Raw genomic sequence first — 57671 nt, forward strand, 5'->3', positions numbered from 1 at the left:
ACAGGATCTTGCGCGGATTTATGGTTAACAGAGGATTAACGTGGCCCCAATCGGCGAGCTTTAAATTTCCGTCACACATCAGCGGCTGAGATTTCGGAACCTATCACCGAGTTGGGTGTTGTCTTTCCCATTGAAGGAAGGAGACCAACATGGCTGCCAATACCGATGATATCAGAGCATCTGTCAGCAAGGACATTGCCGCACTCCAGCAGGAAGTCTCGCGCCTGCAGAAGATGATTTCCGCTCAAGGGGCCGAAGCCTATTACGAAGTGCGCGGCCGCGCCGGCAAGGCTTATGATGAAGCCCTGCCCCGGGCAAAGAATGCTGTCGCCCAGATCAGGGCCGAAGGCGTCGCTGCCGCAGACGCCGCCCGCGAGCATCCAGCCGCAACGACCACTGCGCTGGTGCTTGCAGGTGCCATCGGATTCCTCGCCGGGTACCTGCTTTCCGGCAGCCCACAGCCCCAGCCTCGCCAATGGTGGCGCTGAACACGCTTACCCACCCAAAAACTAGCTTTTACGCACCCGCCGATCCGTTTTTCGGCAGGGTGCGTAAATGCTTATGTCTTACAAAAACCAATTTTTAATGTGAGCTATGGGAACATAAAAAAATGAAGGGAGGACTACCATGGAAAACAAGCGGGCCAACTGCATTATCGAAGTCAGCGTCGACAGCGCCAATGGCCGCTATGCGGTCGGTATCATGAATATGCGCCAGGCACTCGATTTGCCGGAAATGCCTAGTCTGTCCTACACACATCCGGACCCGGTCAAGGCCGCCGCCGGTATCGTCGTCAGCCGTAAGGAACTGGCCGGCTTCATGGCCTGCCGCTGAGGCAGCGCCACCCTATCAAGCCGTGACGGCGCTTTATCCCAAAGCGCTGAGCCTCTTTTGCGGCGCCTGTTATTCCCCCTCGTTTTTCATTTGCCTTGCTGGCATCCTTGCGCCGTTCATGCCAAGAAAGCGGCACCAAAAGCAGGACAAGGATGGCAGATGAGGGAGCGGCGCCCACCGCACAAGACGCGTGAGCGGACAAAGCCCGCCGATAATGCTGCGGCTAAGCGGGTTACCCTTCCCCGCGCCCTTTCCAAGCTCGGTTATTGCTCCCGCACGCAGGCCGAACGTCTGATTGCCGAAAATCGCGTTGCGGTCGACGGCCGCACCGTCAGCGACACCTCCGCATGGGTCGATCTTGCCACGGCAAAGATCAGTATCGATGGCCTCGCAATCGCTGCCGAAGCGAAAATCTATCTGATGCTCAACAAGCCCCGCGGTCTCGTCACCACCCGCCACGATCCAGAAGGCAGGCCGACGGTCTATGATTGCCTCAGGGATTTCGACATCCCGCATCTCTCTCCCGTCGGCCGGCTCGACAAAGCGAGCGAGGGCCTGCTGCTTTTCACCAACGACACCGAATTCGCCCAGATCCTGCTCGATCCGGTCACGCATGTGACGAAGACCTATCATGTCCAGATCGACCGCCTCATGGACGACGAGGACATTGCCGCCATGACATCGGGCATCCGCCACGACGGCGAGTTGCTGACGGCGACCGCCGCGCGGCGCCTGCGCCAGGGCGACAGGAATTCATGGATCGAGGTCGAGCTCGACGAGGGCCGCAACCGCCAGATCCGCCGTATGCTGGAGGCGCTGGGAACCGAATGCCTGCGCCTCGTGCGCGTCGCAATCGGCGGGCTCGAACTCGGCGAACTGCCGAAAGGCGCCGTGCGTGCGCTGACCGAACCGGAATTGCAGGCGCTGCGCCGGAGAACCGGCATGGAAAGGACGAGACGCAATTGACTGGTGTGACGGAGATGGCACCGCACGATTTCTGGCAGGAGATCCACCCGCCCGGCACCTTTGCCGGCGATGGGGAATTCACCTCTTTCTATGTCGCCGTGCTCGAAGACGACCGTCAGCTTCGCCTGCCGATCCGTGAGCTGGCGGATGGCGATCACGCCCTCGCCTCGCTGATCGTCAACCAGGCGAGCTTCCCCGTCCTTGATGCGCTCGCCGAAAGCCTCGCCGAAAAGATCAGGCCCATGCGCATCGACGTCGTCGCCGGCCTGCCGACGCTTGGTCTGACGCTGGCCGCCGCCGTGGCGCAGAAGCTCGGCCATGATCGCTATGTTCCGCTCGGCACCTCGCGCAAATTCTGGTATCGCGACGAGCTCTCCGTTGCCCTGTCTTCGATCACCACGCCGACACAGCAGAAACGCCTCTATATCGATCCCCGCATGCTGCCGCTGCTTCAGGGACGGCGCGTCGCACTCATCGATGACGTCATTTCCAGCGGCGCCTCGATCGTTGCCGGTCTCCATCTGCTGATGGCCTGCGGTATCGAACCCATGGTCATCGGTGCGGCCATGCTGCAATCGGAGCGGTGGCGCGAAAGTCTCGCAGCCGCCGGGCCGCAATGGATCGCGCGCACCGTCAGCGTCTTCGCAACGCCCATTCTGGAGCGGAACGCCACGGGCCGGTGGCAGGCACCACCAGCCTGACGTGAGATGTGAGGATTATTCAATCCTGACCTGAAGGCGCTCTGTACAGCGCATGAGGAACGATTACAGTCCGCCTGATCGATGAAACAACGGACCCGCCTATGTTCGAGCAAGCATCCCTGCTGATCCTTCTGCTGGCGATGCTCACTCTCTTCTCGCTCGATCGCATCCGCATCGAGGTGGTCTCGATCGCCGGCCTGCTTGCCGGCTATGCGCTCGGCCTTTATCCCGCCGACCAGATCTTCACGGGCTTCGCCAGTCCCGTCGTCATCACCGTCGTCGAGATCCTGCTGGTCGTCCAGGTGCTGGCGCGCGCCAGGCTCTTCGACAGTCTCGCCGCCCGTTTCGCGGCCACAAGACCCTCCGACTTCACCGTCATCGCCGGCACTTCCGCGCTCGCCGGCTTCATGTCCATCTTCATGAACAATATCGGCGCCTTTGCTATCACCTTGCCGGTAGCGCTACGCCTCGGCGCGGCCCTGAAAATCCCCCGCCGCCAGCTCGTCATGCCGGTCTCGTTCGCGGCCCTGCTCGGCGGTCTCGTTTCGCTGATCGGCACCCCGGCCAACCTGCTCGTCAGTGATGCGCTCGCCAAGGCGACCGGAACCGGCTTTCGCTTCTTCGATTTCGCCTATGTCGGCCTGCCGGTCGCCATCGCCGGAATTCTGCTCATCGCCTTTCGCGCGCAGCGCATGTTTCCGGAACCCGACGAAACACCGGTGACGATCTCCCCGGCCGCGCGCCGCATCGTCGTCGAGCGTCACATCCCTGACATCTCGCCGCTGATCGGCGTGCGGCTTTCCGATTGCCCCGTGCGTTTCGGCATCAAGCCGCACGCGCTGATCCGCGGCGATAATTTCGTCTTCGGTCCGCTCGACCAGTCGGTGATCGAACCCGGCGACGTGCTGCTTGCCGAGGGCGCCGATGCGGTCTTTGCCGACCTTGCCGCCACGCAGGCGCTGATGGCCGATGCCCATCCGCATGGCCTGCAGCCGGATTTCACCCGTGTCGAAGCCGTCGTCATGCCGGAAAGCACATTGGTCGGTTCGCGCGTCCGCTCGCTCGAAATCTTCCACCGTCGTGGCATCGCGGTCACCGCCCTTTCCATGCGCGCGCCACGCATCGAAGGCCGCTTCCTCGACCTGCAATTGTCGATCGGCGATATATTGACACTGGAGGGGCCACGCACGGCGATCGGCGAAGCGTTGGAGGAAAGCGAGTGCTTGCCGCTCGCCCCGACAGCACCGGCCGAACCGGCTCTCCTCTCCTGGCGGCCCTTCACGCTCTTTGCCTGCGGCGTCGCCGCCTCCGCGGCCGGCCTGCGTCCCGACGTCGCTTTTGCCGGGGTCGTCCTCGTGCTCGCTCTGCTCAATCATCTGAACATCCGTCAGGCGATGGCCGATCTCAATTGGCCGATCATCATCATGCTGGCGGCGATGATCCCGATCGGCCAGGCAGTGGCGAGCACCGGAGCGGCCGAAACCATTGCCGGCTGGCTGAGCCTCGTCGTGCCGATCACCCATCCGCTCTTCGGCATCGCCCTCATCCTCTTCCTAGCAATGGCCTTGACGCCTTTCGTCAACAACGCGACGGTCGCAATCGTCCTGACCCCGATCGCACTGGAATTCGCAAGAGCCGGCCGGCATGCGCCGGACGCCTATCTGATCGCAGTCGCCGCCGGCGCCTCCCTGGATTTCCTGACGCCCTTCGGCCATCACAACAACACGCTGGCCATGGGGATCGGCGGCTACCGCTTCAGTGATTTCCTGCGCGCCGGCTGGCCGCTTGCCGTCACAAGTTACGGCCTCGCCCTGCTTCTGACCGCTCTGTTCTGGCTGTGATGCGATACCCGATCGGCTTGACTTCCCCAGCAATGAAACTAGAGCAAGAAGTCTTCACCCAATAATTAAGGACAGTCGAGCGCCGTGCGAATTCTTTCCGAAGCCCATTTCCCGGAATTGCCGAACTATTATCGCGGCAAGGTGCGCGAGAATTACGATCTTCCGGACGGACGCCGCATCATTATCAGCACCGACCGGCTGAGCGCTTTCGACCGCATTCTCACCTGCATCCCCTATAAGGGCGAGGTACTGACCCAGACGGCGCGCTACTGGTTCGAGGCGACGAAGGACATCTGCCCGAACCACGTTCTCGACTATCCCGATCCGAATGTCGTCATCGGCAAGCGGCTCGACATCCTGCCGGTCGAGATCGTCGTGCGTGGTTATCTCGCCGGCACCACCGGCACCTCGATCCTGACGCTTTATAAAAAGGGCGAGCGCGACATGTACGGCATGCGTCTGCCCGATGGCATGCGCGACAACCAGATCCTGCCCGAACCTGTCATCACGCCGACCAGCAAGGAATTCGACGGCGGCCACGATGAACCGCTGACGCCGGCCGAAATCGTCACGCGTGGCCTGCTGACAGAAGAGCAATGGCAGACGCTGTCGACATATGCGCTCGCCCTCTTTGCCCGCGGCCAGGAGATGGCGGCGAAAAACGGGCTGATCCTGGTCGATACCAAATACGAGTTCGGCACCGACGGTGACGGCAACATTATCCTCGCCGACGAGATCCATACGCCGGACAGCAGTCGCTACTGGCTTGCCGCAAGTTATCCGGCAAGCTTTGCCGACGGAAAACGCCCGGAAAGTTTCGACAAGGATTTCGTCCGCGCCTGGGTGGCGGAGCGTTGCGATCCCTATAAGGACGAGATCCCGGAAATCCCCACCGAACTGATCGAGCAGACCTCGGTCGTCTACATCAAAGCCTACGAGGCGATCACCGGCGAGCGCTTTGTCCCAGATGATAGCGGCGAGACGCCGCTTGCCCGTGTCCGAAACAACCTCGCTCCCTATTTTCCTTGAAAAGGCGACAGACGAAAGCCGCCGGCCCGATCATCAGCTTGCGGCATTCCTTCCAATCGCGCTAGCATCGAAAAAAAGGGGTATCGGGCTCAGCCCGGCGGGGAACAGATGGTAAGAAGGCCAAGACGCAAGGCCGAGGAAACGCGGGAAGACATTCTCTCCATGGCGGAGATGCTGTTTCGCGAGCGCGGCTTCGTTGCTGTGTCGATCGCCGATATCGCCGGCGCGCTCCACATGTCGCCCGCCAATGTCTTCAAGCATTTCCGTTCCAAGGTCGCGCTGGTCGATGCGATCGCCGGACGCCATCTCGACGATGCCGCCGAGCGCTTCGCCGCCTTCGATGAGAAGCTGCCACCAAAGGAACAACTGCTCCGGTTCATCCTGCGTCTGCTGGAAAGCCACCTGCAGGACATCCAGAAGAACCCTTATATCTTCGAAATGGTGCTTTCGACGATCGAAGCCAAACTCGAGGCCGGCAATCGCTATCGCGCCCGCATCGAAGCGAAGCTCGGCGAAATCATCCGCGAAGGCATGGCGGAGGGACGTTATCATTGCCGCGATCCAAAGAGCGCGGCACATACGGTCGCAGATGTCCTGGCCTGCGTGCTGCACCCTGTCATGATCGCCCGCGACGACAAGGAGACGCTCGTGCATCGCGCCGAAAAAATCGTGTGTTTCGTCGATGCCGCACTGCAAAATAGCGCTTGCTAAGTGATGATTGCTGAATTACGTCACTTCGTAAAGCTTTTCTTAAATTCGGATAACGGCATTTGAAGCCAAACCAATCCTGACGCTTATATGAGCCTGCGCTCGGCCCAGCCGAGCCCGTGGGCCGAGCGCGTGGATTGAACGGCGATTGCCACCGCACAGGAATTCAGCATGATACGGCGTGCCCTCCTCATTTCCTCGGCCCTGGCATTCGCAGCCCTTCTCGCCGCCTGCAGCGACAATGGCTCCAAGCCCGCCGGCAATGCGGGCGCAGGCGCGGCACAACAGGCGTCCCCCGTCGGCGTGATCACGCTGACGAAGGGCACGTTCCCGATCACCACGATCCTGCCCGGCCGTGCCGAGACATTTCAGACAGCCGATATCCGGCCGCAGGTGAGCGGCCTCATCCGTGAGATCGCCTTCAAGGAAGGCGGCGAAATCAAGAAGGGCGACCTTCTCTACCAGATCGAGGATGCACCCTATATCGCTGCCGTCGAGCAGGCCAAGGCGGCAATCTCCAAGGCGCAAGCCAGCGTGCCGAGCGCTGAAAGCAATCTCGACCGCTACCAGCGCCTCGTCGGCAGTGGCGCCACCCAGATCGAATTCGAAACTGCCAAAACGACGCTGCTCCAGGCCAAGGCGGAAGTCGAGTCGGCAAAGGCCTCGCTTTCCGCTGCACAGATCGACCTCGACCACACCAGGATCGTCGCCCCTTTCGATGGCATCATCGACCAGACGGCCGTTAATGTCGGCAACGTCGTCTCTGCCAACCAGACGACGGCGCTGACGACGATCCGCCAGCTCGATCCGATCTACATCTCGCTGACGGAATCGAGCACCAACCTCTTGAAGCTGCGTGATGCGATGGCCGCCGGGGACATTAAGGGCGAAGCCAATGTCGTCTTCCATCTGATCCTCGAAAACGGCAAGGAATACAACCAGCAGGGCAAGCTCGACATGTCGAAGCAGGTGGTCAGCGAGACCACCGGCACCTTCATCATCCGCGTGCTCTTTCCCAATCCCGACCGTATCGTGCTGCCGGGCATGTATGTCCGCGCAACCGTCGAGCTCGGCGCCGAGGCCGGTTATGCGCTCCCGCAGCTGGCGACGAGCCGTGACGCCAACGGCCGGCTGACGGCACAATTCGTTTCCGCCGACGGCAAGGTCGAAACCCGCGCCTTCGAGAACAGCTCGCCCTCCAACAATTCCTGGCTCGTGACCGACGGCATCAAGGACGGCGATCAGCTGATCGTCAGCGGCCTGCAGTCGATCACATCCGGCATGCCGGTGAAGTCGGTCCCGATGAAGATCAACGACAACGGCGTGGTCGTGCCTGCCGAGCAGCCCGCGGCCGGTGACGCGCAGAAGCCTGCAGCGAAGTAATCGCTGAGCCCCGCTCGTCACCGTCTCAGCCGCACAGGAACAACCGATGGCCAAGTTTTTCATCCGACGTCCGATTTTCGCCTGGGTCATTGCGATCACCATCATGCTCGCCGGCCTGCTGGCGATCTTCACGCTGTCGATCTCGCAATATCCCGACATCGCCCCGACGACGGTTCGCATCAACGCCACCTATCGCGGCGCCAGCGCCGAGACTGTCGAGAAATCGGTGACGACGATCATCGAGGATGGCATGACCGGCCTCGACGATCTCACCTACATGACCTCGACCTCATCGACGGGTTCGGCCAGCATCCAGCTCACCTTCGGGACGAGCGCCGACCCCGATATCGCCCAGGTGCAGGTGCAGAACAAGCTGCAGCTGGTTCAGTCGCAGCTTCCGAGCGACGTCATCGATGCCGGCATCAGCGTCACCCGCTCGACCTCGAGCATCCTTCTCGTTGGCTCGCTTGTTTCGACCGACGGCAAACGCAACTCGGTCGACCTCGGCAATATCATGTCGACCTCGATCGAGGATCAGATCCAGCGCCTGGAAGGCGTCGGCAGCATCAACGTCTTCGGTTCGGGATACGCCATGCGCGTCTGGCTCGATCCGTTCAAGCTGCTGAAATACCAGTTGACGCCGAGCGACGTGACGTCAGCCATCCAGGCCCAGAACACCCAGGTCTCCGTCGGCTCGCTCGGGGCCCAGCCGACGATCCTCGGCCAGCAGATCAACGTCACCATCACCGCGCAAAGCCAGCTGACCACCGTCGCCGATTTCGAGCACATCATCCTGAAGGTCGAAAAGGACGGCGCGACGGTGCGCCTGAGCGACGTCTCGCGCATCGAGATCGGCCAGGAAAGCTACGGCGGCAGTTCGCGGTACAACGGCCAGCCGTCGACCGGTTTTGCCGTCAACCTTGCGATCGGCGCCAACGCCATCGATACCGCCGCCCGCGTGCGCTCCGCCCTCGAGGTCATCGGCCGCGGTCTGCCGGCAGGCGTGGAGATCACCTATCCCTACGACACCACGCCCTTCGTAGAACTGTCGATCGAGAAGGTCGTGCACACGCTGATCGAGGCGATCGTACTCGTCTTCGTGGTGCTGCTCGTCTTCCTGCAGAATCTCCGTGCGACGCTGATCCCGACCATTGCCGTTCCCGTGGTGCTGCTCGGCACCTTCGGGGTGCTGGCGGTCACCGGCTACTCGATCAATACCTTGACGATGTTTGCCATGGTGCTGGCGATCGGTCTTCTCGTCGACGACGCCATCGTCGTCGTTGAAAACGTCGAACGCATCATGTCCGAAGAAAAGCTCTCGCCGCTCGAAGCGACGGAAAAATCGATGGGCGAGATCACCGGCGCCATTGTCGGCATCGCGCTCGTCCTCACGGCGGTCTTCATTCCGATGGCCTTCTTCGGTGGTTCGACCGGCATCATCTATCGGCAGTTCTCGATCACCATCGTCTCGGCCATGCTGCTGTCGGCGCTCGTCGCCCTCGTGCTGACGCCCGCACTTTGCGCCACGATGCTGAAGCCGGTCGGCGAACACAGGAAGCACCGTGTCGGCGATTGGTTCAACCGCAACTTCACGCGCTCGACCAACGGCTATATCAGCGCCATCGGCTATCTGCTGAAGCGGCCGATCCGTGTCATGCTGGTCTTCCTTCTGGTCGGCGCCGGCTGCGCTTATCTCTTCACCCGCCTGCCGAGCTCCTTCCTGCCGCAGGAAGACCAGGGCGTGCTGCTGACCATCGTCACCACGCCGCCGGGTTCGACCACGCAGCAGACCCAGGCGGTCGTCGAGAAGGTCGAGAAATATTATCGTGAAAACGAGAAGGACGCCGTCGATTCCGTCTTCGGCGCGCTCGGCTTCGGCTTCAGCGGTTCCGGCCAGAACAGCGCCATCGTCTTCACCAAACTGAAGGATTTCGCACAGCGCACCGATCCGACGCTGAGCGCCCAATCGGTCGTCAACCGTGCACTGCGCAGCTTCTTTGCGATCCGCGAGGCGCAGGTCTTCGCGCTGCTACCGCCGGCGATCCAGGGGCTTGGCGTGTCGAGCGGCTTCTCGATGTATCTCGTCGATACCGGCGGCCACGGCAACGACGCCCTGACGGCCGCATCCAAACGGCTGATCCAGATGGGCAACACGTCGGGCAAGATCGTGGCGCTGCGCAGCAGCAACAAGGAAGTCGAGCCGCAGATGCGCATCGTGCTCGATCAGGAGAAGATCGGCGCCATGGGCGTCGACATCGCCTCGGTCAATTCGATGCTGTCGATCATCTTCACCGGGCGCGACGTCAACGACTTTACGCTGAACGGCGAGATCAAGCCGGTCTACGTCGAGGGTGATGCGCCCTTCCGCATGCAGCCGAGCGATCTCAACCACTGGTACGCCCGCAACAATGACGGCGAAATGGTGCCCTTCTCCGCCTTTACCCGCACGGAGTGGGTGAAGGGCGCGCCCTCGCTTGCCCGCTTTAACGCCGTCAGCGCCATTCCGCTCGACGGCGCATCCGCTCCCGGAGTTTCCTCCGGCGATGCGATGAATGAAATGGAAGCACTAACCAATGAGCTCGGGGGCGGTTATACGGTCGCCTGGCAAGGCATATCCTATCAGGAGCGCCTTTCCGGTTCGCAGGCGCCGATGCTCTATGCGATCTCGGTTCTCGTCGTCTTCCTCTGCCTGGCTGCGCTTTACGAAAGCTGGTCGATCCCCTTCTCGGTGATCATGGCAGTGCCCGTCGGTATTCTCGGGGCGCTGACGGCGGCAACCCTCTTCGGCCAGGCGAACGACGTCTATTTCAAGGTCGGCCTGCTCACCACTATCGGGCTGGCGGCGAAAAACGCCATCCTGATTGTCGAATTCGCCAAGGATCGTATGGAAAGCGGCATGGGGCTCTACGAGGCGACATTGGAAGCAGCGAGATTGCGCCTGCGGCCGATCATCATGACTTCGCTTGCCTTTATTCTCGGCGTCGTGCCGCTGGCGATCGCGACAGGCGCGGGTTCGGCGGCACAGAATGCAATCGGCATCGGCGTTCTCGGCGGCATGCTGGCGGCGACGATGCTCGGAATTTTCTTCGTGCCGTCGTTTTTCGTCGTCATTCGACGCATCTTTGCCACACGGGGAAAAAATGCGGCAGGACTGTGATATAAATGCACTGTGATAATGCAGTTCCCGTTGCTACATTGCGCCCGACTGCTTCGGAATGGTGTTTTTGGTAGAACGAGGCGCGGCGGCCGTAGTTGAAGCATGAAGCTTCGGACAAGAATTGACTTGCTCGAGTACAGGATGAAATGAATGGTATCTCTTCGTTTTGCCACACCGGCATTATTGTTATTGTTGTCGGGCTGCGTTGTGGGCCCGGATCATGTTCCTCCTGAGATGCCGCTGCCCGCCAAATTCGGAGAGGGTGGAACCAAGAGTGATGGCGATGTTACTACCGTGGCCTGGTGGAGCGCCTTCAGGGACCGCAAGCTGGACGGTCTCGTCCAGTCCGGCCTCGACCAGAACCTGTCGATCCAGCAGGCGATCGAACGCATCAATGCGGCTTCCGCCAACGTCACCGTCGCAGGAGCCGGCGCCCTGCCGAACCTGTCGGTCGGCGCCTCGCACACCGTCAGCGGCCAGAAAGGCGAACTGCGCACGCAGTTCGACACGCGTAACACCAGCGGCGGCGAGGCACAGCTGAGCTGGCTGCTCGATATTTTCGGCCTCTACAAGCGCAACACGGAGAGCGCTCTCGCTTCGCTCGATTCTGCTTACGCATCCGCCGACGTTGCCAAGCTGACCCTCGTACAGGATCTCGTCTCGAGCTACATCGACGTTCGCTATTACCAGCAGCGCCTGGCGCTTTCGAAGGCCAACCTGAAGTCCCGTCAGGAAACCTACGAGCTGACCAAATTCCAGCTGGAAGCCGGCGCCGCTTCGCGTCTCGACGTCGTTCAGGCCGAAGGCCTGGTGCAGTCGACGCTCGCCGAAATTCCCGGCCTCGAAACCAACATCCGCATTTCGGCCCATCACATCGCCACGCTGCTCGGCCTGCCGGCATCAACCCTTGTCGATGATCTGCTGAAGGGCTATGGCCAGCCGGTATTCCGCGGCGGCATCACGTCCGGCATCCCGGCCGACCTGATCCGCAACCGTCCCGACATCCGTGTGGCGGAACGCGACCTCGCGGCCGCTACCGCACTGATCGGCGTCGCCCAGGCGCAGCTCTATCCGAGCATCTCGCTCAGCGGCTCGATCTCGCCGGCCTACATCAACCAGCGTGGCATCCATGGCGGCCTGACGCCCTGGTCCTTCGGCCCGACCCTCAACCTGCCGATCTTAGATGGCGGCCGCCTGCGCGCCGGCGTCAAGACGGCGCAGTCCGATGCCGCCACGGCCTATCTCAACTGGAAGTCGACGGTGCTGACCGCGATCGAACAGGTCGAGAATGCACTTTCGGCTGTCCGGCGTGACGCCCGCACGGTTTCGGCGCTTCAAGCTCAGGTGAAGACCACGCAGGAAACGCTCGAACTCTCCACTGCATCCTACAAGGACGGCGCCTCTTCGCTGCTCGACGTTCTCGACGCTCAGCGCCAGGTTTCGCTTGCCCAGGCAAGCCTTGCCGCAGCGGTCCAGCAGATGGCCAAGGACTATGTGTCGCTGAACATCGCAGTCGGCGGTGGCTTCGCCCCCGGCGGCAAGACGACCGCACCGGCGGCGAAGGTTGTGGCTGTCAAGAGCTGACAGCTGCTTCAATCGACCTCAAGGAATGCAAAGCCTCGCGATCGTCTCGCGGGGCTTTTTCTTGCCTGCAGCGTGCCGCAACCGAATAATTGCGCATAAGATGAATTCGGATTCGACATGCGGAAAAAGCCGAGCTATTAACCTGGTTAAACGATTAATCAGAATGATCGTCAGTCATGACAGCATCGCGCCCGGGACCGAACCTCAGCAGGATAGCGACGTCGCTCGGCGTCTCCGTCGCCACTGTCTCCAATGCGCTTTCCGGCAAAGGCCGGGTCTCCGGCCAATTGGTCGAACGAATTCGCGAGCATGCAGCCGAGCTCGGTTACGTCCCGAGCCAAGCCGGCCGGGCGCTGCGGACCGGCCGCAGCGGCGTTCTCGGCCTGGTGCTGCCCGATATCGCCAATCCGCTGTTCCCGAAGATCGCACAGGCGATCGAATTCGCCGCCTCCGCCGTCGGTTACGGCGTCCTGATCGCCGATTCTCGCGGCGATGTCGCCGCCCAGACCGAGGCAATCAACCGGCTGGTCGAGCGCGGCGTTGACGGCATGGTCATCATTCCCCGCCGCGCCACCCGCATTTCGTCCGCTGTCTGTCCCGTCGCCATCATCGACACTCCCTCGACGCCTGGAAACACCGTTGCCGCCGACCACTGGCAGGGCGGGCTCGAAATCGCCGGCCATCTCGCAGGCCTCGGCCATTGCCGAGTTCTCATCATCGGCAACAATCAGGAATCCAACGTCCAGAATGACCGCGCCGGCGGCATCCGCTCCGGCATGCGCCCGGGCATGCATTCGGAAGCCCTATGGATCGACCGGCTGGAGCAGGAGAATGGCATTGGCTGCCCGCTCGGCCTCGCCGAAAAAGTCAGGCAGGGTTTCACCGCCTTCGCCACCCTCTCCGACCTGCAGGCGTTGCGGGCACTGACGGAGTTGCAACAGGCTGGCATCAACATTCCCGCCGATGTCAGTGTCACCGGCTTCGACGACCTCATCTGGTCGCCTGTTGTTACGCCGTCGCTGACGACGGTCCGGATGGACATGGATAGGATTGCCGAAATTGCCGTGTCGGCGCTGGTGGATACCATAAAAACAAGCAGCGGCCGGGAGGGCGTGCTCGTTACCGCGGCGATCGAACGCGTCGCCATGCAGCTTATCGTCCGCCGATCATCCGGGCCTGCGAACCTGGCACAAAAGACCTCCGACATAGAGAACATGTAAGATGAAAAAGGCTTTCATTGCCTCGACAGCACTCCTCCTCGATACCGCGCTCGTCTTCGATCTGCCGGTTGCCGACGCGGCAACCCTCAAACGGTTCGGGTGAAATCATGGGCGTCTGGATCGACACAGACATGGGCTTCGACGACATCGCCGCCATTCTGGTGGTGGTGCAGTCTGAATTCGAGATCGACGGCGTATCACTGGTCTTCGGCAATACGCCGCTGCCGCAGGTGAGAATGAACGCCGCCGGTGCTGCCAGTGCCTTCGACTGGAAATTCCCCATCCACACCGGTCGCGCCATGCCTGTTCTCGGCAAGCTCGAAACCGCTCAAGCGATCCTTGGCGAAACCGGCATTCCGACATCAGGCAAGAGCCTGCCGAAGGCCGCAGCCCTTGCCGAAAGCGACGCCTTCGCAGCACTCTGCCGTTGGCTGGAACGCAAAGGCCAGCACCGCATCCTGGCACTTGGCCCGCTCACCAACATCGCCGCCGTGGCGCTCGCCCGGCCCGATCTTGCCGCCCGCATCACCGAACTCGTCTGGATGGGCGGCGGTGTCACATCAGGCAACCACACGGCCTCCGCCGAATTCAATGCGCTTGCTGATCCCGAGGCCCTGTCGATCGTCATCGCCCACGGCTTGCCGCTGCGCATGGTCGATCTCGACCTCTGCCGCAAGGTGCTGGCAAGACCCGAGGATGCCGAGCCGGTGCGCAATGCCGGCGGCGCCAATGCCGAACTCATCGCCGATATGCTCTCGGGTTATATCCGCATCGGCACCAGCCGCGGCCGCCCGGCCATGGCAATCTACGACCCTTCCGCCGCCGTCGCCTTCGTCGCCCCAGATATCGTCAGCTTCCGCCCCGCCCGTATCGACGTCGAGCTGCAGGGTGCCCTCACCCGTGGCCGCACCGTTGTCGAGACCCGCGCCACGCATGCGACCTTCAATGCCCAATTCGCCGCCGACATCGATGCCGACATGGCGCGCGTCATTATTCTCGCCGCTTTGGTCAACGAGGCCCGCAAATGACCGCCACCCTTCGTCAAGAACCCGCCGATCTCAATGATCCCGCCTTGCGCGCCCGCGCCGTCACTGCTGCGCGCGGCGACGCCCCTTTCGACATGCTGATCACCGGTGGCCGGTTGCTCGATGCGGTGACAGGCCTGATCCGGGAAGCCGATATCGGCCTCGTCGGCGCGCTGATATCAAGCGTCCATGCCCCCGCAAGCCGCACGGATGCCGTCGAGATCATCGATGCTTCGGGCAGCATCCTGACTCCCGGCCTGATCGACACGCACATGCATATCGAAAGTTCGATGGTGACACCCGCCGCATATGCGAGCGCCGTCTTGCCGCGCGGCGTCACCACGATCGTCTGGGATCCGCATGAATTCGGCAACGTCCATGGGCTCGACGGCGTGCGCTGGGCGATCGAGGCGGCGCGCTGCCTGCCGCTGCGCATGATCCTGCTCGCGCCCTCCTGCGTGCCGTCCGCACCGGGCTTGGAACTTGCCGGCGCCGATTTCGATGCCTCCGTCATCGCCGAGCTGCTGCGCTCCTCCGCCGTCGGCGGTGTTGCCGAAGTCATGAACATGCGCGGCGTCATCGATGGCGATCCGCGCATGACGGCCATCGTCAATGCCGGCCTTGCCGCCGGCAAGCTCGTCTGCGGCCACGCCCGTGGCCTCGAAGGCGCAGATCTCAACGCTTTCATGGCATCGGGTATCACCTCCGACCACGAACTTACCTCCGGTGCCGATCTCCTCGCCAAGCTTACCGCCGGCCTGACGATCGAGCTGCGCGGCTCGCACGACCACCTGCTGAAGGAGTTCGTCGAGGTGCTGAACGGTCTCGGCCATCTGCCTCCGACCGTCACGCTCTGCACCGACGACGTCTTTCCCGACGAACTCCAGGAAGATGGCGGCCTCGACGACGTCATCAGGCGCCTGGTGCGCTATGGCATGAAGCCGGAATGGGCCATCCGTGCCGCGACCTTCAACGCCGCACAACGTCTGCAGCGCTCCGATCTCGGTCTCGTCGCCGCCGGACGCCGCGCCGACATCGTGCTCTTCGACGACCTCACGGAGTTCCGGGCACGGCTGGTCATATCAGGCGGCCGCATCGTCGCCCGCAACGGCAGCATGGAGGCGGCCGTCCAGCAGATTGATACGGCGCCGCTTGTCAATTCGGTGAAGCTGCCGCCGCTGACCGAGAATGATTTCCGCATTCCGGCGAAGGGCGAGCGCGTCCGCGTCGCCACCATCGACCGCCCGCGCTTCACGCAATGGGGCGAGGCCGAAACCGAGGTCAGGGACGGCTTCGTCGTGCCGCCGGCCGGCAGCGCCATGATCGCCGTCGCCCATCGCCACGGCATAGCAGATGGTACCCCGCGTATCGGCTTCCTCACCGGCTGGGGTGAATGGCGCGGCGCCTTCTGTACCACCGTTTCGCACGACAGCCACAACCTCACCGTCTTCGGCGGCAATGCGCACGATATGGCGCTCGCCGCTAACGCCGTCATATCAGCCGGCGGCGGCATGGCGGTCGCCACCGACGGCCGGATCGAGGCGCTCCTGCCGCTACCGCTCTCCGGCCTGGTGACGGATGCATCGTTGAAGGACACCGCCTTGGCCTTCGTCAGCATCCGCAAGGCAATGGAAAAGGTCGTCGACTGGAAACCACCCTATCGGGTCTTCAAAGCCTGCTTCGGCGCCACGCTCGCCTGCAATGCCGGCCCGCACCAGACGGATCGGGGAATTGCCGATGTGGTGACGGGGAAAGTGCTTGAGAGTCCAGTGCTGGAGACTCTGTAAGCCGAGACGCACGGACTCTATAAAAAAGGGGCGTGCGTCCCGCCACCTCGAACTCCAGCTAGACCTTCAATTCCCGCTCGACCAACGCCACCCAGTATGCCGCCCCATATCCAAGCGCTTCATCGTTGAAATCATAGGCCGTGTTGTGATGCAGCGCCCCATCCACCGCCGGGCCGTTGCCGAGCCAGACGTAACAGCCCGGCGCATTCTGGGCGAAGAAGGCGAAATCGTCGCCCGCCGTCGACGGCGGAAAGCTTGTCTGCACCTTCCCGCCAAACACCGAGCCGGCCGCCACGAGCGCCCGCGCGGTTGCATCCGCGTCATTGATGACAGGCGGGATCCGCCGTTCGAATGCATAGTCCACCGCGATGCCGTACATAGCTGCGGTACCCTGCGCCAGTCGTCCGATCTCGGTCTCGAGCTGATGACGCACATCAGGCGAATAGGCCCGCGCCGTCCCGCCGATCTCGACGATATCAGGAATGACGTTTAGCGCCTTCGGGTCGCCCGCCTGCAGGAAACAGGCGCTGACGACGGCCGGTTGCAGCGGATCGACCACGCGTCCGACGATCGTCTGCAGCGATGACAGGAAGGTGCCGGCGGCCGTGATCGGATCGCGGCCGAGATGCGGCTTGGCGCCATGCGTGCCCGTCCCGCGGAAGGTTATGCGCCAGCTATCGGAGGAGGCAAGCTGCGGTCCCTCGACCACGGCGATCTCATCGACCGCAAGCCCAGGCATGTTATGCAGCCCATAGACGGCATCGCAGGGGAAAAGCGTGAACAGCCCCTCCTCGACCATGCGCCTGGCTCCGCCTCGCCCTTCTTCGGCCGGCTGGAAGATGAAATGCACCGTGCCGGAAAAATCCCGCGTTGCGGCAAGGTGGCGCGCAGCACCGAGGAGCATCGCCATATGGCCGTCATGGCCGCAGGCATGCATCTTGCCAGGCACTGTCGATTTATAAGGCCGCTCCGCCATTTCGGGCATGGCGAGCGCATCCATGTCGGCACGCAGCCCGATCCTGCGCGTGCCGTTGCCAAACTGCAGCGTGCCGACCACGCCGGTGCCGCCGAGGCCGCGATACACCGTGATGCCAGCTTCCTCGAGAAGCCTCGCGGCGATGCCGGCGGTACGCTCCTCCTCGAAACCGAGTTCGGGATGAGCGTGCAGGTCGCGGCGCAGGGAGGTCAGAAACGGCAGATCGTCCTTGATCCGGGCGGGAATGCTCATCGGGCAATGCTCCTGGGGCCTGGATATCCTGTCATGCGAAACGGGCGCCCAACCGGCGCCCGCATCAGATCATTCTTTGTTTATCAAACGGCCCACAAGTTCAACCCCAGAACAGGATGATTTTAGGCCGGGCCAAAAATCTGAATCCTGTTCTCAATTAAAGAGTTAGAGCATGATGTCGTCCGAAAACCGCGCACACTTTTCGGCATCATGCTCTACGCCTCCTCGACGAACACCTCCTCGCGCTTCTTCTTGACGCTCGGCAGGAAGACGACGATGAGGACGGCGACAGCAATGGCGAGAAGAGTGGCGCTGATCGGCCGCGTGACGAAGGTGGTCGGATCGCCGCGCGACAGAATCATGGCGCGCCGGAGGTTCTCTTCGAGCAGCGGCCCGAGCACGAAGCCGAGCAGGAGCGGCGCCGGTTCGCAACGAAGCTTTGCCAGCACATAGCCGATGAGCCCGAAGAAGGCGACGGCATAGAGATCGTAGACGTTGGCGTTGACGCTGTAGACCCCGATCGAGCAGAAAGCCATGATGATGGGGAAGAGCACGTAGTAAGGCACGGTCAAGAGCTTCACCCAGAGCCCGATCAGCGGCAGGTTGAGGATGACCAGCATCAGGTTGCCGATCCACATCGAGGCGATGATGCCCCAGAACAGCGCCGGTTGCTCGGTGGCGACATTCGGGCCTGGCACGATGCCCTGGATGATCATCGCGCCGATCATCAGCGCCATGACGGGATTGGCCGGAATGCCCAGCGTCAGGAGCGGAATGAACGAGGTCTGCGCACCGGCATTGTTTGCCGATTCCGGCCCTGCGACGCCGGCAACCGCACCCTTGCCGAATTCCTCCGGCGTCTTCGACATCCGCTTTTCCACCGTATAGGAGGCGAAGGAGGCAAGGATGGCGCCACCGCCCGGCAGGATGCCGAGCGCCGAACCGATCGCCGTGCCGCGAATGACAGGTGCGATCATCTCCTTGAACTCCTGGCGGGACGGCAAAAGGCCGGACACCTTGGCCATCAGCACCGTGCGTGTCGACTCGCCCTCGAGGTTGCGCAGGATTTCCGCCACCCCGAAGACGCCGACGGCGAGCGCCACGAAGTTCAGCCCGTCGGCATATTCGCGGATGCCGAGCGTGAAGCGCGGTGTGCCGGTATAGATGTCGGTGCCGACGAGGCCGAGTAGCAGCCCGAGCGCCACCATGGCCAGCGCCTTGACGACAGAACCATGCGCGAGAGCGATCGAGGAAACGAGGCCGACGATCATCAGCGAGAAATATTCCGCCGAGCCGAATTGCAGCGCGATTGCGGTGAGCGGCGGCGCGAAGATCGCGACGAGGAAGGTCGACACGGTGCCGGCGAAGAACGAGCCGAGCGCCGCGATTGCAAGCGCTGCCCCCGCCCTGCCCTTGCGGGCCATCTGGTAGCCGTCGATCGCGGTGACGGCCGAGGAAGATTCGCCGGGCATGTTGATGAGGATCGCCGTCGTCGAGCCGCCATACTGCGCGCCGTAATAGATGCCGGCGAGCATGATGAGCGAGGAAACCGGCTCGAGCTGGAAGGTGATCGGCAAGAGCATGGCGATCGTCGCCGTGGCGCCGATACCGGGCAGCACGCCGATCAGCGTGCCGAGCAACACGCCGATCAGGCAGAAGAACAGGTTTTCCGGAGTGCCGGCCGTTGCAAAGCCGAGCGCGAGATTGCTGAAAAGATCCATCATCGTCTCCTAGAACCGGACCCAGGGGCCGAAGCGCTCGAACGGCAGCCCGAGCCCGTAGCTGAAGACCGCCACCGAAAAGATCGTCAGCAGCAGCGAGAGGATGATCGCAAACACCACGTTCATCTTTTGCGATGCGAAGCAGGCGATGAATGCGGTGAAGAACAGCGCCGGCGCAAATCCAAGCCCCCGCACCGTCAGCCCGAAGAACACCGGCGCCGGCAGGATGAAGAGCATGCCGCGCCAGGCAAACGGGTCGATCGGCTCGCCCTCGACGCGGAGTGCCTGAATGAAGATGATCGCGCCGAGAAGCACGAGCACACAGGCAAGCACGAGCGGAAAGTAACCGGGGCCCATGCGCACTGCCGTGCCGAGGTCGAGCCCCAGCGACTGGATCGCGAAGAAAGCACCGGTCGCGACGAAAAGCGCGCCGCAGATCGCATTGGTGGTATCGAAACTGATGGATTTCATGGTGTCTCCTGGGGTTGGAGATGGTTCGTGACGCGCTGCTGCTGCGATTGCCCCTCATCCGCCTGCCGGCACTTTCTCCCCGCATGCGGGGAGAAAGTTAGGGTGAAGGGCTCATCCGGCATGTCCTGGACGAGGACAAGCCTCAGTCGGCATATTCACCGGCAGCCTCGATCACGGTTTTCCAGCGGACGATCTCGCTTTCGAGCTTGGCTTTCAGCGCAGCCGGCGTCGCATCGGCGTCGGAGGATGGCGTCGTGCCGAGCTCGGCGAAGCGGGCGCCGACATTCGGATCCTTCAGCGCGACCTGCAGCGATTTCGACAGACGCTCATTGATCTCAGCTGGCGTGCCCTTCGGCGTATAGATGCCGTGCCAGATACCGACTTCAAAACCCGGCAGCCCGGCTTCGACCGCCGTCGGAATATCCTTCATCACGTCGAGCCGCTTGGGCGAGGTAACGGCATAAGCCTTGATCGTGCCGCCCTGGATCTGCTTCGTCGTGTTGGTCGTCTGGTCGCACATGACGTCGACCTGGCCGCCGAGCAGGTCGGTCATAGCCGGGCCGGTGCCCTTGTAGGGAACGGTCGTCAGCGGCGTCTGGATGGCGCTCATGAACATCATGCCGCAGAGATGCGAGGCCGCACCGATGCCGGCATTGGCGACCGTTACCTTGTCCTTATTGGCCTTGATGTAGTCGATCAGGCCCTTGAGGTCGGCCGGTTCCATGTCCTTGCGGGCGACGATCGTCATCGGCACCTCGGTGACGAGGCCGACATAGTCGAAGGCGCCGAGCGTGTCATAGGCGAGCTTGCGGTAGAGCGTGGCGCTGGTCGCCATGCCGATATGGTGCAGCAGGATGGTGTAACCGTCGGGATCGGCATTCGCCACCCGGCCGGCGCCGAGGGTGCCGCCGGCACCGCCGACATTTTCGACGACGATCTGCTGGCCGAGATCCTTCGACATGGATTCGGCGACCAGGCGCGCGACAGTATCCGTCGGGCCGCCGGCCGCAAAAGGCACGACCATGGTGATGGTGCGCTCGGGATAGGTCTGCGCCGAAGCGACGCTGGCGAGAACAGAGACCGCGGCAGCCGCGGTCAGGCCGAGCATGGCCTTCAGAATTTTCATCGTTTCCTCCCTGATGAAATAAGCAAGCCCGCCGACACAACCTCCGCGCCGGGGATGACCTATTTGCCGCCGGGAAAAATCGACCCGCAATCGTTGCAGCCGCTTTCGAAAGACGATTTTGCGACAGTGCGATGCAGCATGGGTCGATTCGGAAACAAACGGCCGATGTGATGGGTGGAAATCCACCCATCACATCACAATCGCTCAAGCTTCGCGCTGTCCTTCTCCGGAGATCTCCGTCGCCAGCAGCTTCTTGTCGAGCCCATATTTCTGCATCTTCTCGTAGAGCGTCTTCCGGGAAATGCCGAGCGACTCATAGACCGGCTTGAGGCTGCCGCCGTGCGCCACCAGCGCGCTGGCAATGACCCCGCGTTCGAATTCGGCGACCCGCTCCGCAAGCCCGGTCGCCTCCTCGGCTTGGCGCCCGCCGTTGTCGAGACCGAGGACCAGACGGTCTGCGGCATTCCTCAATTCACGCACATTGCCGGGCCAGTCGCGCTGAGCGATGTCGGAAATCACGTCCGGCGGCACGGCCATCTCATCGCGGCCGTAGCGGGCGGCCGCCTCCCGCACCAGCTGCAGGAAAAGCAGCGGAACATCCGCCCGCCGCTGTGACAGCGACGGCACGTGCAGCGTCGCGACATTCAGCCGATAGAAGAGGTCAGCGCGGAAGCGACCCGCCGCCACCTCCGCCTCCAGATCGACCTTGCTCGTCGCGATGAAGCGCACGTCGAGCGCCACCACTTCGTTCGATCCGAGCCGTGAGATCACCCGCTCCTGCAGCACCCGCAGGAACTTTGCCTGCAGGTCGAAGGGCATGGAGCCGATCTCGTCGAGCAGGATCGTACCGCCGCGCCCATGTTCGAACTTTCCGTAACGCGGCCTCACCGCGCCCGGAAAGGCACCCACCTCATGGCCGAAAAGCTCGCTCTCGATCAGGTTTGCCGGCAGTGCGGCGCAATTGATCGCGATGAACGGCCGGCTCGCCCGGGCGCTGATGTCGTGGAGCGCCCGCGCCACAACCTCCTTGCCGGCCCCCGTTTCTCCGACGATAAGCGTATCGGCATCGCTCGCCCCGATCGCTCGGATGCGGTAGCGCAAATCCACCATCACCTGCGTGCGCCCCGGCAGCCGCGCCTCGATATCGTCGCGCTTGCCGGCGACCGCTTTCAACAGCCGGTTTTCGAGCACGAGGCCGCGCCGCTCCATCGCCCGGCGGATGACGCCGGCGAGCATTTCGGGCGTGAACGGCTTCTCGATGAAATCATAGGCGCCTTCGCGCATCGCCTTCACCGCAAGCTGAACGTCGCCGTGGCCGGTGACGAGAATGACGGGCACCTCCGGGTCGAGTTCGCGGATCTTCTGCATCAGCGTCATGCCGTCGATGCCGGGCATGCGGATGTCACTGACGACGACACCGGGAAAGCTGTAGCCGATCAGCTCCAGCACGTGGTCGCCGTTCGAATAGGTCTCGACGCTGAAGCCGGAGAGCTCCAGCGCCTGCGCCGTCGAGCGGCGCAGTTCCTCCTCGTCGTCAACCAGCAGGATCTTCGCATCGTTCATTCCGCCGCCTCCGGCATCAGCCCTGCCGCCGATTGCAGCTCGATACGGAACACCGCGCCCCCTTCGGGATGATTGGCAGCAGCAAGGCTGCCGCCGAAATCCTTGATGATGTTGTAAGAGATCGAAAGCCCGAGGCCGAGCCCCTTGCCGACACCCTTCGTCGTGAAGAAGGGATCGAAGATACGCTCGGCGATCGCCGCCGGCACGCCCGGCCCGTGGTCCCGCACAGTCAGCACCACCTTGCCGGCCTCCTCGAAAGCCGAAACCTCGATGCGCCGATCATCCAGCCCTTCCACCGCATCGGCCGCATTCGAGATCACGTTCACCAGCACCTGCTGCAGACGCACCGAACCGGCACGCACCACCGGCGGGCGCGGCCCGAGAGCGAGCAGCAATTCGGCATCCGCTGCCTTCAGCCGCCAGGCGACGATCTCGAGCGTGTCGCGCATCGCCTCGTCGAGGGAAACGGGACCGAGCTTTTCGTTCGGCTTGCGGGCGAAGTTGCGCAGGTGCCGGCTGATCGCAGCCATGCGGTCGATCAGCCCACCGATCCGCCGGATATTGTCTCGCGCCTCCTCCGTCCGCCCACGGTCGATGAGAACGGAGGCGCTGTCCGTATAGGTCTTGGCGGCGGCGAGCGGCTGATTGAACTCGTGCGAAAGGGCCGCCGACATCTGCCCCAGCCCGGCAAGTTTGCCCGCCTGAATCAGATCGGCCTGTGTCTGTCGAAGCTGCCGCTCAGTCAGCCGCCGTTCGGCGATCTCTTCTTCGATGCGGCTGTTGACGCGCGCAAGATCGGCCGTGCGCTCCTCGACGCGCCGCTCCAGCTCGTTGCGGGCGTCGGCCTGCAGCTGCATGCGCTCGGCAAGCCGCGCCCGCCTCTGGCGAAGGACGGCCACCGTAAGCCCGGCAATGCAGAGGATGAGAAATACGGCGGCAAGTGCCGTGCGCGCCTGGGCACGGATGGAATTCGTCTCCATCAGCACGTTCACCGTCCAGTCCTCGGCCGGCATGTAATGCGAGAGCACCAGATATTCGCTCGAGCCGCGCTCGCCGGCCAGCGTCATCAGCTCATGCTGCTCGAAGTGATGTCGTGTCACCGGCAGCGCCACCAGCCTGGCATTGGCATAGCGCCGCGAGGCCTCCGTGCGCGCGATGCGGTCGGCCGTCAGCGGCAGGATCGCGCCATAAAGCCATTCCGGGCTGCCGGACATGAAGATGATGCCCTCTGGATCGGAGACGAAGATCTTGTATTCGCCGCCGCCCCAGGAGGATTCGATCATATCGATATCCACCTTGAAGACGATGACGCCGCGAATATCCGCGCCGGTCCGGATCGGCGCGGCGAAATAATAGCCGCGCTTCAACGAGGTGGTGCCGAGCGCGTAGAACCGCGCCTGTCGGCCTTCAATCGCATCCTGGAAATAGGGCCTGTAGCTGAAATTCTGTCCGACGAAGCTTGCAGGCCCATCGTAATTGCTGGCCGCGATCGTCTCTCCATCCGGCTTGACCACATAGATGTCGGAGGATTTGAGCAGCCCGTTGATCTCCTTGAGATAGAGATTGGCCGCATCGCGTAGCGCCGCATCTCCAGGCGCGCTCACCAAGTCCTTGATATCGTCATGATCGGCGATCAGTGCCGGCAGCGCCTCGTAGCGGTTGAGATGGCCGCTGAGTGCCGAAACGGCAAGTCGCAACGCCGTTCCTGCCTGTGCCGAAGCCTCCTCCATATAGGCGCGCGTCGCAATCGCGCTCCCATAGGTGAAGAAGGCGAAAATGATGAGCGGTACGACGAGCAACGCCGCTATCGCACGATATCTCGAAGACAGATTCGGCTCCTCCCCTTTCTGCCTCCACTCCCCAGCGAGGCATGCCCGACGGCGCCAAGTCTAATGAGGCCGGCCGCGATTTCCAAGGGGCTGTCGAAACTTGACACCCGGCAGGGCCGGATGTCCTATTGCTGCATCGCAAGGAGACCCCACTCATGAGCGACGACCAGACGCCCGCCGATAGCAAGCTTACCACCTCCAAGCGCCGCTGGGCGGCGGAGGGCAAGTTCCTGACCGGCCGCATCAGCCGTCCCGAAGCCGAACGCCTGCCGCCGGGCCAGCACCTTGTCAAGAACTGGCCGGTGCTCGATCTCGGCCAGCAGCCTGTCATCTCCACAGATACGTGGCGGCTCGAGGTGCGCGGCCTCGTCGAAACGCCGCTCATCCTTACCTGGACTGCCTTCCAGGCGATCGAGCAGAGCAACAAGACCAGCGATATCCACTGCGTCACCACCTGGTCGCGCTACGACAACAAATGGAAGGGAGTTTCGACGCGCGATCTGCTCGACCTCGCCATGCCGAAGCCCGAAGCAGCTTACGTCATGCTGACGAGTTATGACGGCTATACCACCAACCTGCCGCTTTCCGATTTCGCCGCCGAAGACGCGATCCTTGCCACCGCCTGGGAAGGCCTGCCGCTGACGCCGGAGCACGGCGGCCCGATGCGCCTCGTCGTGCCGCATCTCTATTTCTGGAAAAGCGCCAAATGGCTGCGCCGTATCGAGCTGATGCCTGCCGACCAGGCCGGCTTCTGGGAAAAGAACGGCTACCACATCTATGGCGATCCGTGGCGCGAACAGCGCTATTCCGACGATTGAGCTTTCAGCCGCGAGAAATGGCGAAGCGCAAACACGCCAAAGCCGAACAAAGAGGCGAGCCCCGTCAGCGACGCCATGCTGGCGGCATGGAATGGTATCCCGCTCCAGCGCGGCTTGACGATATCAGCGGTGTTGAAGGCCTCGCCGCTGAACCGGCAGGTGATGAGCGCAAGACCGCGCTGCACCATATCGGCATCGATCGCGGAAATGATTTCATCCGCCGCAGCCCTCTCCCGCGGCATCTCGCGCATCGAAAGCAATACCGCCTTGGTCGCCGCGAGATAGGCATGGGCGCATTCGTTGAACGGGCTTTCCTCATCGGTCACGCTGCCCGGCATCCGGCCCCATAGACAATAGGAATACTGGATTTCGGCATAGTTCAGAACGCGCCGGAACGGCTCGTTCGTATCGACTGTGCGGGATGCAAGGTCGATAATCCCACTGCGATAGTCAGACATGACAGCCATTTCGCCATGGGAAATCTCCGGGATATCCAGGCCCGCATGGCTGCCGCCATCGCTGCGGTTATGAGCAAAAGCGCTTCCGGCAACCACACACAAAAAGGCGGCCGTGATAAACGCCGCCGACAGGAGTGGTGTGGTTTTGCTGCTTTTCATACTCGCTCGAAAAAGTCGGGCTTGCTCCAAAAGTTCAGGGCACCGGCAAAGCGGCGCCCTTCGATGCCTTAGTGGAATGCCGTTGCCGGCCGACCTCGTTGCCCGCCCTTAACCGCAAGCCGCTTTTCGGCAAGCGCTCCGAAGGCCAGGCCCAGGGCTGCCCAGAGGATCACATGCATGCCAAGCGAGGTCGTGCGGAACCGCCAGAGCACCATCGCCGAGAAGTTCTCCGGCACCTCGTTGATCGGCGGCAGCAGATAGAGCACGACGCCGATAAAGACGAGATAGACAATGCCGGCGATGATCGCGCTGTTCCAGAGACCGAAGCGCTCGGAAAGGCGGCGAGACAGCGCCACCGCGGCAATCAGGGCTGCGAGCGAGACGACGATCATCAGGAAGAACAGCTCGGTCCTGGCGCCGATCGTGTCGGGATTGCCGACCGCCGGCGGGTTGGCCGGATACTTGATACTGGGAACGACGACGATCGCCACGAAGGCGGCAATGGCGATGACGGCCGAGGTGCCACGCGCCGAAAGGCTGCTGAAACGGCCGTGTACGAAAGCGAAGGCAAGTGCGAAGAGCCCGCCGACAGCGACGCTGTAGGCCATGACGCCGGTGAAAAGGCCGAGACCGGCCTGCGTGGCGCGGCTGACGATTTCAGGTTCGGCAGCTTCGCCGGCCGCCTGGGCGCTTGCTTCCTCGAAGGCGATCGCCGCATCGACCAGCGGCTCACCGAAAGTATGGGCGAAAGCGAAAACGAGGATGCCAGCAATCAGGCCCGCGAGCATGCCGCGAAGCAGAAGGTTTCCAACCATGTCAGAACTCCCTTAAAGCATGTCGCGCAAAAGTGTGCAGCGGTTTTGCGATAACGACATGCGCAAAACAAAAACCTAAAGCGCGATGAGCGAATCTGAAAGATCGCGACGCGCTTTAGTGGCAGGGAAAGCCGAGGAGATGGCGGCCGTCATGCACAAATTCGTGCACATACATGCCATTGAACAGCGCCATCGCGCCTTCCTCGGTGCCGACGAAATAGAGGACGATGAGCATCAGCAGGCCGCCAAAAATCGCCCAGGGCAGGATCTCGCCTACAGGGATCGGCGCCGGTACCGCAACGGGCGCGAAAGTGGTGTCAGACATGTATTCCTCCGGGAATGACGCGTTCAGTCGAAAGAGTGCTTGTGCAGTAGGGTCTGACTTCCAGCGCGAAGAACTTTCGACACGCTGGTCACAGTGGCGCGACCGCGCCGGACTTACACCGGCTTCCAAACCCGCAACAGCACGGTTATATCTGCACGCCGAAGAGACTGTCAACGAAACTTCACGAGCCGGCGAAGGTCGCTTAGCCGCATTCCGGAGACGAGAACGACCGTGAATACGCGCCTCACCTGGATCTGCCACGGCGCGACGACGGCGAACCGCAAGGCGCTCTTCCCGCTCGACGAACCGCTGGAAGGCAAGGCGGCGGAAGAAGCCGGCAAAATGGCCGCCCCGCCGCGTGCCGACCGCATTGCCATGAGCCCCGCTTTGCGTGCCCGCCAGACCGCGGAGGCGCTCCACCTCGAAGCCCGGATAGACCTGGCACTTCGCGACTGCGACCATGGCCGCTGGGCCGGCAGGTCGCTCGCGGCGATAGAGGCCGAAGAGCCGGAGAACCTCATGGCCTGGATGAGCGATCCGGAAGCGGCCCCGCATGGCGGCGAGAGCCTTGTTGATCTGCGCACCCGCGTCGCCGGCTGGATGGACAGCGAATCCGCCCTCGGCGGCCATGTGATCGCCGTCAGCCACGCAGCCGTCATCCGGGCGGCGGTCGCTCATGTGCTTCAGGCGCCGCTCTCCTCCTTCTGGCTGAGCGACGTGGAGCCGCTCGCCATCGTCCGCATGACCAGCAACGGGCGGCGCTGGTCGCTGCGCTTCCAGCATTAGAAACTGCTGATTCTTATCCAGCCTTGCACAAGCAAATCGCGTCATCTCTGTTGAACCCGGTTTCGCGGGGACTACTTCCTTGTCTCAAGGAGATGGAAGAATGACATATGATTGGAGTGGTGAGCGCACGCGACGTCTGCGTTTCATGCGTGTCGCCACGGTCACGGTTCTGGTGGGTCTCATCGTCAGCGTTCCGCTGCTGATCGTCACCGCCTGAAGCACGAGAAAGGGCGAGCGATGCATTAGCACGCTCGCCTTCGTTCTTTCCCGCATCGGCCGGTCTCCCGAACCGGGATCGCGCTGACAACGGCACCCTGGTTCCCCACAAGCCCCGTCGGGTCTCTCAGCGGCACAGCAACAGGCTGCTGCCTCCGATAATTCGCCTTCTGGTTTCAACAAACATTTCAGACTTTTGTGATATCTCCGCGAAGGTGGTGACGGAGAAGGCATAATGCCGGTGTTTTTCCAAAGCAGGGCCGGAAGGCAATGCGTGTCGATCGTCGGATTTGGGGTAACCCTCTGGCTCCTCGGCACGCTGTTGCAGCTCGACGACAGCCTGGTCTCCTTCATGACCGGCTTCGGCGAATACGGCGCCGACAAGCTCGTTCTGGCGTTCGGCATCGCCGGCGCCATGAGCTTCATCTATTCGGTGCTGCGCATCGCCGACCTGCGCAAGGAGATGGAACTGCGTACCACCGCCCAGGCAAAGGCCGATTGGACCGCAACCCACGACCATCTGACCAAACTGCCGAACCGCTACGCCTTCGAGCGCAAGATCCTCTCACGGCCGATCAAGGACGACGAGGCCGAGATTGAGGAATGGGACCGCAACGTCACCATCTTCTCCGTCGACCTCGACGGCTTCAAGAAGGTCAATGACCTCGTCGGCCACAAGGGCGGCGACATCCTGTTGATCGAGGTTGCCAGACGCATCTGCGCGCTCGGCAATGCCGATTGCGTCTATCGCTTCGGCGGCGACGAATTCATCATCGTCGCCTTCGCCCTGACGGCGCAGCGCGAGGAGCGTTTTGCCAAGCTGCTGATCCAGGCTGTCACCCGGCCGATCCATATCGATGGCTTTGCCGTCGAAGTCGGCGCCAGCGTCGGCTATGACCGCTGGACCGAGGAAGCCGAACCGCTGGAGGATGCCGCCCACCGTGCCGACCTCGCCATGTACGAGGCGAAATCACGCGGCCCCAACCATTATTTCGTCTTCGAACTTTCGATGCAGGACAAGGTAACGGAACGCGCCGCGTTGGAAACCAGGCTGCGCGCCGCAATCTCCGACAAGGCGATCAAGCCCTTCTATCAGCCGCTGATCGACCTGAAGACCGGTCAGCTCTGCGGCTTCGAGGCGCTGGCGCGCTGGATCGGCGACGACGGCATCAACATCCCGCCGCCGGTCTTCATCGATATCGCCGAGGAAACCGGCATGATCACCGCATTGTTCGAAGATCTTCTCGCCCAGGCCTGCAACGACGCCCTCACCTGGCCGGAGCATGTAACTTTGTCCTTCAACGTCTCGCCGGTGCAGATGGAAGACAGATTGCTGACGTCGCGCATTCTCAAGGTGCTTTCGGCAAGCCGGCTGCCGCCGCAGCGCCTGGAAGTGGAGATCACCGAAAACGCGCTGATCCAGGATCCCGCCGTCGCCGCCCTCATTCTCGACGAACTGCACGCCGCCGGCATCCAGATCGCACTCGACGATTTCGGCACGGGCTATTCGAGCCTCGCCCAGCTGTCCCGCTATCGTTTCGACAAGATCAAGATCGACAAAAGCTTCATCGCCACCTATCGCGACGAGGAGCGCCAGGAAAAGATTGTCCGCGCCATGCTCGGCCTCGGCAGGAGCCTCAACATCAAGACGACTGCGGAAGGCATCGAGGAGCACGGCCAGCTCGCCTTCCTGCTGCAGCTCGGCTGCGACATCGGCCAGGGCTATCTCTTCGGCAAGGCGATGCCCGCCGCCGAGGCGAGCATCTTCATCAGCGATCGCAATGCCAGCCTGGCCTCCACGGCCTGACGGGCGCCTTAAAAAACCTGACGCATGATCACGAAGAGCACGAAGGCGATCGCGATCGAGGCCGGCAACGTCAGCACCCAGGCCATCAGCATGTTACGCACGGTCGACCATTGCAGGCCGGAACCGTTCGCCGCCATGGTGCCGGCAACGCCGGACGACAACACGTGGGTGGTCGAGACCGGCAGGCCGAGATGATCGGCGGAAGCGATGGTGACCATCGCCACGACTTCGGCTGCCGCACCCTGACCATAGGTCAGATGCGTCTTGCCGATCTTCTCGCCGACGGTGACGACGATGCGCTTCCAGCCCACCATCGTACCGAGGCCGAGCGCGATCGCGACCGCCACTTTCACCCAAAGCGGGATGAACTTCGTCGCGTTGTCGACCGCCTTGTGGTAGTTCGTCACTGCGCTGAGGTCGCCGGCATCCATCGGCAGCAGCTTCTGCTTGTCGATCAGCTTCAGCGCCTCGCCGATCAGATAGATGTCGTTGCGGACGTTGCCGACGAGATTGGTCGGCACCGCTTCGAGCGTCGGGAAGCCGGCGACTTCGGCACTTGTCTGGTGGATATATTGCTGCAAGGCCGGCGTCGTCGCATCCGTCCACGTCTTGTTCTTGACGGCGTTGCTGACCTCGGCCTTGTAGTCCGCGACCGTAACGCCCGGCTTCACATATTTGCCGAGTGCGGTTTCCACCTGGGCTGATGCCGACTTGTAGGCTTCGAGATAGTTGACATCCGGCGTGCGGTTCAGCGCGAAAGCCGTCGGCACCAGGCCGATCAGGATCAGCATGATGAGGCCCATGCCCTTCTGGCCGTCGTTGGAGCCGTGGGCGAAGCTGACGCCGGTGCAGGTGAAGATCAGGATCGCACGGATCCAGAGCGGCGGCGGCTGGTTGCCCTTCGGTTCGGCATAGAGCGCCTTGTTGCGCACCAGAAGCTTCATGACCAGCAGGAGGACAGCGGAAAGACCGAAGCCGATCAGCGGCGAGATCAAAAGCGACAGGCCGATATTCGTCGCCTGCGACCAGTCGACGCCGCTGGTCGCGGTGCCTGCCGGCGCCAGGAACTGGTTGGCAAGGCCGACGCCGATGATCGAGCCGACCAGCGTATGCGAACTCGACGACGGCAGACCGAGATACCAGGTTCCCAGATTCCAGACGATCGCGGCGATGAGGAGCGCGAAAACCATGGCAAGGCCGGAGCCGGAACCGACCTGCAGGATCAATTCCACCGGCAGCAGTGCCAGAATGCCGAAGGCGACGGCGCCGCTCGAGGTCAGCACGCCGAGGAAGTTGAAGAAGCCGGACCAGATGACAGCGAATTCCGCCGGCATGGAACGGGTGTAGATCACGGTGGCGACGGCATTGGCCGTATCATGGAAACCGTTGACGAACTCGAAGCCGAGCGCGATGAGCAGCGCAAGGCCTAAGAGAATCCAGGGAACGGCGACTGCAGTTGTCAGGTCGCGGCCGAGTGCATAGGCGACATATCCAAGGCCGCAGACCAGAACGAGTGCGAATACCGGCAAGAACCACTTGCCGGCCGAATTCGAACTGTGCAGCGGATGGGACGTGTCGCTATGAACCTGGCTGGGGGCAATATCGGCCATGGCATAATTCCTTATTCCGTTTGCAAATTTGCCTTTTGTTAATAATTCCGCCGCGTGAAGCTCTCATGACGCCCCGACTGAACCGCCCGTAAGCCACTGATGCCGGGCGATATTGACGGTGATGCGCCTGGTACCGTTGCCTCCAAAAAAGTTGCCGCGTTGCGATCCCAAGCGGCGGACGATGGTTGTCTGCGCAATGACAAAAGCGCGCCCCGAGCGAATAAATCCTTCCCGCCTGGAACTCCGACGCTAAGTTCGGTCATCTCACACCCGCGCGGAGTCTTAGAAGACATGTCATCGACCGACCTGCTGCTGACCTTCAACACCGGCTCCTCGACCGTTAAGATCGGCATCTTCGCGATAGACGGCGCCGAGGCACGGCGCATCGGCAAGGGCGTGATCGATTTTCGCGCCGAGCCGCTGTCACTCGGCCTGACGAAAGGGTCGCAGACCTTTGAGATGCCGCTGAAGGCCGAGGTGACGGAAGATCTGCACGGCGTCATCGATGAGACCTTCGCGCTTCTCGCCGATCATTTCGACATGACCGCCGCGCGCGCTGCCGGCCACCGCGTCGTCCATGGCGGCGACCGCTTCATCAGGGCGATCGGCCTCGACGCCGCCGCAATCGATGCCATCGACGCGCTTACCCCGCTGGCACCCCTGCACCAGCCGCAGGCGCTGCGTTTCATCCGCGCGCTCAAGCATCTGAAACCGCATCTTGCCCAGACCGGCTCCTTCGATACGGCCTTCCACGCCACGCAGGACGATCTCGTTCGCCGCTTCGCCATTCCTCGTACGCTGCATGACGAAGGCATCAAGCGTTACGGCTTCCACGGCCTGTCCTATAAATTCATCGCCGGAGAGCTTCGCCGCAAGGCGCCGCGCGCGGCAAAAGTGGTCGTCGCCCATCTCGGCAGCGGCGCCAGCCTCTGTGCGCTGGATGACGGCGTCAGCCGCGATTGCAGCATGGGCTTTTCGACGCTCGATGGCATCCCGATGGCGACGCGCCCGGGCTGGCTCGATCCCGGCGTCATCCTGCATCTGGCCGGTCAGAGGAAGCTGTCCTTCGAGGAGATCGAGGACCTGCTCTATCACCGCTGCGGCCTGCTTGGCGTCTCCGGCATCAGCGCCGATACGCGCGAGCTGTTGAAGGCCGGCCGGCCGGAGGCGCGCCAGGCGATCGACCTCTTCACGCTGCGCATTGCCGGCGAAATCGGCCGCATGGCGGCAACGCTTGGTGGCCTTGACGCCATCGTCTTCACCGCCGGCATCGGCGAGCATCAACCGGAAATCCGCGCCGGCGTGGCCAAGCGGCTGTCCTGGCTTGGCCTTGCGATCGACGAAAGGGCCAATGCCGCCAATGATTTTACGATCAGCACCAGGGAAAGCCGCATCGCCACCCATGTCATCGCCACCGATGAGGAACAGGTCATCGCCGAGGAGGCACTGTCCGTTCTTCGCAGTGACTGATCCAGATCAACAGCTTGCCGGCATCCGCCGGTAGAATTGACGTTGAAGACGTTTTCGAACGGGAGAAACCCATGGAAAAGCATGTCTCGACCGCCGCTCTGACCGATGCCGAACTCACCCTGACCGACCGCTATTGGCGCGCCGCCAATTATCTCTCCATCGGCCAGATCTATCTGCTGACCAATCCGCTGTTGCGCGAGCCGCTGAAACCAGAGCACATCAAGCCCCGCCTGCTCGGGCACTGGGGCACAACACCCGGCCTCAACTTCATCTATGCACATCTGAACCGTCTCATCCGCGCCCGCGACCTCGACATCATCTATATGTGCGGCCCCGGCCATGGCGGGCCGGGCATGGTCGCCAACACCTATCTCGAAGGCATCTACAGCGAGATCTATCCCGATATTTCCGAGGATGCGGAGGGCATGCGCAAGCTCTTCCGGCAATTCTCCTTCCCCGGCGGCATTCCGAGCCACGCGGCACCCGAGACACCGGGCTCGATCCACGAGGGCGGCGAACTCGGTTACGCCCTCGTCCATGCCTATGGCGCCGCCTTCGACAATCCCGATCTGATCGTTGCCTGCGTCATCGGCGACGGGGAAGCCGAAACCGGGCCACTGGCTGCGAGCTGGCATTCCAACAAGTTTCTGAACCCTGCCCGCGATGGCGCCGTGCTGCCGATCCTGCATCTGAACGGCTACAAGATCGCCAATCCCACCATTCTTGGCCGCGCCAATCACGAGGATTTGCAGAGCCTCTTTGAAGGCTATGGCTATGAGCCCTTCTTCGTCGAGGGTCACGAGCCGCGCGACATGCACCAGCAGATGGCCGCAACCTTCGACAGGGTTTTCGACCGCATTCGCGAAATCCAGGAGGAAGCCCGCAAGGGCAAGGCGCCCGATATCTGCCCGCGCTGGCCGATGATCGTGCTGCGCAGCCCGAAGGGCTGGACAGGACCGAAGGAAGTCGACGGCAAGAAGGTCGAAGGCTTCTGGCGCTCCCACCAGGTGCCGGTCTCCAACTGCCGCGAGAATGAAGGGCATCGCAAGATCCTCGAGGACTGGATGCGCAGCTATGATCCGGAAGACCTGTTCGGCAGCGACGGCCGGCTGAAACCCGAGCTGCGGGCGCTCGCCCCTGTCGGCGAGCGCCGCATGGGCGCCAATCCGCACGCCAATGGCGGTTTGCTGCGCAAGGAACTCGATGTTCCCGATATTCGCGACTATGCGGTCGATATCGGCAAGCGCGGCAGCGCCATGGTGCAATCGACGGAAATCCTCGGCCATTACCTGCGCGACACGATGAAGCGCAACGTGAAGGCTGCCAATTTCCGTATCTTCGGCCCTGACGAGACAGAATCGAACCGTCTGGGCAGCGTCTTCGAAGTCACCGACCGTGTCTGGATGGAGGGTATCGAACCCTATGACGTCCACTTGTCCCGGGATGGACGTGTGATGGAGGTGCTGAGCGAACATCTCTGCCAGGGCTGGCTGGAAGGCTACCTGCTGACTGGCCGGCACGGCCTGTTCTCCTGCTACGAGGCCTTCATCCACATCATCGATTCCATGTTCAACCAGCACGCCAAATGGCTGAAGGTGACACGGGAGCTCGAATGGAGAAAGCCGATCTCGTCGCTGAATTACCTGCTGACCTCGCATGTCTGGCGTCAGGACCACAACGGCTTCAGCCATCAGGACCCCGGTTTCGTCGACCTTGTCGCCAACAAGAAGGCTGATATCGTCCGCATCTACCTGCCGCCGGATGCCAACACCCTGCTTTGGGTCGGCGACCATTGCCTGCGCACCTATGACCGCATCAATGTCATCGTCGCCGGCAAGCAGCCGGAGCCGCAATGGCTATCGATGGACGAGGCGGTGAAACATTGCGAGGCCGGCATCGGCATCTGGCACTGGGCGAGCAATGAGGACGACACCATCCTGCCCGATCTCGTCATGGCCTGCGCCGGCGACGTGCCGACCATGGAGACGCTTGCAGCGGTCGATCTTCTGCGTAAGGCCATTCCCGAGCTGAGGATCCGCACCGTCAACGTCGTCGATCTCCTCGCGCTGCAATCCAGGGATCAGCATCCGCACGGCCTGACCGACGAGGCATTCGATGCGATCTTCACCGCCGACAAGCCTGTCATTTTCGCCTATCACGGCTATCCCTATCTCATCCACCGCCTGACTTATAAACGCACCAACCACCGCAACATCCACGTCCGCGGCTTCATCGAGGAAGGCACGACGACCACACCCTTCGACATGACCGTCCTCAACGAACTCGACCGCTTCCATCTCGCCATCGAAGCGATCGAGCGTGTGCCGGGCCTGAAGGAAAAGGCAGGAGATGCGCTCGCCGCCTTCCGCGGCAAGCTTGCGGAACATCACGACTATGTCCGCGAATATGGTGAGGACATGCCGGAGGTGCGGAACTGGACATGGCCGATAGCGTGAAGCGAAAACCAAACAGAATCGCGCGGACCGGGTCGGCAGAGATCATCCGGCGGGAGCAATCGTCAAGCAATGTCTAAAGTTGGTGAAAACGATCGGGGCGCTGTTCCAGAATGGCCATATCGTAGGCTATGTGTTTTGGGAAAGCTTCAAGCCATCGACCGAGGAAACGACATGAAGGGTTTCGCTGCTGCCACGCTTACCGCTGCCCGGCTGGAAAAGGCGCTCGCCTTCTACATGACGCCCGAAGCCCAGCCGGATGGCCCAGCCGATACCGTCAAGTCAGCTGGGCAACACGAGGCATACGAGACCCGCGCCGGCGAACGCGCCCGCAACGTGGAAGGCGGCGCCAAAGCCTGGTAACGCGATCGCCAGTGGGCGCCCCCCGCGGGTGCCTGCCCGCGAACGCGTCGCACCCGGAATGCCGGAACCCTATACATCTTCAAGCCGAACCTTCTCCTTCACGCGCCAGACCCGGGGCGTTTCTCCGGTATATTTAAAGAAGAAGCGCGAGAAATAGGCGGGGTCGGCAAAGCCAAGCCGAAATCCGATCTCCTGAACGCTGCCCAGCGTAAAAACGAGCTGGCGTTTCGCCTCTTCAACGAGTTTGCCGGCGATCAGTTCGTGGGGAGTGTTGCCGGTCATCGATCGGACGATACGGGTGAGATGCGTCGGGGAAAGCCCAAGCTCCCTGGCGTAGAAGGACGCGGGCTTGTGTGATCGAAAATGTTGCTGGATGAGTTCGCTCAGCATTTCCATCCGCCGCTCGTTCTCGTTTGCCGGAAGCTCGTGCGTATTCCCCTCATGGGAAATCCTCGCCGTCAGCCGCAACGCCAAGGCGACATAGGCGGCCAACGCCTCGTTGCGGCCGCTGCGGCGGTTTTCGAATTCGTCGCCCAGCCGCTTCAACGTCTGCATGACATAGGCGGCCTCGGCATTATCGGGATCGAGCGGCGTCAGATGCGGCGCCGCCAGCCATTCGCCGAGATGGCTCCGGTCGCCGGGCGGATGGCTGAGATGGGACCTCAACAGGGTGATCACCAGGCCGTCGATATCGCGTGAAAAACGAAAGCCGTGATTGAGCCCGGGCGGCACGGTGATGATGGCCGGCGGACGGATGGCATGGCTCTTTTCGCCAAAAATCGCATCGCCCGAACCGCTTTCGATGTACAATATCTGAAAGAAACTCTCGTGGCGGTGCGGGCGAATCTCCCAGTGATGCAAACTGCTGCGAGAGCGAATTGTTTCGCAATGCACCCAAAAATCCGGTTCTCGCCCGGTCTTTTCGCCGTAGAGTTCATAGGTAGGGACCTGTCTGCTCATGGGGCTCCGCGGGGTTTCTCCGACACCAATGTTCGATTAGTGCAATTTTTAGGTCGGGATGTCCATTGCTGCGGCAAGCGCGGCACGGCAGAATCTGGCAAAGCGCAAAAATGCAGGGAGGCAGCATTTGCGAACTCAGGTCGCCATTATCGGTTCGGGACCATCCGGCCTACTGCTCGGCCAGCTTCTGACCGAAGCCGGCATCGACAATGTCATTCTCGATCGTGTGAACAAGGATTATATCCTCGGCCGGGTTCGTGCCGGCGTTCTGGAGGAAGGCACCGTCGGGCTGCTGGATCAGGCCAAATCAGGCGCGAGGCTGCATGCCGAAGGCCTGCCGCATGACGGTTTCTCGCTGGCCTTCGACGGACGCGACCATCGCATCGACCTTCACGAATTGACCCGCGGCAGGCGCGTTACGGTTTATGGGCAGACCGAAGTGACACGCGATCTCATGGAGCGGCGTGAAGCGAGCGGCTCCCTGTCGATCTACGATGCCGTCGATGTCGCGCCGCATGATTTCGACGGCCATTCTCCCTTCGTCAGCTATCTGAAAGACGGTGTTGCCAAGCGCATCGATTGTGACTTCATCGCCGGCTGCGACGGGTTTCACGGCGCCAGTCGCAAGGCCGTGCCGGAACGGGCGATCAGGAGTTTCGAGAAGGTCTATCCCTTCGGCTGGCTGGGGGTCCTTGCCGACGTGGCGCCCGTCAGTCATGAACTGATCTACGCCAACCATCCAAGGGGCTTTGCGCTCTGTTCGATGCGCTCGGCGACCCGCAGCCGCTACTACATCCAATGCGCGCTCGACGAGAAGATCGAGGACTGGAGCGACGACCGTTTCTGGGACGAGTTGAGACGGCGGCTGCCGACGCATCATGCCGAAGCATTGGCGACCGCGCCGTCCTTCGAGAAATCGATTGCGCCGCTACGCTCCTTCGTCGCCGAACCGATGCGTTTCGGCCGGCTTTTCCTGGTCGGCGACGCCGCCCATATCGTCCCCCCGACCGGCGCCAAGGGATTGAACCTTGCGGCCAGCGACGTTCATTATCTTTTCTCCGGGCTGATAGAGCATTACCGCGAAGGCTCGAATAGTGGCATCGACGCCTATTCGCAGAAGGCGCTCGCCCGCGTGTGGAAAGCCGTGCGCTTTTCCTGGTGGATGACGACGATGATGCATCGTTTTCCGGATACCGGGGATTTTGACCAGAAGATCCAGGAGGCGGAGCTCGACTATCTCACCCATTCCCGCGCCGCCTCGACGGTGCTTGCGGAGAATTATGTGGGACTGCCATTCTAATAGAAGTGTCTGAGGTGGGCCATGGACCAATATTCGACCGTAGAACGGGCCGCCGATAGTTCTGCCCTTCGAGCCACAATCATAATTGTACAGTTATGGATTACGGTATTTATTTCATTTTACATCACCATTTCGCATGACAGGTTAGCGCTAAATTTCCAGCAGCTAACGAATACGGCGCTGGAGTGCGCCAAAAAGGGAGAGAGAGAATGAAGAAGCTATTTCTGGCCGCCATTGCGGCAGTCGTCGTGGGCACGAGCGCCTATGCCGACACCATCAAGGTCGGGGTCATCGGCCCGTTCTCCGGTCCGTTCGCGCTGCAGGGCAAGAACTCCAAGGCCGGCATCGACGCCTATATGACGGTCAACGGCAACACGGTCGGCAACGACACGGTCGAGATCGTCTATCGCGACGTGCCGCAGGCCGATCCCGCCCAATCCAAGGCGCTGGCGCAGGAACTGATCGTCAAGGAGAAGGTCCAGTATCTGGCCGGCTTCTATTTCACCCCCGATGCCATGGCGGTGACGCCGATCCTGAAGCAGGGCAACGTGCCGATGGTCATCATGAACGCCGCCACTTCGGCGATCGTGACCAAGAGCCCGCTCGTCGTCCGCACCTCGTTTACCACCTGGCAGACATCGACCCCGATCGCCAAGGTCGCCTTCGACGCCGGCGTCAAGAAGGTGATTTCGGTCGTCAGCGATTACGGCCCCGGCATCGACGCCGAGAACGCCTTCAAGGCCGGCTTCGAAAAGGCCGGCGGCCAGGTGATCGAGGCGATCCGCATGCCGCTTGCGACCAACGACTTCAGCCCGATCATGCAGCGCATCAAGGATTCCGGCGCTGAGGGCGTGTTCGCCTTCCTGCCGTCAGGTCCGACGACGCTCGGCTTCGTCAAGGCTTATAACGACAATGGCCTGAAGGCTGCCGGCATCAAGTTCTTCGCGCCGGGCGATCTGACCCAGGAATCCGATCTGCCGGCGCTCGGCGATGCGGCACTCGGCATCCAGACGACCTTCCACTACGCCGTGTCGCACGATTCTCCCGAGAACAAGGCTTTCGTCGAGGCGGCGACCAAAGCGATCGGCAACAAGGCCGAACTCTCCTTCCCCTCAGTCAGCGCCTATGACGGCATGTATGTCATCTACAAGATGATCGAGGCGACGGGCGGCAAACAGGATGCTGAGAAGGCCGTCGATGCGGCCAAGGGTCTTGCCTGGACGAGCCCGCGCGGCCCGGTTTCGATCGATCCGGAAAGCCGCCACATCACGCAGAACATCTATCTGCGCGAAGTCGTCAAGGCCGATGACGGGACCTACATCAACAAGGAGGTCCAGACCTTCGAGAAGCAGGGCGATCCGGGCCTGGCGGCCGTCAAGTAACATCGAGCGTCAAGACAGGTGACGGGCTTGGCTTGCGATCAGGCCGAGCCCGCCGCATCGAAGCAAGGTATTTCCATGCAGACAGTCTTCAGCATAGCCGTCGACGCCTTTGCCTATGGCATGGCGCTCTTCGTGATATCGATCGGCCTTTCGGTGACCATGGGGCTGATGCGTGTCGTCAACCTCGCCCACGGCGCCTTTGCGATGATCGGCGGCTACATCGCCTCCTACGTCGCCCGCGACCTCGGCCTCGGTTATGCCGCGGCGGTCATCGCCGCCGTTGTCATCACCATCGTCGTCGCCATTCCGATCGAACGCTTTCTCTACCGCCGGATCTATGGCGCGCCGGAACTGACCCAGGTGCTGATGACCATCGGCATCACCTTCTGCGTCATCGGCATCGCCAATTATGGGATGGGGCCGACGCTGAAGACCATACCGCTTGCCGGTGCACTGCAGGGATCGGCCGATCTCGGCTTCCGCACCATTCCCATTCACCGGCTTTTCGTCATCTTCTGTGGCCTGGTCGTGGCGCTCGCTCTCTGGTTTGCGATCGACAGGACGAGCTTCGGCGTCAAGCTGCGTGCCTCCGTCGATGATGCAGCAATGGCTGCGGCACTCGGCGTGCGCACCGAGGTCATCTATGCGGTGAGTTTTGCCGTTGCCGTCGGGCTTGCCGCCTTCGGCGGCGTGGTCGGGGCCGAACTCCTGCCCGTCGAACCCTATTACGCGCTGCGCTACATGGTGACCTTCCTGGTCGTCGTCTCCGTCGGCGGCGCGGGTTCCATTCCGGGCGCGCTGATTGCCTGTCTGCTGCTGGGCGCGATCGATACGACAGGGCGGTATCTGATGCCGGAATTCGGCGAATTCTTCTTCTATCTCGCCGTGATCGCAATCATCTGCGTCTTCCCGCGCGGCCTTGCCGGAAGGGCGAAATAAGATGGCGCTTGTCATGAACGACGAAAACCAACGTCTCCAGCATCGCCGCGGATTCATCAGCCGCGATCTCGCCGGGATAGCGGTCATCTTAGCCATTGCCGCGATCGGCTATTTCGCCTTCCCCGATAATCTCGCGCTTTTGACCCGGATGATCACGATCGCGCTGCTCGTCCTGTCGCTCGATCTGGTGACCGGTTATTGCGGCGTCGCAACGCTCGGCCATGCCGCACTTTTCGGCTCCGGCGCCTATGCCGCCGGGATCCTGTCGGCGCATTACGGCATCAATGACCCGCTGCTGATGATGCTTGCTGGCGTTGCCGGCGGCGCGGTTGCCGGGCTGCTCTGTGGCGCCATCATCCTGCGTGCGCATGGATTGCCGCAGCTGGTGCTGTCGATTGCGCTGATCAACCTCTTCCATGAATTCGCCAACAAGGCCTCGTCATGGACAGGCGGCAGCGATGGACTCTCCGGCATCGCGCCGGACCCGGTCTTCGGCCTCTTCGAATTCGATCTTTACGGTCACACCGCCTTCTTCTTCGGAATGGCGCTACTGCTGATCGTCTTTGTGCTGCTACGGTTTCTGGTCCGCTCGCCCTTCGGCATGCTCTGCCGCGCCATCAAACAGGATCCGCTGCGCATCCGTGCCATGGGCGCTTCGCCGAAGGCAGCTCTGATCAGGATGTACGCGATCTCCGGCGCTGTTGCCGGTGTCGGCGGCGCCTTGAATGCGATTTCGACACAAGTCGTCGGCCTCGACAGCCTGTCTTTCACGCAGTCGGCCGAAGCGCTTGTCATGCTGGTGCTCGGCGGCACCGGTTCTCTCTTCGGGGCGCTCTCCGGCACCGTCATCTTCATGCTCTTCGAGGACTATGTCTCCGCCGCCAATCCCTTCCATTGGCTGACCATGGTCGGCGCGCTGCTGATCGCCGTCGTGCTCTTTGCGCCGAAAGGTCTCTATGGCACGTCAGCAGCCTTCGTTAGCCGCCGCAGGGAGCAGCGCTCATGAGCCCGGTCTTCGAAGTCGCCAATCTCAAGAAAGCCTTCGGCGGCCTTGCCGTCACCAATGATGTCTCGCTCACGATGTCACCAGGCGATCGCATCGCGCTGATCGGCCCGAACGGCGCCGGCAAGACCACCTTCGTCAACCTCGTGACCGGCAATCTCTCTCCCGATTCCGGCGAGGTTCGCCTCGGCGGCGAGGTGGTGACGAAGGTCGACGCGATCGGCAGGGTCAGACGCGGCCTTGTCCGCTCCTTTCAGGTGACGCGGCTCTTCCAGGACATGACGCCGGCCGAACATGTGGGACTTGCCGTCCTTCAACGCGACGGAAAGACCGGGCGCATGTTCGGCAATTTCTTGCGTATGCCCGACGTCATGGCAGAGGTTGACGATCTCCTTGGAAAGCTCGGACTGGCTTTCCTGATGCATCGCAAGGTCAGCGAGATCGCCTATGGCCAGCAGCGGCTTCTCGAGATTGCCGTAGCGCTGGCGCTGAAGCCGAAGGTGCTGCTGCTCGACGAGCCGGCAGCCGGCGTGCCGCAAAGCGATACCGGCCGCATCGAGCAGGCGCTTGCCGATCTGCCTGCCGATCTCGCCGTGCTGATGATCGAACACGACATGGACCTCGTCTTCCGTTTTGCCAGACGCGTCATCGTGCTGGCCGCCGGCACGATCATCTTCGACGGCCTGCCTCAAGACGTCACCAAGGATGCGCGCGTGCGCGAGGCCTATCTCGGGAGCTATGCCAATGCCAGCCATATCGCTTGAGGTCGAAAATCTGTCGGCCGGATATGGGCCGACGAAAGTACTCGAAGGAATTTCCTTCTCCGTGCCGGCAGGCGCCCGGCTTGCCGTGCTCGGTCGCAATGGCATGGGCAAGACCACGCTGCTCGCAACGCTTGCCGGCCAGACCAGGCGATACGAGGGCAGCATCCGCCTCGGCGGTTCGGATGTCAGCGCAGCACCGAGCGCGACACGCGCGCACAAAGGCCTCGGATATGTGCCGCAGGCACGCTGCGTCTTCCCGACGCTGACAGTCGAAGAAAACCTTTTCGTCGGCTTGAAGGCGCGACCGAAGACGGCACTGGAGGAAGCCTATGCGATGTTCCCGCGCCTGAAGGAGCGCCGCCGCAATCTCGGCAGCCAGCTCTCCGGCGGCGAGCAGCAGATGCTTTCCACGGCCCGCACCATTCTCGGCCGCCCGTCCGTCCTGTTGCTCGACGAACCGCTGGAAGGCCTCGCACCTGTTATTTGCGAGGAATTGATGGCTGCCTTCGCCAACCTCGCCAAGACAGGAGACATGACCATCGTGCTGGTCGAGCAGCGCATCCAGAGCGCGCTCGATTTCGCCGATCAAGTCGTCATTCTTGAACGCGGCAGACTGGCCTGGACGGGAACGCCGGAGAGCCTCACCAAGGATCCCGAGGCTGTCGAAAGCCTGCTCGGGGTTGGCGGCCTGCATTGATTGATGGTCGGCAGAAGCTCGGGCTCTGCAGATTGACTCCATTTCTCCTTCAAGCTTCTCTTGGCACGCCAAGCAATTTATGCAGTATATCGTCATGACGACGTCATCATTGGCCTGTCATTATTATCCTGCTTGAAAGTTTTCTGCCGGTCGAACTCATGAATCGCCTGAAAATGCGAGAAACATCATGATCGACGAAGCGGCAGCAGCGCAAGACAAGACATAAAATCCTGGCTCATGAACAGTATCGACGTCGATGCCGTTCTCTTTACTTGAATGCTTGAGCTGTAACCGATCAAAATCTGTTGGATTTACCAGCGGAATTGCTCTGCCACTCCACCAATTTCGGTTGCCAGATACCCGATAGGGTTGCATAGTCGAATTGAACATCACACGGGAGGTAGAAATGGCAAACCACAAGCCGGTCGCAGGTGACGTATACTTGCCTGTTTTCAACATCGACAACCCGATCGACGGCAACATCCTGGACAATACCAGTTCCACGGATGCCGACGGAGATCAGGTGCGTCTCAACTTCGTCAATGGACAGCGAATTCCGCAACCGGCCGATCCGAACGGGCCTGCCACGACCACCACAGTCGAAGGAAAATACGGCACGCTGACCGTCTATTCCAACGGCAATTACACCTATGAGCTCGATCACACCAACCCGGTGGTATCAGCGCTCGGCCCGGGAGACCAACTCGTCGACCAGTTCAATTTCAAGATCTCGGATGGCAAAGGCGCAACCGATTTCGGCTTGCTCAATATCGCGGTCGACTTACCGGAGCACGGCGACGTCTTCGTGAATTTCGAGGATGTCGGCAACCACGACTTCCCGACGGGCTACAAGGGCTTCGATTGGGGTGCCTGGCACGATGGTGACGACGCGACTGTGCGGGAGGAAGCGGATGGCAACCACTATCTGGGAGGAGGCGTGTTCTGGACACCCATCCAAGCCGCCGATGGCGGCCACTTTCAGATCGAGCAATTCAGTGTCGCAAACGGCACATCGGACTATGACAACGTTCTGACGATCGAAGGTAAGCTGAACGACGATACCGTATTCTTGGTCACGGTCAACGTCACCGCCGACAGCATTCATGACCCGCAAGTGATCGATCTCAGCGCCTACGGCGAAATCGACTCTCTCGTGCTCGACACCAACCCGATCATCACGGAAACGAGCGGCCCGGATTATTACGGCGCGCAATACGACAACTTTCATTTCATCGTTTGACGGATGGGAGAAAGGGCGTCGTATCGCCGCAATCTTTGCATCTTCGCCAAGCCTTCTCTGCTGTGGCTATCTGATACCAATATCTTGCGATAGCTGACCGGGTTGCGTCTTGCTAGCATAGGATCGTGCGAGGAGGCACGGTTATGCTGGGATGGAGGAAATGATGCAGCCAGTCGGAATGAGGTTAGCGGCGATAATGTTCTCGCTTGCCGTATGGGCTATTATTATCGCTATCGCATCCCACTTTTGGGCGACGAAGATGCCTGTATTGTTTTTGACGCTCTACAGATAGACCTGTCCTCGGCGTTGGCGGAAATGCTGCGGTTGCGCTTCAAAGACCGTGCCGTCCTTTGAAAGAGGATGAAATGACCGAGGCACGGAACGCAATATTCTTCGTCAAATGCAAGGATCGCACGGCCTGGCTTAACCGCGCCCGTCGCGACCCTCGGGTCTCCCATTTTGGCTTCCGCATCGCCTTCATGATCGCCGAAGATACCGACGAGAACGGCACCTTGTCGCAAAAGCCGATTGAGATAGCCGGGCGCGCTGGGGTTCATTTGGCGACGCTGATGAATGCCTTGAACGGCCTTTCCCGGCTTGGCTACATATCCTTTGAGAGAGGCGGGCATAGGCAGCCAAGCAAAATCACGTTGCTGCCGATAGCATCGAAAGGACGCTCCGCCGCGTGACGGCGCCGTGACATTCCGTGACATCTCTGAACAGACTTAGCTGTCACGCTGCCTCCGAACCGTCTTTATTGGGCGTGACTAGTCCTCCCGCATTGGCGACCAAGTCGAGCAACCCTGTCTGAATGCTTGGGGCGGTCCGCAATACCGATACACCATTCCATTCGGGGGAAAAGACGCCGTGAACATAATCTGCTGTACGGTCATCGGCAGCCGAATTGCGGTTCCTCATTATCTTGTCCATGCTGTCAAACAAGGTTATTGCACTGCCGAAAGCTCTATGAATATTTATACGGCGATCGACCTGACTTCCATCGCGCTGCATAAATGTTTGCCCAATGAACCAACTGGAGGGTACGCTGCGCTGCGCTGCCGCCCAATCCAACTCACCTGTTCTGTAGAATGCAACGCACAGGGGAAATAGTAGCACCAAATCGAGCGGGATTTTGTGCGGCCAAGCCGAAACCGTGACTTCGATCATTTCGAGAACTTGTTCGATGGCCCTTAAATCAAGGCCGTAGGAAGTGCACCCTGACGTGATGAACTCGACCATGTCATCATCCGGGACCCGAACCTTCTTGCTGTCGATCGTGGCACAAAGTTCTTCAATCCGCCTTTTTGCCGATACGGCGCTGAATATGTAGGTCCGATCAAAAAAACGCTTCAAGTAGGTGAACCCGTCAAAACCCTGGCCATAGGCGCCGGCTATGCTGTGTTGAAGTTGCTGGGAGTTCGTGGCGAATACGAAGGCAACGCCATCCACCTCAAATAGGTGCTTGATCCTTTCGAGCAGATGAACGGCATAGGACGGCCGGCACCGATCCAACTCATCTACCAAAACGAAAAAGGGAGCTTTCTTCCCAGATTTGTCCAGCGCTGCCACCGCCGCCGCTAATTTCTCGCGGAAAGTTTGGATCGCCTTATCGGTTTTTTGGAATTGACCGATAAGCGCCTCAAGCGTTCTATCGAACAGTTTGTCGATCTCAGCGACGCCGGTCTCAATCGAGCTGTCGATTGCAGCCTCTGCAGCTTCAGAAACAAGTGAATGATCCGCATCATCGGCTAAAATATCGTCTGCGGTGATGTCGAAGTGCTTCTTCGCTAACGATCTGATTGCCCCACCAGCGGCTTTTACCGCGATGCGACCGCCGTTCGATTTCACGGTCTTCCATGCCGTCTTCACGGCACTGTCCTTTTTGACGTGAGGGGCAAAGGCTCGATCGATTGCAGCCATGATAGCAATGTAGGGATCGCCCGCATGGTCGTCCTTCCAAGCGTTAACGTATGCGACCACATGCCCTTCTAATTCCGCCTGCTTCCCAAAACGCTCAAGGAAGAATGATTTTCCGCCTCCCCATTCGGCATCGATATTTAACGAATATGAACTTCGGCGGCCCAGGCGCTTTCGCTTCGCGACTTCTCCGACAATAAAATTATAAAGAAAGTCGGCCTTCTGGCGGCGGTCAAGCCGATCCGCTTCCCAGATTTGCTCTGTCGTTTTGGCTTCCACCATTTCCCCCATGCCATCAAATGTGCACCCAATTTATGATTGAATTCTTTAGTCCTGGTGTGCAATGCCTGTGAGCCGCAAATGCACTAGGAAATTGCGATTTTGGTTGCCGATTTTTAGGGTCTGGCATCGCTGACTTTATTTGAACCAGGTGATGTTCGGATCGGATCTGCGATCCTTTATTTGCACTAGGGGGATTGGCGATGCGCGTCTATCACTTCATCGACGAGAAATGGGGTCTCGACAACATTCGCCGCCGGCGCCTCAAGATTGCTCGAATATCAGATCTGAATGATCCGTTCGAACTGGAGATTGCCAGCCCCGATCCTACCGTCCGACGGGCATTCAGGCAGACGAAAGCGCAGTTGAATGGGTGGGCGGGTCTACTCTGCTTCAGTCGCGATTGGCGCAACCCCGTCCAGTGGGCGCATTATGGGGATCGACATCGTGGCTTATGTCTCGGTTTCGACATCCCCGATCCCTTGCTAACGACCGTTGTCTATCGATCCCGCCTCTTGAAGGCTGACATGGTCGCGATGAACGGTGCAGATGATCGGCAGTGGGAGTTCTACAAGAAGGTCCTGTCGACTAAATATACTCATTGGAAATACGAAAATGAGGTGCGTCTATTTATAAGGCTCGACGATGAGGACGCGCAGGCCAAGGGCCTATACTTTAAGTCCTTCGACAGCGAGATGGCCTTGAAAGAAGTGATCGTCGGCCATCGATCGGAATTGCTTCGCAAAGATCTCATTGATGCGATCGGCGAGAATGCGGCATCAGTCCGGCTTCGGAGAGGCCGTCTTGCATTCAATTCTTATCGTGTGGTGACGCAAAGCAATCCAGCGCTTTGGGAGTAATCTAGAGGATGGTGATGCCGACCGCATTTGCCCGCACGAACGCGGATCTTCCACTAGAAGGTGATTAATTCAACGAAGCGATCGTCAGACGATATCGTTAAGGTCGACGTCGAGCGCGAGCGCCTTCATGACATCGGTCGAGCTGATTTCATTGGGAAAAGAGTGGTAGCGGAGGAGGGATTTGAACCCCCGACACAAGGATTATGATTCCTCTGCTCTGACCTACTGAGCTACTCCGCCACTGGTCAACGATACCCGCTCGCGAAGCGATGCCGGTTCGTGGGATGAGCGGCTTATAAGGTGCGCTTCGGCTTTGTGTCAAGCGCATGATCGAGAAAAACGGTGGGCTTTGCCGGCCGTCGTTACCTATGAGTTTCAGGCGGCGACGGGGCTGGCCAAAAGGGCCTTCAGGCAGGCTTCCGCCGAAGGTTCGCGCTCGGAACGTTCGATGAAACCGCCGCCGAAGACGCGGGCGTTGTCGCCGGGCGCGGAATAAAGCGCGCAGGCCTGGCCGGGTGCAATGCCCGCCTCGCCGACTGTCAGATCGACATAGGTGCCTGTTGCATCGATATGGAGGACCGCGGGTGCCGGCGCCCGTGTCGAGCGGACCTTGGCGTAGCAGGCAAAGCCCTTGCCGGCGGCGGCTTCCGCAAGCGTCTCGTCACCCAGCCAGTTGACGTCGCGCAGGTAGACCCGGTGCGTTTCCAGCGCCTCCTTCGGTCCGACGATGACGCGGCGCGAGCGGGCGTCGAGAAAGACGACGTAGAGCGGCTCGCCGGTGGCGATGCCGATGCCGCGGCGCTGGCCGATCGTGAAATGCAGGATGCCTTCATGGGTGCCGAGCACGCGGCCGTCGAGATGGACGATCTCGCCAGCGAGCGCCGCATTCGGCTTCAGCTTGGTGATGACGTCGGAATATTTGCCCTGCGGCACGAAGCAGATGTCCTGGCTGTCGGCCTTCTTGGCAACGACGAGGCCCATCTCTTCGGCAAGCCTGCGGGTCTCGGCCTTCGGCAGGCCGCCCAGGGGAAAGCGGAGGTAATCGATCTGTTCCTGCGTCGTGGCGAAGAGGAAATAGCTCTGGTCGCGGTCGGCATCGGCAGGGCGGAAAAGCGCGCGGCGGCCGGGATTTTCGGACGAAGGGTTCGGTCCCGAGCGAATATAGTGACCGGTCGCCAGCGCATCGGCGCCAAGCTCCTTGGCAGTCGCCAGCAGATCGGCGAATTTGACGGTCTGGTTGCAGGAAACGCAAGGGATCGGCGTTTCGCCCGCCACATAGCTTTCCGCGAAGGGGTTGATCACCGTCTCGCGGAAGCGCTTTTCGTAATCGAGCACGTAATGCGGGATGCCGAGTGTTTCGCAAACGCGGCGCGCATCGTCGATATCCTGGCCGGCGCAGCAGGAGCCGGCGCGGTGAACAGCGGCGCCATGATCGTAAAGCTGCAGCGTAATGCCGAGCACGTCGTAACCCTGCTGTTTGAGAAGGCCAGCGACAACGGATGAATCGACGCCGCCCGACATGGCGACGACGACACGGGTCTCTTCCGGCTTCTTGTCAAAATCCAGTGTGTTCAACGATGGTGCCAATTCTGCGCGGTCACGATCCGCCCTTGCGCTGCAATTGCGGCGGATTGCTGATCTCCGGCGGGATCGGCCGCCGTCTCTCGATGAGGCACCGATATAGAAAGGATTGTCCTTGGGCGCAAGGGGCAGCCTTCGGGCGCCGATATTTCGCATTCCCGCGTGAAGAGAAGGCGCAGCCAAAGCCGCGCCTTGGAGCGGGGGGTGCGGCTCAGGTGCCGATCAGCTTGTTGCAGGCGAATGCAATGCTCGGATTGGCGATGATGGCGGTTACGAGCGCCAGTCCGATCATCGAGAATGAAAAGCGTTTCATAAACATCCTCCTTTCCAGCCCACGACAATTATGCGGCTTCGCCCGCCTTTCTCAAAATGACGAATGCTTGATGGCATCCGGCGGCATGCCTTTCCCCGACGCCACTCCCAGCTGTCGCTTAAGCGCTTCTATCTGCGGGACGAAGCCGTCTTCAGAGCCCGACCGTGGATCAGCGCTTCTGCCTCGTGCTGCGGCATCGGCCGGCCGAGCAGATAGCCCTGCACCTCACTGAAACCTTCTGCGCGCAGCTTCTGCAACTGCTCTTCCGTCTCGATTCCTTCGGCCAGCGTCGTCGCGTTGAAGCCGGAACCAATGCCGACGACGGCGCGCACGATGGCGAGATTGCCGGCATCCGTCTCGATACCCGAGACGAAGCTGCGGTCGAGCTTGATCTTGTCGAAGGGGAAGGACCTGAGATAACTCAGCGACGAATAACCGGTGCCGAAATCGTCGATGGCGATGCGGACGCCGAGCTCCTTCAATGCCCGCAGCCGCGGCAGGCTTTGGTCGGCATCAGTCAGGAATACGGACTCGGTGATTTCGATTTCAAGTCGGTCCGCAGTGAGGCCTGTCTCGTCGAGCGCCGCGACCACGGTCGAAAGCAGGCTCGCATGCCGAAACTGGCTGACGGAGAGATTAACGGCGATCCTCAGATGGGCGGGCCAGCCGGCCGCCGTCCGGCAGGCTTCCCGGATCACCCAGTCGCCGATCGGCACGATAAGGCCGGTTTCCTCGGCGAGCGGAATGAATTCCATCGGCGCCACCAGCCCGCGCTTGGGATGGCGCCAGCGGATCAGCGCCTCGAAGCCGCCGATGCCGTCATTATCGAGCTGCACGATGGGCTGGTAGTGCAGCTCGAATTGGCGCTTCTCCAGCGCCTCCCACAGCTCGGCTGTCATCACGTGCCGGCGCTCGGCGGCAAGCCGCATCTCCGTCTCGTAGAAACGATAGGTCGAGCGCCCACTCTCCTTGGCGGCATAGAGCGCCAGATCCGCATGCCGCATCAGCACATCCGCGCCACCGGCATGGTCGGGCGCCAAGGCGATGCCGACGCTGCAGGTGACATGCTCCCGGGCGCCGTCAAGATCGAAGGCACGACTCAGCGCCTTGAGCAGCCGTTGCGCAAAACGCCCGGCCCGCTCCGGCCCGTCGAGCTCCAGCACGACGGCGAATTCGTCGCCGCCGAGACGGGCGACGAGATCGCCCTCCTCCGCCAGTTGCAGCAGTCGCTCCGACACTTGGCAAAGCAGCGCGTCACCAGCGGCATGTCCCTTGCTGTCATTGATATGCTTGAAGTGATCGACGTCGATATAAAGCAGCGCGATCGGGCTGTCGGCGGTCGCCTCGACCGCCCGCCGGTTGATATGTTTGGAAAATGCCGCCCGGTTCGGCAGGCCGGTGAGCGAATCATGCATGGCGAGATGGGCAAGCTTTGCCTCGACGACGCGCTCCTCCGTTACGTCCTGCGAGATGCCGAGCAGATAACGCGGCGCATGGCCCTCCGGCGTCGGCAGGGCGCGCTTGACGGTGCGCAGGAGGCGCGGCGCACCATCGGCGCGCAGCATGCTCTCCTCGAAGCTGATCGCCGTATTGGCTTCGAAGGCCCGGCGATCCTGCTCGCGGAAGGCGTCTGTCTGACTGGGGGGAAACAGCGCCCGGTCGGTTCGGCCGACCACGTGCTCCGCCCTCATGCCCACAATGTCGCCGCAGGCCTCGTTGAAGAGAACGTAAAGCCCGTCCGCTTCCATGTCCTTGACGAAGACGCCGACTGGCAGGTTGTCGACGATGCTGTCGAGAAGCGAGCGCGTGTCGCTGATCTGGCGTCTGGCGGCATTGACCTCGGTGCGGTCCTGCACGATCGCCAGGATTGCGGCCCGGCCCTCGAAACGCACTTCTCGGCCATAGGTCAGCACTTCGAAGGTCTCGCCGCTCGCCTTGAGGTGAACCCAGCGCTCCGCCTTTTCCATGTCGGTACGGCCGCTGACGGCGTCGACCATCCGTTCCCGCTCATGCTCAGGGCGGATATCCAGAACCGTCATGCGCCGGTATTCATCCGCGCCGTAGCCGTAAAGTGCTACCGCCGCCTCGTTGACGATGAGAAAGCGCAGCGATGCCGGATCATAGACCCACATCGGCGACGGATGCGTTGCAAACAATGACCGGAAGTCGTCGTTTAATGCTTCGGTCTGCTCGGTCTTCTGCAAGGGGGCCATGGAATTTCGCGTGCGGTTGATGCCGATGCCAGGGATATACCGAGAAAAGTTAAATAAAATCAGAATCATACTTAGGGTTAAACTTTAGGCTTCCGCCTTCAGAATGTGCAATGCGGCGGTCTGCCATCACGATCTCGGCCCTCGATAAAATAATTTGGGCGTCATGGAACAATTCCGTCGATCGTGCATTGCGGGTGATCGATGTCGCATTCGGATGGCTGAGGAGGGTTTCATGGGCAGGTTCGGCACGACGACGGATTACAGCAGAATCAGACATTGGATCGAGGCGCGCGGCGGCCATCCCGCCCGCATCAAGAACGCACCGGACAGCGAAACCGTCCGCGTTGATTTTTCCTCGGAACCGGAAGAAATTTCCTGGGACGAATTCTTTCAGGGCCTCGACGGCAGCAGGCTCGCCTTCCTTCACCGCACGAAGGCTGAAGACGATGTCGTCCGTTTCGGCAAAATCCTCCGCCGGAAACGCCGGCACCACTAATGCATGTCGCCCAAAAGTGTGCAGCGGTTTTGGGACGACGACATGCATCAAATAAAGACTTAAAGCGCGACGCGCTTTAAGATTCATCGGTTCCTGACACGAAAAAACCCGGCGCCGTTTCCAGCGCCGGGTTTTTCATGTCCTCGGGAGGAAAAACTCAGTCGATATTGAAGGTCAGCGGCTTTGCCTGGCGAACCGCCTGGTGGGCGGTCAACTCAGCAAGCACGGCGTCATCAACCTTGCCGTCGACATAGAGCAGTGCGATGGCGTCGCCGCCCTGCTTGTCACGGCCGAGCTGGAAGTTGGCGATGTTGACGCCGGCAGCACCAAGCGTCGTGCCGATGAAGCCGATCATGCCGGGAACGTCGGTATTGGTGATGTAGATCATGTGCGAGCCGACATCGGCATCGAGGTTGATACCCTTGATCTGGATGAAGCGCGGCTTGCCGTCCGAAAACACCGTGCCGGCGACCGAGCGCGTCATGCTTTCGGTCGTCACCGTCAGCTTGATGTAGCCGTCGAAGACGCCTGTCTTGTCGCGCTTGACCTCGGAAAGCACGATGCCCTTTTCCTTGATCATGATCGGCGCCGAAACCATGTTGACATCGGCGACCTGCGGACGGATGAGGCCGGCGAGCACAGCACTCGTCAGCGCCCGCGTGTTCATGTTGGCGGTGATGCCGTCATAGAGGATTTCGATTTCCTTGATCGGCTCTTCGGTGACCTGGCCGACGAAGGCGCCGAGAACATCGGCAAGGCGGATGAAGGGCTTCAGGATCGGCGCTTCCTCAGCCGTGATCGACGGCATGTTGATGGCGTTGGAGACCGCACCATTGACGAGGTAATCCGCCATCTGTTCGGCCACCTGCAAAGCGACGTTCTCCTGCGCCTCGGTCGTCGAGGCGCCGAGATGCGGCGTGCAGACGACGTTCGGCAGGCCGAAGAGCGGGCTTTCCTTGGCGGGCTCGACCTCGAACACGTCGAAGGCGGCACCTGCGACATGGCCCGACTTGATCGCTTCGGCAAGCGCTGCCTCATCGACCAGGCCGCCACGGGCGCAGTTGATGATGCGCACGCCGGGCTTGGTCTTTGCCAGTGCTTCCTTGTTGAGGATGCCGCGCGTCTTGTCGGTCATCGGCACATGCAGCGTGATGAAATCGGCCCGGGTGAAAAGCTCTTCCAGCTCGACCTTGGTGACGCCCATCTCTTCGGCGCGCTCCTTGGACAGGAACGGATCGTAAGCGACGACGTGCATCTTCAGGCCGATGGCGCGAGCACAGACGATCGAGCCGATATTGCCGGCGCCGATGACGCCGAGCGTCTTGCCGGTGATCTCGACGCCCATGAATTTCGACTTCTCCCACTTGCCGGCCTGCGTCGAGGTATCGGCTGCCGGAAGCTGGCGAGCAACGGCGAACATCAGCGCGATGGCGTGTTCGGCTGTCGTGATCGAGTTGCCGAAGGGCGTGTTCATGACGATGATGCCGCGGCGCGAGGCGGCCGGGATATCGACATTGTCGACGCCGATGCCGGCGCGGCCGACGACCTTGAGGTTCGTCGCCCCCTCGATGATCTTTTCCGTCACCTTAGTGGCAGAGCGGATGGCCAGGCCATCATACTTGCCGATGACTTCGAGCAGACGGTCTTTGTCCTTGCCGAGCTGCGGTTCGAAATCGACTTCGACGCCGCGGTCGCGGAAGATCTGGACGGCGGTTTCCGACAATTCGTCGGATACGAGAACGCGAGGTGCCATGAGGGCCTCCTTCAAAAGTGTTCAGCGATGAATGAATCAGGAATGCTGGGCTCCGCCCTGTGGCGGAGCCGGATGCGATCACCTCAGGCGGCAGCCTGATTAAGCTGCGCCTTCTGTGTTTCGAAGGCCCAGGAAAGCCAGGGCATCAGCTTCTGCATGTCGGATGCCTCGATCGTGGCGCCGGCCCAGATGCGCAGGCCGGACGGCGCGTCGCGGTAATGGCCGACGTCATAGGCGACACCTTCCTTTTCCAGGAGGCCGACCAGACCCTTGGCGAAATTCGCCTGGCCGTCGTCGTCAAGCGCTGCGATGTCCTTATCGACGATCTTCAGGCAGACGGAGGTGTTGGAGGCCGTATCCGCCTTGACGGCGAGATTGGCGATCCAGTCGTTTGCCGCAATGAAATCGTGGATGACCTTGGCATTGGCATCGGCACGCGCGATCAGCCCCTTGAGGCCGCCGAGCTGCTTGGCCCAGACAAGCGCATCGATATAGTCCTCGACGCAGAGCATCGAAGGCGTGTTGATCGTCTCGCCTTGGAAGATACCTTCCGTCAGCTTGCCGCCCGAGGTCATGCGGAAGATCTTCGGCAGCGGCCAGGCCGGCGTGTAGGTGACCAGACGCTCAACGGCGCGCGGCGAAAGAATGATGACACCGTGGGCACCCTCGCCGCCCAGAACCTTCTGCCAGGAGAAGGTGACGACGTCGAGCTTGGCGAAATCGAGCTCCTGTGCGAAAGCGGCCGAGGTGGCGTCGCAGATCGTCAGGCCCTTGCGGTTGGCCGGGATGAAATCGGCATTCGGCACGCGCACGCCCGAGGTGGTGCCGTTCCAGGTGAAGACGACGTCGCGGTCGAAATCGACGGCGGAGAGATCGGGAAGCTCGCCGTAACCGGCTTCGAGCTTGCGCACATCCTTGAGCTTCAGCTGCTTGACGACATCGGTGACCCAGCCGGCGCCGAAGCTTTCCCAGGCGAGCATGTCGACGCCGCGTTCGCCGAGCAGCGACCAGAGCGCCATTTCGACGGCGCCGGTGTCGGACGCCGGAACGATGCCGATGCGGTAATCCGCCGGCACTTCGAGAATTTCACGGGTAAGGTCGATGGCCTGCTTGAGCTTGGTCTTGCCGACCTTCGCGCGGTGCGAACGGCCAAGGGCCGCGTCGGAAAGGGCTTCGAGCGACCAACCGGGGCGCTTCGAGCAGGGGCCAGAAGAAAAATGGGTATTGTGCGGACGGATGTCCGGCTTTGCGGTCTTCGCCATGATGCTATCCTCTCAGATAGAAAGCCCTTCGTTGGGGAAGGGTGTCCCGCCGCCGTGTGTATGGATCCGGCGCGTCATAGTCAAGATCGAAGTGTCGCGGGCGGAACATATTTTGACGCAGGGCGGTAGGGCCGCAATACGAAAAGCCGCCCGGTTGGGGCGGCTTTCAGATGTCTGGGAATTGGACTTACTTGTAGACAGGCTGCTGCAGCGGGATTTCCGGCGGCGGTTCGTAGCTCGCTTGGGCGCAGCCGCCGAAGAGATAGCGGGCGCCGACGCGAGCTTCGTGGGCGCTCAGCCCCTTGTCACGGCCCGGGCCACCATTTTCGGCATAGCCGAACATGTTGCCGCCATCGATATGCAGGTAACGGTAGCCGACATCGGCCTTGATGTTGCAGGTCACGTCGATCGAGGCGCCGGCCATCAGGGCGTAGGTGAAGCGCCAGTTGCCCTTGCCGCCGTGGGAGACCTGGTCGTCGCAGAAGCTGCCGTCATCGGCGCAGGCGACGTTACGCAGGTTCTTCCACTTCACATAGGAACCGCCGATACCGGCGCCGACATAAGGCGTGACGTAGCCGTAGGTGCCGAGATCGACATAGGCGTTGGCGAGCAGCGTGTAGGCGGTCAGCGAGGAGCGGTCGCTCGAGGTGCAATCCACCAGCGGGAAGCCGCACTGCCCATCCGTCGAGCCGTGGAAGTCCGCCTGGGTGAGATAGTCGAAGGTCAGATCGGTGCGCAGATAGCTGTTGATCTGGTAACCGACACCACCGCCGACCGTCCATGCGTCGTCCAGGTCGGAACGATCGAAATCAACCTCGGTGGCGTTGCTGCCCTGGAAATAGCGGGCGCCGCGCAGATCGGTGAAGGCATAACCGACATCACCGCGCAGGTACCAGCCGGTCGCTTCGGTGACCGTCACCTCAGGCGGCTGCTCCGGAATAGGCTCGGCAGGGGCGAGGTCCGCGGAATAGGCGTTTGTCGCGATCAACAATGCGGCGAAGATGCCGAACAAGCTTCTTTTCATGGATCCCACTCCAAAATCCCGTTGCGTCGGCAAGCTCAGTCGCTGCCAATCTGGTACGCTTCGGATGGATAATGAATGGGAAACGTTAAAAGCTGCTTAACCACGATTATTTACCTTGATGCCAGGCATCAAGGCGGCCCGAAACATAGATCGGTTTGGATCATGGGGATGGCTTGGCCGCGGCGATCAGCTCAAAATAGTAAGCATGCATAACGAAGAAGCCGGCGCTTGCGCACCGGCCTTTCGAATTCTGCCCTAAAAAGTCAGGCGGCGGTCCGGACGTTCGAGATCGTGCCGATCAGTTCGTTGACGATGCGCTCGATCTGGGCGCGGTCGTCGCCCTCGGCCATGACGCGGATCAGCGGCTCGGTGCCCGAGGGGCGGATGACGAGGCGGCCGTTCCTGGCGAGTTCGGCTTCGGCATCGGCGATCGCTTTCTGCACCTGGATGTCCTCCAGCGGCTTGCCGCCGCTGATACGGACATTGCGCAGAAGCTGCGGCACCGGCTCGAAGCGACGGCAGACCTCGCTGACGGTCCGACCGGTGCGCTTGACCGCGGCCAGGATCTGCAGCGCCGCGACGAGACCGTCGCCGGTCGTGCCGTAATCCGAAAGCACGATATGCCCGGACTGCTCGCCGCCGACATTGTAATTGTGCTGGCGCATATGCTCGACGACGTAGCGGTCGCCGACCCGCGTGCGGGCAAGCGCCATGCCCCGCTCGTCGAGGAAGCGCTCGAGGCCGAGATTAGACATCACCGTGGCAACGATACCGTTGCCGCGCAGCTGCTGGCTCTCGGCCCAGCTCTCGGCGATAACGGCCATCAGCTGGTCGCCGTCGACGATCGAGCCGTTTTCGTCGACGATGATGACACGGTCCGCGTCGCCGTCGAGCGCGATGCCGATATCGGCGCGCACCTCGTCGACCTTCTTCTGCAGCGCGACGGGGCTCGTGGAGCCACAATTGAGATTGATGTTGGTGCCGTTCGGCTCGTTGCCGATGGTGACGACCTCGGCGCCGAGCTCCCAGAGCACGGCGGGTGCCACCTTGTAGGCAGCACCATTGGCGCAGTCGATCGCGATCCTCAGACCCTGGAGCGTCACGTCGCGCGGCAGCGTGCGCTTGGCATGTTCGATATAGCGGTCATGCACGCCGTCGACGCGCTTGGCCCGACCGATATCGTCGGATTTGGCAAGCTGGGCATTCAGGTCCTTTTCGAGCAGATCCTCGATCTCGGCCTCGATGTCGTCTGACAGCTTGTAACCGTCAGGGCCGAAGAGCTTGATGCCGTTATCCTCGTAAGGATTGTGCGAAGCCGAGATCATCACACCGAGATCGGCGCGCAGCGAGCGCGTGAGCATGGCAACAGCTGGTGTCGGGATCGGGCCGAGGATGAAGGCATCGAGGCCGGCGGCCGTGAAGCCCGCGACCATGGCGTTCTCAAGCATATAGCCGGAAAGGCGCGTATCCTTGCCGATGACGACGCGATGGCGATGGTTGCCGCGGCGGAAGATCGTGCCGGCGGCAATGCCGACCCGCATGGCGAGATCCGGCGTCATCGGGAAGACGTTGGATTGGCCGCGAATGCCGTCCGTACCGAAATAGCGTCTTTTCATCTGCACTCCTGTGCTTTCCGCGCGCCATTCAAGGCAGCGCACCGTTCCAAGCGAATCCGGCTTCAGTGGAATGTCGTCAATCCAGCAGCGTGATTCATGCTTGCCTCAATTCAGCGGAATGCCACAAAATGCGGCGAACGGCACGTAAATTAGCAAGAAAAATGATTATATCCCGTTACCAATGGAAAAGGCCGGATCTCCCACTTCGGAAATCCGGCCTTGTTCAAGGTAGTGCCGCTGTTCAATGCGGCTGCGGTTCGAGGCCGCCTTCGGGCTCGTCACCCTTGGTGGCAGGCCGTGCGCCGGCCTTCGGAACGGCTGAGCCGCGGCTTGGCGGCGAATCATCACCGAGATCGCGGGAAGGCTTTTCACCGCGGATCAGCGCCTTGATCTCTTCGCCGGTCAGCGTCTCGTATTCGAGCAGACCCTCGGCAAGAGCGACGAATTCGTCGTGCTTTTCCGTCAGGATCGTGCGGGCCTGGGTATAGGCTTCGTCGATCAGGCGGCGCACTTCATTGTCGATCTTCTGCGCGGTTGCTTCCGAAACATTCTTCGACTGCGAAACCGAGTGGCCGAGGAAGACTTCCTGCTGGTTCTCGCCATAGGCGACCTGACCGAG

Annotated in this window: 46 protein-coding genes, 1 tRNA gene and 2 pseudogenes (1 of these 49 only partly in view); 29 read left to right on the forward strand and 20 right to left on the reverse strand. The window is 61.4% G+C overall.

Going from position 1 to position 57671, the window contains the following annotated elements; genetic code table 11:
• Positions 1-149: 149 nt before the first annotated feature.
• The 13 genes from CUJ84_RS18130 (at position 150) to CUJ84_RS18190 (ending at position 16235) form a co-directional block, all read left to right on the forward strand.
• On the forward strand, positions 150-488 hold the full coding sequence (locus tag CUJ84_RS18130; protein WP_018243390.1) for a hypothetical protein: 339 nt from the start codon (positions 150-152) through the stop codon (positions 486-488).
• 139 nt (positions 489-627) lie between these two features.
• Positions 628-834: a hypothetical protein gene (locus CUJ84_RS18135; RefSeq protein ID WP_003542611.1), complete on the forward strand. Its 207-nt coding sequence runs from the start codon at positions 628-630 to the stop codon at positions 832-834.
• 159 nt (positions 835-993) lie between these two features.
• Entirely contained in the window at positions 994-1800 is an 807-nt protein-coding gene (locus CUJ84_RS18140) for a pseudouridine synthase (protein ID WP_105007227.1), read from the forward strand.
• Positions 1801-1814: 14 nt separating this feature from the next.
• The gene (locus CUJ84_RS18145; RefSeq protein WP_105007228.1) at positions 1815-2501 is read left to right on the forward strand and encodes a phosphoribosyltransferase; all 687 of its coding nucleotides are present in this window, start codon (positions 1815-1817) and stop codon (positions 2499-2501) included.
• Positions 2502-2602: 101 nt separating this feature from the next.
• On the forward strand, positions 2603-4342 hold the full coding sequence (locus CUJ84_RS18150) for an SLC13 family permease (RefSeq protein ID WP_105007229.1): 1740 nt from the start codon (positions 2603-2605) through the stop codon (positions 4340-4342).
• An 84-nt stretch (positions 4343-4426) separates the two neighbouring features.
• Positions 4427-5371, forward strand: a complete 945-nt coding sequence (locus CUJ84_RS18155; RefSeq protein WP_105007230.1) for a phosphoribosylaminoimidazolesuccinocarboxamide synthase — start codon at positions 4427-4429, stop codon at positions 5369-5371.
• A gap of 108 nt (positions 5372-5479) precedes the next feature.
• Positions 5480-6082 carry a TetR family transcriptional regulator gene (locus CUJ84_RS18160; RefSeq protein ID WP_105007231.1) on the forward strand — a complete coding sequence of 201 codons (603 nt, stop codon included), beginning with the start codon at positions 5480-5482 and terminating at the stop codon, positions 6080-6082.
• A gap of 168 nt (positions 6083-6250) precedes the next feature.
• Positions 6251-7462, forward strand: a complete 1212-nt coding sequence (locus CUJ84_RS18165; RefSeq protein WP_105007232.1) for an efflux RND transporter periplasmic adaptor subunit — start codon at positions 6251-6253, stop codon at positions 7460-7462.
• 46 nt (positions 7463-7508) lie between these two features.
• Positions 7509-10619, forward strand: coding sequence for an efflux RND transporter permease subunit (locus CUJ84_RS18170; RefSeq protein WP_105007233.1), 3111 nt, complete (start codon positions 7509-7511; stop codon positions 10617-10619).
• A gap of 150 nt (positions 10620-10769) precedes the next feature.
• Entirely contained in the window at positions 10770-12203 is a 1434-nt protein-coding gene (locus tag CUJ84_RS18175) for an efflux transporter outer membrane subunit (protein ID WP_105007234.1), read from the forward strand.
• A gap of 176 nt (positions 12204-12379) precedes the next feature.
• Complete coding sequence (locus tag CUJ84_RS18180) at positions 12380-13423, forward strand: LacI family DNA-binding transcriptional regulator (protein ID WP_105007235.1); 1044 nt, start codon at positions 12380-12382, stop codon at positions 13421-13423.
• A 107-nt stretch (positions 13424-13530) separates the two neighbouring features.
• Positions 13531-14451: a nucleoside hydrolase gene (locus tag CUJ84_RS18185; RefSeq protein WP_105007236.1), complete on the forward strand. Its 921-nt coding sequence runs from the start codon at positions 13531-13533 to the stop codon at positions 14449-14451.
• The gene (locus CUJ84_RS18190; protein WP_105007237.1) at positions 14448-16235 is read left to right on the forward strand and encodes an adenine deaminase; all 1788 of its coding nucleotides are present in this window, start codon (positions 14448-14450) and stop codon (positions 16233-16235) included. Before CUJ84_RS18185 ends, CUJ84_RS18190 begins: the two co-directional genes overlap by 4 nt.
• 58 nt (positions 16236-16293) lie before the next feature.
• Here the strand turns inward: CUJ84_RS18190 and CUJ84_RS18195 are convergent, their stop codons facing one another.
• The 6 genes and pseudogenes from CUJ84_RS18195 to CUJ84_RS18220 form a co-directional block, all read right to left on the reverse strand.
• Complete coding sequence (locus tag CUJ84_RS18195) at positions 16294-17463, reverse strand: M20 aminoacylase family protein (protein WP_105007238.1); 1170 nt, start codon at positions 17461-17463, stop codon at positions 16294-16296.
• 215 nt (positions 17464-17678) lie between these two features.
• Positions 17679-19184 (reverse strand): tripartite tricarboxylate transporter permease, encoded by a 1506-nt coding sequence (locus tag CUJ84_RS18200; protein WP_105007239.1) that lies wholly within the window; start codon positions 19182-19184, stop codon positions 17679-17681.
• A gap of 9 nt (positions 19185-19193) precedes the next feature.
• The gene (locus CUJ84_RS18205; protein ID WP_027683270.1) at positions 19194-19655 is read right to left on the reverse strand and encodes a tripartite tricarboxylate transporter TctB family protein; all 462 of its coding nucleotides are present in this window, start codon (positions 19653-19655) and stop codon (positions 19194-19196) included.
• A 142-nt stretch (positions 19656-19797) separates the two neighbouring features.
• Entirely contained in the window at positions 19798-20781 is a 984-nt protein-coding gene (locus CUJ84_RS18210) for a tripartite tricarboxylate transporter substrate-binding protein (protein ID WP_105007240.1), read from the reverse strand.
• 204 nt (positions 20782-20985) lie between these two features.
• Positions 20986-22344 carry a sigma-54-dependent transcriptional regulator gene (locus tag CUJ84_RS18215; protein WP_105007241.1) on the reverse strand — a complete coding sequence of 453 codons (1359 nt, stop codon included), beginning with the start codon at positions 22342-22344 and terminating at the stop codon, positions 20986-20988.
• Positions 22341-24216, reverse strand: a pseudogene (locus CUJ84_RS18220) (sensor histidine kinase). The gene CUJ84_RS18215 and the pseudogene CUJ84_RS18220 overlap by 4 nt, the downstream one beginning before the upstream one ends.
• Positions 24217-24328: 112 nt before the next feature.
• Here CUJ84_RS18220 and CUJ84_RS18225 point away from each other — a divergent pair.
• Positions 24329-24991: a sulfite oxidase-like oxidoreductase gene (locus CUJ84_RS18225; protein WP_105007243.1), complete on the forward strand. Its 663-nt coding sequence runs from the start codon at positions 24329-24331 to the stop codon at positions 24989-24991.
• On the opposite strand, the gene CUJ84_RS18230 is transcribed toward CUJ84_RS18225, so the two are convergent.
• The 3 genes from CUJ84_RS18230 to CUJ84_RS18240 form a co-directional block, all read right to left on the reverse strand.
• Positions 24976-25608: a hypothetical protein gene (locus tag CUJ84_RS18230; protein WP_105007244.1), complete on the reverse strand. Its 633-nt coding sequence runs from the start codon at positions 25606-25608 to the stop codon at positions 24976-24978. The two genes, CUJ84_RS18225 and CUJ84_RS18230, sit on opposite strands and share 16 nt — an antisense overlap.
• Positions 25609-25676: 68 nt before the next feature.
• Positions 25677-26423: a CbtA family protein gene (locus CUJ84_RS18235; protein ID WP_105007245.1), complete on the reverse strand. Its 747-nt coding sequence runs from the start codon at positions 26421-26423 to the stop codon at positions 25677-25679.
• 115 nt (positions 26424-26538) lie between these two features.
• Positions 26539-26748, reverse strand: coding sequence for a CbtB domain-containing protein (locus tag CUJ84_RS18240; protein ID WP_003542661.1), 210 nt, complete (start codon positions 26746-26748; stop codon positions 26539-26541).
• Between the two features lie 231 nt (positions 26749-26979).
• On the opposite strand from CUJ84_RS18240, the gene CUJ84_RS18245 reads away from it, so the two are divergent.
• Together CUJ84_RS18245 and CUJ84_RS18250 are read left to right on the forward strand one after the other, a co-directional pair.
• Complete coding sequence (locus tag CUJ84_RS18245) at positions 26980-27534, forward strand: histidine phosphatase family protein (protein ID WP_105007246.1); 555 nt, start codon at positions 26980-26982, stop codon at positions 27532-27534.
• A 451-nt stretch (positions 27535-27985) separates the two neighbouring features.
• Positions 27986-29557, forward strand: a complete 1572-nt coding sequence (locus CUJ84_RS18250) for a putative bifunctional diguanylate cyclase/phosphodiesterase (RefSeq protein WP_105007247.1) — start codon at positions 27986-27988, stop codon at positions 29555-29557.
• An 8-nt stretch (positions 29558-29565) separates the two neighbouring features.
• On the opposite strand, the gene CUJ84_RS18255 is transcribed toward CUJ84_RS18250, so the two are convergent.
• Positions 29566-31167: an inorganic phosphate transporter gene (locus CUJ84_RS18255; protein WP_027683262.1), complete on the reverse strand. Its 1602-nt coding sequence runs from the start codon at positions 31165-31167 to the stop codon at positions 29566-29568.
• Between the two features lie 291 nt (positions 31168-31458).
• Between CUJ84_RS18255 and CUJ84_RS18260 the strand changes: the two genes are divergently transcribed.
• The 3 genes and pseudogenes from CUJ84_RS18260 (at position 31459) to CUJ84_RS18270 (ending at position 35453) form a co-directional block, all read left to right on the forward strand.
• Positions 31459-32637, forward strand: coding sequence for an acetate/propionate family kinase (locus tag CUJ84_RS18260; RefSeq protein ID WP_105007248.1), 1179 nt, complete (start codon positions 31459-31461; stop codon positions 32635-32637).
• A 71-nt stretch (positions 32638-32708) separates the two neighbouring features.
• Positions 32709-35093: a phosphoketolase family protein gene (locus CUJ84_RS18265; protein ID WP_105007249.1), complete on the forward strand. Its 2385-nt coding sequence runs from the start codon at positions 32709-32711 to the stop codon at positions 35091-35093.
• Positions 35094-35172: 79 nt separating this feature from the next.
• A pseudogene (locus tag CUJ84_RS18270) lies at positions 35173-35453 on the forward strand (hypothetical protein).
• Positions 35454-35522: 69 nt separating this feature from the next.
• On the opposite strand, the gene CUJ84_RS18275 reads toward CUJ84_RS18270, so the two are convergent.
• Positions 35523-36413: a helix-turn-helix domain-containing protein gene (locus CUJ84_RS18275; RefSeq protein WP_105007251.1), complete on the reverse strand. Its 891-nt coding sequence runs from the start codon at positions 36411-36413 to the stop codon at positions 35523-35525.
• A 127-nt stretch (positions 36414-36540) separates the two neighbouring features.
• Here CUJ84_RS18275 and pobA point away from each other — a divergent pair, with 127 nt between their 5' ends.
• The 8 genes from pobA to CUJ84_RS18320 all read left to right on the forward strand — a co-directional run bounded on the left by pobA (position 36541) and on the right by CUJ84_RS18320 (position 44427).
• Positions 36541-37713 (forward strand): 4-hydroxybenzoate 3-monooxygenase, encoded by a 1173-nt coding sequence (gene pobA, locus CUJ84_RS18280; RefSeq protein ID WP_105008233.1) that lies wholly within the window; start codon positions 36541-36543, stop codon positions 37711-37713.
• A gap of 209 nt (positions 37714-37922) precedes the next feature.
• On the forward strand, positions 37923-39095 hold the full coding sequence (locus CUJ84_RS18290; RefSeq protein ID WP_105007253.1) for an ABC transporter substrate-binding protein: 1173 nt from the start codon (positions 37923-37925) through the stop codon (positions 39093-39095).
• A 75-nt stretch (positions 39096-39170) separates the two neighbouring features.
• A complete protein-coding gene (locus tag CUJ84_RS18295) occupies positions 39171-40034 on the forward strand; it encodes a branched-chain amino acid ABC transporter permease (protein WP_105007254.1) in 864 nt (287 codons plus the stop codon).
• Position 40035: 1 nt separating this feature from the next.
• Positions 40036-41040, forward strand: a complete 1005-nt coding sequence (locus CUJ84_RS18300; protein ID WP_105007255.1) for a branched-chain amino acid ABC transporter permease — start codon at positions 40036-40038, stop codon at positions 41038-41040.
• Positions 41037-41801 carry an ABC transporter ATP-binding protein gene (locus CUJ84_RS18305; RefSeq protein WP_105007256.1) on the forward strand — a complete coding sequence of 255 codons (765 nt, stop codon included), beginning with the start codon at positions 41037-41039 and terminating at the stop codon, positions 41799-41801. The genes CUJ84_RS18300 and CUJ84_RS18305 overlap by 4 nt, the downstream gene beginning before the upstream one ends.
• On the forward strand, positions 41782-42498 hold the full coding sequence (locus tag CUJ84_RS18310; protein WP_105007257.1) for an ABC transporter ATP-binding protein: 717 nt from the start codon (positions 41782-41784) through the stop codon (positions 42496-42498). The genes CUJ84_RS18305 and CUJ84_RS18310 overlap by 20 nt, the downstream gene beginning before the upstream one ends.
• Before the next feature lie 406 nt (positions 42499-42904).
• Complete coding sequence (locus CUJ84_RS18315; protein WP_105007258.1) at positions 42905-43738, forward strand: VCBS domain-containing protein; 834 nt, start codon at positions 42905-42907, stop codon at positions 43736-43738.
• Positions 43739-44103: 365 nt separating this feature from the next.
• Positions 44104-44427 carry a hypothetical protein gene (locus tag CUJ84_RS18320; RefSeq protein WP_105007259.1) on the forward strand — a complete coding sequence of 108 codons (324 nt, stop codon included), beginning with the start codon at positions 44104-44106 and terminating at the stop codon, positions 44425-44427.
• Between the two features lie 43 nt (positions 44428-44470).
• On the opposite strand, the gene CUJ84_RS18325 is transcribed toward CUJ84_RS18320, so the two are convergent.
• Complete coding sequence (locus CUJ84_RS18325) at positions 44471-45934, reverse strand: KAP family P-loop NTPase fold protein (RefSeq protein WP_210208131.1); 1464 nt, start codon at positions 45932-45934, stop codon at positions 44471-44473.
• Positions 45935-46137: 203 nt separating this feature from the next.
• Here CUJ84_RS18325 and CUJ84_RS18330 point away from each other — a divergent pair, with 203 nt between their 5' ends.
• Positions 46138-46794: a DUF2971 domain-containing protein gene (locus tag CUJ84_RS18330; protein WP_105007261.1), complete on the forward strand. Its 657-nt coding sequence runs from the start codon at positions 46138-46140 to the stop codon at positions 46792-46794.
• 163 nt (positions 46795-46957) lie between these two features.
• Here CUJ84_RS18330 and CUJ84_RS18335 read toward each other — a convergent pair.
• From CUJ84_RS18335 to CUJ84_RS18345, 3 genes are all read right to left on the reverse strand, one after another.
• Positions 46958-47034 (reverse strand) — tRNA-Met (locus CUJ84_RS18335).
• 135 nt (positions 47035-47169) lie between these two features.
• The gene (gene mnmA / locus CUJ84_RS18340) at positions 47170-48369 is read right to left on the reverse strand and encodes a tRNA 2-thiouridine(34) synthase MnmA (RefSeq protein WP_105007262.1); all 1200 of its coding nucleotides are present in this window, start codon (positions 48367-48369) and stop codon (positions 47170-47172) included.
• 447 nt (positions 48370-48816) lie between these two features.
• Positions 48817-50970 carry a putative bifunctional diguanylate cyclase/phosphodiesterase gene (locus CUJ84_RS18345; protein WP_105007263.1) on the reverse strand — a complete coding sequence of 718 codons (2154 nt, stop codon included), beginning with the start codon at positions 50968-50970 and terminating at the stop codon, positions 48817-48819.
• Positions 50971-51133: 163 nt separating this feature from the next.
• On the opposite strand from CUJ84_RS18345, the gene CUJ84_RS18350 reads away from it, so the two are divergent.
• The gene (locus tag CUJ84_RS18350; protein WP_105007264.1) at positions 51134-51397 is read left to right on the forward strand and encodes a hypothetical protein; all 264 of its coding nucleotides are present in this window, start codon (positions 51134-51136) and stop codon (positions 51395-51397) included.
• Positions 51398-51554: 157 nt separating this feature from the next.
• Here CUJ84_RS18350 and serA read toward each other — a convergent pair whose 3' ends face one another.
• The 5 genes from serA to ftsH all read right to left on the reverse strand — a co-directional run.
• Positions 51555-53150 carry a phosphoglycerate dehydrogenase gene (serA, locus tag CUJ84_RS18355; protein WP_105007265.1) on the reverse strand — a complete coding sequence of 532 codons (1596 nt, stop codon included), beginning with the start codon at positions 53148-53150 and terminating at the stop codon, positions 51555-51557.
• An 83-nt stretch (positions 53151-53233) separates the two neighbouring features.
• Positions 53234-54412: a phosphoserine transaminase gene (locus CUJ84_RS18360; protein ID WP_105007266.1), complete on the reverse strand. Its 1179-nt coding sequence runs from the start codon at positions 54410-54412 to the stop codon at positions 53234-53236.
• Between the two features lie 187 nt (positions 54413-54599).
• The gene (locus CUJ84_RS18365; protein ID WP_105007267.1) at positions 54600-55436 is read right to left on the reverse strand and encodes an outer membrane protein; all 837 of its coding nucleotides are present in this window, start codon (positions 55434-55436) and stop codon (positions 54600-54602) included.
• Between the two features lie 263 nt (positions 55437-55699).
• Positions 55700-57052, reverse strand: coding sequence for a phosphoglucosamine mutase (glmM, locus tag CUJ84_RS18370; RefSeq protein ID WP_018068990.1), 1353 nt, complete (start codon positions 57050-57052; stop codon positions 55700-55702).
• 241 nt (positions 57053-57293) lie between these two features.
• Positions 57294-57671, reverse strand: partial view of an ATP-dependent zinc metalloprotease FtsH gene (ftsH, locus tag CUJ84_RS18375; protein ID WP_041935570.1) — the final stretch only. It continues 1554 nt past the right edge of the window; only the last 378 of its 1932 coding nucleotides appear in the window; its start codon lies off the right edge, out of view; the stop codon is at positions 57294-57296.

Source organism: Rhizobium leguminosarum, from assembly GCF_002953715.1.
Taxonomy (GTDB): domain Bacteria; phylum Pseudomonadota; class Alphaproteobacteria; order Rhizobiales; family Rhizobiaceae; genus Rhizobium; species Rhizobium leguminosarum_V.

Bases quoted from the DNA above. Each gene is read 5' to 3' on its own strand.
- CUJ84_RS18290 (WP_105007253.1), top strand. From the start codon at position 37,923: ATGAAGAAGCTATTTCTGGCCGCCATTGCGGCAGTCGTCGTGGGCACG.
- CUJ84_RS18295 (WP_105007254.1), top strand. From the start codon at position 39,171: ATGCAGACAGTCTTCAGCATAGCCGTCGACGCCTTTGCCTATGGCATG.
- CUJ84_RS18140 (WP_105007227.1), top strand. From the start codon at position 994: ATGAGGGAGCGGCGCCCACCGCACAAGACGCGTGAGCGGACAAAGCCC.
- CUJ84_RS18185 (WP_105007236.1), top strand. From the start codon at position 13,531: ATGGGCGTCTGGATCGACACAGACATGGGCTTCGACGACATCGCCGCC.
- CUJ84_RS18365 (WP_105007267.1), bottom strand. From the start codon at position 55,436: ATGAAAAGAAGCTTGTTCGGCATCTTCGCCGCATTGTTGATCGCGACA.
- CUJ84_RS18360 (WP_105007266.1), bottom strand. From the start codon at position 54,412: ATGGCGAAGACCGCAAAGCCGGACATCCGTCCGCACAATACCCATTTT.
- CUJ84_RS18330 (WP_105007261.1), top strand. From the start codon at position 46,138: ATGCGCGTCTATCACTTCATCGACGAGAAATGGGGTCTCGACAACATT.
- CUJ84_RS18235 (WP_105007245.1), bottom strand. From the start codon at position 26,423: ATGGTTGGAAACCTTCTGCTTCGCGGCATGCTCGCGGGCCTGATTGCT.
- CUJ84_RS18215 (WP_105007241.1), bottom strand. From the start codon at position 22,344: ATGAACGATGCGAAGATCCTGCTGGTTGACGACGAGGAGGAACTGCGC.
- CUJ84_RS18230 (WP_105007244.1), bottom strand. From the start codon at position 25,608: ATGAAAAGCAGCAAAACCACACCACTCCTGTCGGCGGCGTTTATCACG.
- CUJ84_RS18300 (WP_105007255.1), top strand. From the start codon at position 40,036: ATGGCGCTTGTCATGAACGACGAAAACCAACGTCTCCAGCATCGCCGC.
- CUJ84_RS18260 (WP_105007248.1), top strand. From the start codon at position 31,459: ATGTCATCGACCGACCTGCTGCTGACCTTCAACACCGGCTCCTCGACC.
- CUJ84_RS18250 (WP_105007247.1), top strand. From the start codon at position 27,986: ATGCCGGTGTTTTTCCAAAGCAGGGCCGGAAGGCAATGCGTGTCGATC.
- glmM (WP_018068990.1), bottom strand. From the start codon at position 57,052: ATGAAAAGACGCTATTTCGGTACGGACGGCATTCGCGGCCAATCCAAC.
- CUJ84_RS18255 (WP_027683262.1), bottom strand. From the start codon at position 31,167: ATGGCCGATATTGCCCCCAGCCAGGTTCATAGCGACACGTCCCATCCG.
- CUJ84_RS18205 (WP_027683270.1), bottom strand. From the start codon at position 19,655: ATGAAATCCATCAGTTTCGATACCACCAATGCGATCTGCGGCGCGCTT.
- CUJ84_RS18145 (WP_105007228.1), top strand. From the start codon at position 1,815: ATGGCACCGCACGATTTCTGGCAGGAGATCCACCCGCCCGGCACCTTT.
- CUJ84_RS18210 (WP_105007240.1), bottom strand. From the start codon at position 20,781: ATGAAAATTCTGAAGGCCATGCTCGGCCTGACCGCGGCTGCCGCGGTC.
- serA (WP_105007265.1), bottom strand. From the start codon at position 53,150: ATGGCACCTCGCGTTCTCGTATCCGACGAATTGTCGGAAACCGCCGTC.
- CUJ84_RS18345 (WP_105007263.1), bottom strand. From the start codon at position 50,970: ATGATTCTGATTTTATTTAACTTTTCTCGGTATATCCCTGGCATCGGC.
- CUJ84_RS18175 (WP_105007234.1), top strand. From the start codon at position 10,770: ATGGTATCTCTTCGTTTTGCCACACCGGCATTATTGTTATTGTTGTCG.
- CUJ84_RS18305 (WP_105007256.1), top strand. From the start codon at position 41,037: ATGAGCCCGGTCTTCGAAGTCGCCAATCTCAAGAAAGCCTTCGGCGGC.
- CUJ84_RS18195 (WP_105007238.1), bottom strand. From the start codon at position 17,463: ATGAGCATTCCCGCCCGGATCAAGGACGATCTGCCGTTTCTGACCTCC.
- CUJ84_RS18310 (WP_105007257.1), top strand. From the start codon at position 41,782: ATGCCAGCCATATCGCTTGAGGTCGAAAATCTGTCGGCCGGATATGGG.
- CUJ84_RS18275 (WP_105007251.1), bottom strand. From the start codon at position 36,413: ATGAGCAGACAGGTCCCTACCTATGAACTCTACGGCGAAAAGACCGGG.
- CUJ84_RS18240 (WP_003542661.1), bottom strand. From the start codon at position 26,748: ATGTCTGACACCACTTTCGCGCCCGTTGCGGTACCGGCGCCGATCCCT.
- CUJ84_RS18150 (WP_105007229.1), top strand. From the start codon at position 2,603: ATGTTCGAGCAAGCATCCCTGCTGATCCTTCTGCTGGCGATGCTCACT.
- CUJ84_RS18165 (WP_105007232.1), top strand. From the start codon at position 6,251: ATGATACGGCGTGCCCTCCTCATTTCCTCGGCCCTGGCATTCGCAGCC.
- CUJ84_RS18320 (WP_105007259.1), top strand. From the start codon at position 44,104: ATGACCGAGGCACGGAACGCAATATTCTTCGTCAAATGCAAGGATCGC.
- CUJ84_RS18130 (WP_018243390.1), top strand. From the start codon at position 150: ATGGCTGCCAATACCGATGATATCAGAGCATCTGTCAGCAAGGACATT.
- CUJ84_RS18225 (WP_105007243.1), top strand. From the start codon at position 24,329: ATGAGCGACGACCAGACGCCCGCCGATAGCAAGCTTACCACCTCCAAG.
- CUJ84_RS18265 (WP_105007249.1), top strand. From the start codon at position 32,709: ATGGAAAAGCATGTCTCGACCGCCGCTCTGACCGATGCCGAACTCACC.
- CUJ84_RS18350 (WP_105007264.1), top strand. From the start codon at position 51,134: ATGGGCAGGTTCGGCACGACGACGGATTACAGCAGAATCAGACATTGG.
- CUJ84_RS18170 (WP_105007233.1), top strand. From the start codon at position 7,509: ATGGCCAAGTTTTTCATCCGACGTCCGATTTTCGCCTGGGTCATTGCG.
- CUJ84_RS18315 (WP_105007258.1), top strand. From the start codon at position 42,905: ATGGCAAACCACAAGCCGGTCGCAGGTGACGTATACTTGCCTGTTTTC.
- CUJ84_RS18190 (WP_105007237.1), top strand. From the start codon at position 14,448: ATGACCGCCACCCTTCGTCAAGAACCCGCCGATCTCAATGATCCCGCC.
- CUJ84_RS18135 (WP_003542611.1), top strand. From the start codon at position 628: ATGGAAAACAAGCGGGCCAACTGCATTATCGAAGTCAGCGTCGACAGC.
- CUJ84_RS18160 (WP_105007231.1), top strand. From the start codon at position 5,480: ATGGTAAGAAGGCCAAGACGCAAGGCCGAGGAAACGCGGGAAGACATT.
- CUJ84_RS18200 (WP_105007239.1), bottom strand. From the start codon at position 19,184: ATGGATCTTTTCAGCAATCTCGCGCTCGGCTTTGCAACGGCCGGCACT.
- CUJ84_RS18180 (WP_105007235.1), top strand. From the start codon at position 12,380: ATGACAGCATCGCGCCCGGGACCGAACCTCAGCAGGATAGCGACGTCG.